Annotated in this window: 37 protein-coding genes and 2 pseudogenes (1 of these 39 running past the window's edge); 32 read left to right on the plus strand and 7 right to left on the minus strand. The window is 49.5% G+C overall.

All coding sequences use genetic code 11. The features are described from left to right. Nucleotides 1-430: 430 nt before the first annotated feature. A complete protein-coding gene (locus HU824_RS06470; protein ID WP_176468407.1) occupies nucleotides 431-1,066 on the minus strand; it encodes a viroplasmin family protein in 636 nt (211 codons plus the stop codon). 110 nt (nucleotides 1,067-1,176) lie between these two features. Here HU824_RS06470 and HU824_RS06475 point away from each other — a divergent pair, with 110 nt between their 5' ends. From HU824_RS06475 to HU824_RS06500, 6 genes are all read left to right on the plus strand, one after another. Continuing rightward, on the plus strand, nucleotides 1,177-1,779 hold the full coding sequence (locus tag HU824_RS06475; protein WP_176468408.1) for a nitroreductase family protein: 603 nt from the start codon (nucleotides 1,177-1,179) through the stop codon (nucleotides 1,777-1,779). Between the two features lie 62 nt (nucleotides 1,780-1,841). Further along, nucleotides 1,842-2,369: a shikimate kinase gene (locus tag HU824_RS06480; protein WP_176468409.1), complete on the plus strand. Its 528-nt coding sequence runs from the start codon at nucleotides 1,842-1,844 to the stop codon at nucleotides 2,367-2,369. A gap of 135 nt (nucleotides 2,370-2,504) precedes the next feature. Then, nucleotides 2,505-4,397, plus strand: coding sequence for a biosynthetic arginine decarboxylase (gene speA / locus HU824_RS06485; protein ID WP_136008641.1), 1,893 nt, complete (start codon nucleotides 2,505-2,507; stop codon nucleotides 4,395-4,397). 1 nt (nucleotide 4,398) lies between these two features. Then, entirely contained in the window at nucleotides 4,399-5,169 is a 771-nt protein-coding gene (argB, locus tag HU824_RS06490; RefSeq protein WP_176468410.1) for an acetylglutamate kinase, read from the plus strand. A 60-nt stretch (nucleotides 5,170-5,229) separates the two neighbouring features. Beyond that, nucleotides 5,230-5,739 carry an RNA polymerase sigma factor gene (locus HU824_RS06495; RefSeq protein ID WP_136008639.1) on the plus strand — a complete coding sequence of 170 codons (510 nt, stop codon included), beginning with the start codon at nucleotides 5,230-5,232 and terminating at the stop codon, nucleotides 5,737-5,739. After that, nucleotides 5,729-6,211 (plus strand): hypothetical protein, encoded by a 483-nt coding sequence (locus HU824_RS06500; RefSeq protein ID WP_176468411.1) that lies wholly within the window; start codon nucleotides 5,729-5,731, stop codon nucleotides 6,209-6,211. Before HU824_RS06495 ends, HU824_RS06500 begins: the two co-directional genes overlap by 11 nt. Nucleotides 6,212-6,533: 322 nt before the next feature. Here HU824_RS06500 and HU824_RS06505 read toward each other — a convergent pair whose 3' ends face one another. Further along, nucleotides 6,534-7,394 carry a head GIN domain-containing protein gene (locus HU824_RS06505; RefSeq protein ID WP_176468412.1) on the minus strand — a complete coding sequence of 287 codons (861 nt, stop codon included), beginning with the start codon at nucleotides 7,392-7,394 and terminating at the stop codon, nucleotides 6,534-6,536. 283 nt (nucleotides 7,395-7,677) lie between these two features. On the opposite strand from HU824_RS06505, the gene HU824_RS06510 reads away from it, so the two are divergent. Beyond that, entirely contained in the window at nucleotides 7,678-8,388 is a 711-nt protein-coding gene (locus HU824_RS06510; RefSeq protein WP_176468413.1) for a SprT family zinc-dependent metalloprotease, read from the plus strand. Nucleotides 8,389-8,593: 205 nt separating this feature from the next. Here the strand turns inward: HU824_RS06510 and HU824_RS06515 are convergent, their stop codons facing one another. Then, nucleotides 8,594-8,992, minus strand: a complete 399-nt coding sequence (locus tag HU824_RS06515) for a hypothetical protein (protein WP_176468414.1) — start codon at nucleotides 8,990-8,992, stop codon at nucleotides 8,594-8,596. A gap of 138 nt (nucleotides 8,993-9,130) precedes the next feature. Here HU824_RS06515 and HU824_RS06520 point away from each other — a divergent pair, with 138 nt between their 5' ends. Beyond that, complete coding sequence (locus HU824_RS06520) at nucleotides 9,131-10,819, plus strand: PHB depolymerase family esterase (protein ID WP_176468415.1); 1,689 nt, start codon at nucleotides 9,131-9,133, stop codon at nucleotides 10,817-10,819. Between the two features lie 139 nt (nucleotides 10,820-10,958). On the opposite strand, the gene HU824_RS06525 is transcribed toward HU824_RS06520, so the two are convergent. After that, nucleotides 10,959-15,005, minus strand: coding sequence for a hybrid sensor histidine kinase/response regulator transcription factor (locus HU824_RS06525; RefSeq protein WP_176468416.1), 4,047 nt, complete (start codon nucleotides 15,003-15,005; stop codon nucleotides 10,959-10,961). A 307-nt stretch (nucleotides 15,006-15,312) separates the two neighbouring features. Here HU824_RS06525 and HU824_RS06530 point away from each other — a divergent pair, with 307 nt between their 5' ends. From HU824_RS06530 to HU824_RS06540, 3 genes are read left to right on the plus strand one after another with little or no spacing between them, the layout of a single operon-like run. Further along, nucleotides 15,313-18,405 (plus strand): TonB-dependent receptor, encoded by a 3,093-nt coding sequence (locus HU824_RS06530; protein WP_176468417.1) that lies wholly within the window; start codon nucleotides 15,313-15,315, stop codon nucleotides 18,403-18,405. A 21-nt stretch (nucleotides 18,406-18,426) separates the two neighbouring features. After that, nucleotides 18,427-20,088, plus strand: coding sequence for a RagB/SusD family nutrient uptake outer membrane protein (locus HU824_RS06535; protein ID WP_176468418.1), 1,662 nt, complete (start codon nucleotides 18,427-18,429; stop codon nucleotides 20,086-20,088). A gap of 50 nt (nucleotides 20,089-20,138) precedes the next feature. Beyond that, nucleotides 20,139-20,966, plus strand: a complete 828-nt coding sequence (locus HU824_RS06540; protein WP_016272048.1) for an MBL fold metallo-hydrolase — start codon at nucleotides 20,139-20,141, stop codon at nucleotides 20,964-20,966. Nucleotides 20,967-21,169: 203 nt separating this feature from the next. Here HU824_RS06540 and HU824_RS06545 read toward each other — a convergent pair whose 3' ends face one another. Continuing rightward, entirely contained in the window at nucleotides 21,170-25,252 is a 4,083-nt protein-coding gene (locus HU824_RS06545) for a two-component regulator propeller domain-containing protein (protein ID WP_176468419.1), read from the minus strand. Nucleotides 25,253-25,608: 356 nt separating this feature from the next. Here HU824_RS06545 and HU824_RS06550 point away from each other — a divergent pair, with 356 nt between their 5' ends. The 21 genes and pseudogenes from HU824_RS06550 (at nucleotide 25,609) to HU824_RS06650 (ending at nucleotide 57,105) form a co-directional block, all read left to right on the plus strand. Beyond that, the gene (locus HU824_RS06550) at nucleotides 25,609-27,270 is read left to right on the plus strand and encodes a carboxylesterase/lipase family protein (protein WP_176468420.1); all 1,662 of its coding nucleotides are present in this window, start codon (nucleotides 25,609-25,611) and stop codon (nucleotides 27,268-27,270) included. Between the two features lie 468 nt (nucleotides 27,271-27,738). After that, nucleotides 27,739-30,819 carry a TonB-dependent receptor gene (locus HU824_RS06555; RefSeq protein ID WP_176468421.1) on the plus strand — a complete coding sequence of 1,027 codons (3,081 nt, stop codon included), beginning with the start codon at nucleotides 27,739-27,741 and terminating at the stop codon, nucleotides 30,817-30,819. A 25-nt stretch (nucleotides 30,820-30,844) separates the two neighbouring features. Beyond that, nucleotides 30,845-32,488, plus strand: coding sequence for a RagB/SusD family nutrient uptake outer membrane protein (locus HU824_RS06560; protein ID WP_136010621.1), 1,644 nt, complete (start codon nucleotides 30,845-30,847; stop codon nucleotides 32,486-32,488). Nucleotides 32,489-32,500: 12 nt separating this feature from the next. Further along, nucleotides 32,501-34,867 (plus strand): glycoside hydrolase family 3 C-terminal domain-containing protein, encoded by a 2,367-nt coding sequence (locus HU824_RS06565; protein ID WP_176468422.1) that lies wholly within the window; start codon nucleotides 32,501-32,503, stop codon nucleotides 34,865-34,867. Between the two features lie 95 nt (nucleotides 34,868-34,962). Continuing rightward, the gene (locus HU824_RS06570) at nucleotides 34,963-35,847 is read left to right on the plus strand and encodes an esterase family protein (RefSeq protein ID WP_176468423.1); all 885 of its coding nucleotides are present in this window, start codon (nucleotides 34,963-34,965) and stop codon (nucleotides 35,845-35,847) included. Between the two features lie 169 nt (nucleotides 35,848-36,016). Further along, complete coding sequence (locus HU824_RS06575; protein WP_176468424.1) at nucleotides 36,017-37,219, plus strand: esterase; 1,203 nt, start codon at nucleotides 36,017-36,019, stop codon at nucleotides 37,217-37,219. Nucleotides 37,220-37,308: 89 nt separating this feature from the next. Then, nucleotides 37,309-38,505: an esterase gene (locus tag HU824_RS06580; RefSeq protein WP_176468425.1), complete on the plus strand. Its 1,197-nt coding sequence runs from the start codon at nucleotides 37,309-37,311 to the stop codon at nucleotides 38,503-38,505. A 3-nt stretch (nucleotides 38,506-38,508) separates the two neighbouring features. Next, complete coding sequence (locus HU824_RS06585) at nucleotides 38,509-40,836, plus strand: glycoside hydrolase family 3 C-terminal domain-containing protein (protein ID WP_176468426.1); 2,328 nt, start codon at nucleotides 38,509-38,511, stop codon at nucleotides 40,834-40,836. Nucleotides 40,837-40,972: 136 nt separating this feature from the next. After that, complete coding sequence (locus tag HU824_RS06590; protein ID WP_176468427.1) at nucleotides 40,973-43,462, plus strand: glycoside hydrolase family 3 N-terminal domain-containing protein; 2,490 nt, start codon at nucleotides 40,973-40,975, stop codon at nucleotides 43,460-43,462. Nucleotides 43,463-43,562: 100 nt separating this feature from the next. After that, nucleotides 43,563-45,455 (plus strand): alpha-L-fucosidase, encoded by a 1,893-nt coding sequence (locus HU824_RS06595; RefSeq protein WP_136010628.1) that lies wholly within the window; start codon nucleotides 43,563-43,565, stop codon nucleotides 45,453-45,455. 47 nt (nucleotides 45,456-45,502) lie between these two features. Continuing rightward, nucleotides 45,503-45,811 (plus strand): hypothetical protein, encoded by a 309-nt coding sequence (locus tag HU824_RS06600; RefSeq protein WP_176468428.1) that lies wholly within the window; start codon nucleotides 45,503-45,505, stop codon nucleotides 45,809-45,811. Nucleotides 45,812-45,866: 55 nt separating this feature from the next. Further along, nucleotides 45,867-46,074: pseudogene (locus HU824_RS06605) on the plus strand (HlyD family secretion protein); the annotation flags it as partial. Nucleotides 46,075-46,219: 145 nt separating this feature from the next. Next, entirely contained in the window at nucleotides 46,220-46,687 is a 468-nt protein-coding gene (rimP, locus tag HU824_RS06610) for a ribosome assembly cofactor RimP (protein WP_136010630.1), read from the plus strand. A 4-nt stretch (nucleotides 46,688-46,691) separates the two neighbouring features. After that, the gene (nusA, locus tag HU824_RS06615; RefSeq protein WP_136010631.1) at nucleotides 46,692-47,957 is read left to right on the plus strand and encodes a transcription termination factor NusA; all 1,266 of its coding nucleotides are present in this window, start codon (nucleotides 46,692-46,694) and stop codon (nucleotides 47,955-47,957) included. Nucleotides 47,958-48,079: 122 nt separating this feature from the next. Further along, the gene (gene infB / locus HU824_RS06620; RefSeq protein WP_176468429.1) at nucleotides 48,080-51,127 is read left to right on the plus strand and encodes a translation initiation factor IF-2; all 3,048 of its coding nucleotides are present in this window, start codon (nucleotides 48,080-48,082) and stop codon (nucleotides 51,125-51,127) included. Between the two features lie 129 nt (nucleotides 51,128-51,256). Further along, a complete protein-coding gene (locus tag HU824_RS06625; protein WP_176468430.1) occupies nucleotides 51,257-51,769 on the plus strand; it encodes a CvpA family protein in 513 nt (170 codons plus the stop codon). 48 nt (nucleotides 51,770-51,817) lie between these two features. Further along, the gene (sufB, locus tag HU824_RS06630) at nucleotides 51,818-53,272 is read left to right on the plus strand and encodes a Fe-S cluster assembly protein SufB (protein ID WP_136010634.1); all 1,455 of its coding nucleotides are present in this window, start codon (nucleotides 51,818-51,820) and stop codon (nucleotides 53,270-53,272) included. A gap of 41 nt (nucleotides 53,273-53,313) precedes the next feature. Further along, nucleotides 53,314-54,069 (plus strand): Fe-S cluster assembly ATPase SufC, encoded by a 756-nt coding sequence (gene sufC / locus HU824_RS06635; protein WP_136010635.1) that lies wholly within the window; start codon nucleotides 53,314-53,316, stop codon nucleotides 54,067-54,069. Between the two features lie 17 nt (nucleotides 54,070-54,086). Continuing rightward, nucleotides 54,087-55,430, plus strand: coding sequence for a Fe-S cluster assembly protein SufD (sufD, locus tag HU824_RS06640; RefSeq protein WP_136010636.1), 1,344 nt, complete (start codon nucleotides 54,087-54,089; stop codon nucleotides 55,428-55,430). Between the two features lie 22 nt (nucleotides 55,431-55,452). Continuing rightward, complete coding sequence (locus HU824_RS06645) at nucleotides 55,453-56,715, plus strand: cysteine desulfurase (protein WP_136011220.1); 1,263 nt, start codon at nucleotides 55,453-55,455, stop codon at nucleotides 56,713-56,715. A gap of 69 nt (nucleotides 56,716-56,784) precedes the next feature. Further along, nucleotides 56,785-57,105 (plus strand): heavy metal-binding domain-containing protein, encoded by a 321-nt coding sequence (locus HU824_RS06650; RefSeq protein WP_136011219.1) that lies wholly within the window; start codon nucleotides 56,785-56,787, stop codon nucleotides 57,103-57,105. Between the two features lie 156 nt (nucleotides 57,106-57,261). Here HU824_RS06650 and HU824_RS06655 read toward each other — a convergent pair whose 3' ends face one another. Both HU824_RS06655 and HU824_RS06660 read right to left on the minus strand, forming a co-directional pair. Continuing rightward, nucleotides 57,262-57,462, minus strand: coding sequence for a hypothetical protein (locus tag HU824_RS06655; protein ID WP_168354368.1), 201 nt, complete (start codon nucleotides 57,460-57,462; stop codon nucleotides 57,262-57,264). 94 nt (nucleotides 57,463-57,556) lie between these two features. After that, a pseudogene (locus tag HU824_RS06660) lies at nucleotides 57,557-57,671 on the minus strand (FecR family protein) (it continues 492 nt past the right edge of the window).

Here is a 57,671-nt window from a genome sequence, read left to right on the forward strand (position 1 = left end):
AGTTGCAGTCTGATTCAGCCTATAGTCATTTAAGACTAGTGTCAAAGTTAGTTCACTGCAACTCTACTTTTCAAATATACACTTATATTTTGTTGTGATATTTAATACTGCAAATGTAAATGTGTCAAAACCCTCCTTTTAACAAAATCACCCTTGCTACAGATATCTGTGACAGGGGTGATTTTCATATTTTTGGTGTTTTGACACATCCCCTTTTTGTGGAGAGGTGTTCCTTTATATCAACCCGATTTTAGGGTGCAGGATGTTTCATTGCCTACCTCGTTTCTACTTGCTACAATAAAGTGGTGATATTGTGCATAAAGTGATGATTTTTATATCAGAAGATATATAGAGAGTGCATTCGGAGATGCGAAAAAGAATCAATGATATTTTAGACTCATTTATAGTAAAATGAACCTTAGTGGATAAATTATTTCCGTCCGAAATCAGCGGGTATCTCTCCCCATTGATTCGTCTCCCATTTCAGGATGCGGGTGGTATAGGTATTTTCGCGCAACCACTTCTCCGCACGTTCTATCAGGCGGAAGAGCTCTTCGGTCTTGGCGTCGCGTGGCAGTTTGGTCTTGCATTTTTTCTGTTTTATCCAGTTGATGGCGTTCACGCTGTCACTGTAGATGGGCATGTCGAAGCCTTTTTGCTTCAGCAAGGCCAATCCGTGAACAATGGCCAGAAATTCTCCGATATTATTGGTACCGTACATCGGCCCGAAGTGAAAGATTTCCTGACGGCTGGCGACGTGTACTCCCCGGTACTCCATGGCACCGGGATTTCCGCTGCAGGCAGCATCTACAGCAAGGCTGTTTTCTGCGACGGCGGCGGGAAGGGGAGCGTCGGCGCCGGGAGTAGTCTTGGCAGGAGAGGGAGCCGACCGCTTGATGTACGCGTACGGCGAAGAGGCAAAGGCTTTTTCTGCTTCTTCACGTGTTTCGAACGATTTGTATTTCGCTCCTTGGTAGCCTTTGGTCTGCAGTTGGCAGTCCGTCCAAGAGGTGTAGATGCCCGGGCTGACTCCCGCCCATACGACGTAGTATTTTCTTTTTTTCATAACTGCGGACAAAGGTAAAAAAGAAAATCCGAACCACTTCCCTCTTTCATTTGTTTCTTTGTATGGCGGATAGAAAATGAATAAATGAAAATTTAAAAGAAAGTACAAAAATGAAGAGAACATTTGCAGAAGCCATGGCGCATCGCCGTAGTTATTACTCTATCGGCAGTGATTCGCCGGTGCTGGATGAAGAAGTAGTACACGTTATTCGTGAAGCCGTAAAGAATGTGCCTTCAGCTTTCAATTCACAGTCTACGAGAATTGTATTGCTGCTGGGCGACGAACATAAGAAATTGTGGAGCATCGTGAAGGAAACCTTGAAAGCGCGTATCTCCGCCGAGGCCTTTGCCAAGACGGAAGTTAAGATTGATGGCTGTTTTGCCGGCGGACACGGTACTGTCCTCTACTTTGAGGATACTTCTGTCGTCAAGAAGTTGCAGGAAGCGTTTCCTTCCTATAAAGATAATTTCCCTACTTGGTCACAGCATACCTCAGCCATGCATCAGTTTGCCATCTGGACTATGCTGGAAGACATGGGGTTGGGGGCCTCCCTGCAACACTACAATCCTTTGATTAACGACGAGGTACGCCGCATCTGGAACCTGCCCGGCGACTGGATGCTGATTGCACAGATGCCCTTCGGCACACCCACCGGTGAACCGGAAGAAAAGGAATTCGAAGATTTAAGCAATCGTATCAAAATTTTCCTCTGATACAGAGGCGTTTTCAGCTTGGAATTGCTACCTTTGCGGGAAACCTGTAATTCGTAGCGGATATGATACGTATTTTCTTGACCGGCTATATGGGAGCCGGTAAAACTACTTTAGGAAAGGCTTTTGCCTGCGAAATAAGTGTGCCGTTCATCGACTTGGACTGGTACATCGAAGAACGTTTTCACAAATCAATCCGTGAATTGTTCACCGAGCGGGGAGAAGCTTCTTTTCGTGAATTGGAGCGAAACATGCTGCATGAGGTAGGGGAATTTGAGGATGTCGTGGTCTCTACTGGCGGTGGTACTCCTTGCTTTTTTGACAATATGGAGTACATGAACGGTTGCGGACAGACTGTGTTCCTGGATGTGCATCCCGATATTCTATTCCGCCGGCTTCGGGTGGCGAAGCTGCAACGCCCCATCCTGCAAGGCAAGACGGACGAGGATTTGCGCACCTTTATTGTGGAGGCGTTGGATAAGCGTGCGCCTTTCTACTCGCAGGCCCGTTATCGCTTTGATGCTGGTTATCTGGAGAGCCGCGGCCAGATTGACGAATCTGTGCAACGGTTACGCCAACTTTTAGGACTTTAATTCCTTGTAAGTGTGTATTCTTCAGTCCGAAGAGCTGGATATATTAGATTTATGTGTATTTTTGTCTCCCCCTTTATAAGACACACTACTGTGGGAAAATAGTAAATTGTAAATAGTCTAATAGTAAATGTACTGATGAGAAAATGGCGTATTGAAGATTCAGAAGAGCTGTACAACGTAACTGGTTGGGGCACTTCGTACTTTGGTATCAATGACAGAGGTCATGTTGTGGTGACACCGCGTAAGGATGGAGTTGCCGTCGATTTAAAAGAGTTGGTGGACGAGTTGCAGTTGCGTGATGTGGCGGCTCCGGTCTTGGTGCGTTTTCCCGATATTCTGGACAACCGCATCGAGAAGGTATCCTGCTGCTTCAGGCAGGCGGCTGACGAGTACGGATATAAAGGAGAGAACTTTATCATCTACCCCATTAAAGTGAATCAGATGCGTCCCGTGGTGGAAGAGATGATTAACCATGGGAAGAAGTTCAATCTGGGTCTGGAAGCGGGTTCAAAACCGGAGTTGCATGCTGTGATAGGGGTCAATACAGACCCGGGTTCCCTCGTGGTTTGTAACGGATATAAGGACGAGAGCTTCATTGAACTGGCACTGTTGGCACAGAAAATGGGCAAACGCATCTTTCTTGTCGTAGAGAAACTTAATGAGCTGAATCTTATTGCCAAGATGGCGAAGCAATTGAAGGTGAGACCCAATATAGGTATTCGCATTAAATTGGCTTCCAGCGGAAGTGGCAAATGGGAAGAAAGCGGAGGAGATGCCAGCAAGTTCGGACTGACATCCAGTGAACTGCTCGAAGCGCTGGACTTCTTGGAGAAGAAAGATATGAAGGACTGTCTGAAGCTGATACATTTCCATATCGGCAGTCAGATAACCAAGATACGTCGTATCAAGAATGCTTTGCGTGAAGCTTCGCAGTTCTTTGTGCAACTGAACAAGATGGGCTTCAACATTGAATTCGTGGATACCGGTGGTGGCATGGGGGTTGATTATGACGGTACACGTTCTTCAAGCAGCGAAAGCTCCGTTAACTATTCTATTCAGGAATATGTCAACGATGTGGTGTCGACCTTCGTCGACGCTGCCGACAAACACGGTTTTCCTCATCCCAATATCATTACTGAGACGGGACGTAGCTTGACTGCCCATCACTCTGTGCTTATCTTTGAAGTGCTGGAAACGGCTTCCCTGCCCGAAATGGACGACGATTGGGAACCGGGAGAGGATGCTCACGAACTGGTGAAGGAACTGTATGATATATGGGACAACCTGAGCCAGCGTAGCATGCTGGAACCTTGGCACGATGCGCAGCAGATACGCGAAGAGGCACTCGACCTTTTCAGCCATGGTATCGTCGACTTGAATACGCGTGCACAGATAGAGAAACTCTATTGGAGTATCTGCCGCGAAATCAACTCCATTGCCAGCGGCATGAAGCACTGCCCCGAGGAATTCCGCAAGTTGAGCAAGCTACTTGCTGACAAGTATTTCTGTAATTTTTCATTGTTCCAGTCGTTGCCCGACTCCTGGGCCATCGATCAGATGTTCCCCATCATGCCCATACAACGGCTGGACGAAAGACCCGACCGCGAGGCTACCTTGCAGGACATGACTTGCGACTCGGACGGTAAGATTGCCAATTTTGTCAGTTCGCGTGCCGATACGACCACCTTACCATTGCATTCGTTGCGTGACAAGGAGCACTACTATCTGGCGGTTTTCCTGGTAGGGGCTTATCAGGAGATTTTGGGAGATATGCACAATCTATTCGGTGATACGAATGCCGTACACGTGTCCGTCAATTCCAAAGGCTATACCATCGATCAGCTGATTGACGGCGAGACGGTGGCCGAGGTGCTGGACTACGTGCAATATAATCCTAAAAAACTGGTGCGTACGCTGGAAACATGGGTGACGCAATCCGTCAAGGAAGGGCGCATCTCTGTGGAAGAAGGAAAGGAATTTTTGTCTAATTACCGTTCCGGACTGTACGGATATACTTATTTGGAATAAAATGGAGAAACTGACTGTAATCAAAGTGGGTGGCAAAATTGTAGAAGAGGAAGCCACCCTCTATAAGTTGTTGGATGACTTTGCAGCCATTGAGGGCTACAAGGTGCTGGTACACGGAGGCGGACGCTCGGCTACGAAGATTGCCGCCCGACTGGACATTGAAAGCAAAATGATAAATGGCCGCCGCATCACTGATGCCGAAACGCTGAAAGTGGTGACAATGGTGTATGGCGGATTGGTGAATAAGAATATCGTTGCCGGTCTGCAGGCGCGCGGTGTCAATGCACTGGGTCTGACGGGGGCTGATATGGATGTGATTCATTCCGTGAAACGTCCCGTAAAGGAGGTGGATTATGGGTTTGTAGGCGATGTGAGGCAGGTGAATGCCGCTTTCCTGGCAGACCTCATTCATAAAGGTGTGGTTCCCGTAATGGCTCCGTTGACGCACGATGGAGAGGGGCACATGCTGAATACGAATGCCGACACCATTGCCGGAGAGACTGCCAAGGCTTTGGCGGGCTTGTTCGACGTTACTTTGGTATTTTGTTTTGAGAAGAAGGGGGTACTGCGTGACGAGAACGACGATGATAGCGTGATTTCACAGATAACGCCGGAGGAATTCAAGCAATATGTGGCGGATGGGGTGATTCAAGGTGGTATGATTCCGAAATTGGAGAACTCTTTCGAGGCATTGAATGCCGGTGTGGCTGAAGTCGTAATCACTTTGGCATCAGCCATCAACGGGAATAGTGGAACCCGTATCCGAAAATAATTTAAAAAAAGTGGCAGTAGGCTGTAACTTTCTGAATACTTAACCGTCAATTTCTTAGAGATGCAAGAACTCAGCTTTCGCAATGACATTCTTCCGCTGAAGGACAAGCTCTTTCGGTTAGCCTTGAGAATTACGTTCGATAGGGCAGAGGCGGAGGACGTTGTGCAGGAAACGCTGATAAGAGCCTGGAACAAGCGTGACGAGTGGTCGCAGTTCGGTTCTATCGAAGCCTATTGCTTGACAGTGGCAAGAAATCTGGCGATAGACCGTAGCGAGCGAAAAGACTCCCGTACCTTGGAGTTGACACCCGAAATGGAGCAGGCTTCCGATGCATCGAGTCCTTACGAAAAGCTGGTGAACAAGGAACGGATGACGCTGATACATCGGCTGATGAACAAACTTCCTGAAAAACAGCGGCTGATTATGCAGCTTAGGGATATTGAAGGTAAGAGCTATAAAGAAATTGCAGCGGTTCTGAGCTTGACCGAGGAGCAGGTAAAAGTGAACCTCTTCAGGGCGCGGCAAAAAGTGAAACAAACGTTTATTGATATAGAAGGTTATGGACTCTAAATATATAGAACAACTCTTGGAGCGCTATTGGCAGTGCGAAACTTCTTTGGAAGATGAGATTGAATTGCGTGCTTTCTTTAGCGGAAACGATGTTCCCGGGCACTTGCTTCGCTACAAGGACTTGTTCGTATATCAGCAACTGCAGCAGGAAGTGCATCTGGGTGAGGATTTTGATGCCCGGATGCTTGCCGAAGTGGAAGTTCCGGTGGTCAAGGCAAAGCGCCTGACATTGACCGCACGTTTCATGCCGCTGTTCAAAGCCGCCGCAGTAGTGGCAGTGGTCTTTTCGATGGGGAATGTGATGCAACATTCATTTTTCTCGGATGTGAAGGAAGTAGCCGCAGCCGATACTATCGGTAAACAGATTTCCGCACCGTCGGTAGCTCTCTCGGGAGATGTGTCCGTGTCTCATGAGCAGCAAGTGATGGACAGCTTGCATCGGGTGGAAGAGGAACAGGAAATCGAGGAATAGATATTTTCATTTGCTTTTAAAATAACATTTTCATTTGCTTTAAACATAATAGTTAGTGTACTTTATTAAAACAACTTGAGGCTGTGAAGTTTCAATTCTCTCAAAATCTTATAAAAACTAACTAAGATAGAAGGGACGCCGCGTGATGCAGCGTCCCTTTATTGTTTTTATATGTTCGATGTGGTTGAAGGTTGGGTGGAAGGACGTCTTGCTCCAATAAAAGAACGAAGGACTTCCTCGCAAGAGTCCTTCGTCATCTTTGTAGGTAATTATTTGAGAGAGAATTTAGTTTAGGCTTACAATCATTCTATCTTTTCCAATGTTAGAGCTTATACAGTCCTTTTTTCGGATAGTCCAGTTCCGGATTACCCTTGTAGCCCACACTGCCGCTTCCGCTGGTGCGTACTTTCAGGAAATCTGTGGCATGGCATTTGATGTCGCCTGAACCGGCAACACTGGCAGATGCCTTTTTGGCAACAAAATCGGAAGCAAACAAATCACCCGAACCTGCCACACTGTATTCTGCTTCTTGGGTGCTGCCGCTTAGGATAGCTGAACCCGAACCGGCAACAGATGCTTTTGTGAGGTTGGCGGTTACATTATTCAGCTTTATGTCACCGGAGCCTGCCACAGATACTTGAAGGTCATTGCAAGTGATATTGCTGCTGTTGATGTCTCCCGAGCCTGCGATGGAAATACTGAGGTCTGTACAAGAGATATTGTTTCCGCTGATGTCTCCCGAACCTGCCACGGAGATTTTAAGGTCGTCCGTTTTTAGCCCGTTTTTCAATTCCACGTCTCCTGAACCTGCCACGGCAATACCGTTCAGCTTTTCTGCGGAGACACGGACTTTCAGTTTGTCGTATGATACGTTGACATTCTTTTTGAAGCCGACGTAGAGGGTATTGTCCTTGACACGGATATCCAGCAAATCTACAATGTTGTCCGAGGTGTATACTTCCACTGTCGGTTTTCCGGACTTTTGCGTGTAGGTCACGTCGGGACTGCCGGCTACACTCAGTTTGGTGAAGTTGTCCACTTTTATGTCTTTGGTTACATAATTCTTGCTTGCCTTGACCGTTTTGCTGCCGAAGCTTCCGGAACGGTATGTGTGTTGTTGTGAACAAGCGGTTGTACAGAATGCCAATAAGGCGATTGCGATAAATGTTGTTAGAGTTTTCATATTCTTTTTTGCGATTCAATATTTATTAGTTAGACGTGATCTGCCTTGAAAAAGTTGCATGTAGAAATGCTTTTTTTTAAAGGACGTTCGGTCGTTATACTTTAATCAATCATTGTGCCATAAATTTAAATCTTTGATAACTAAAGAATAACTGTTTCTGCACAGTGTTCATTATCGGACATCCCGTCCGCTTTTGTCAAGTGTTTGCTTGCTTTTTCGGACGATTCTTTGTTCATTTGCAAAGTCTCTTCCCTGTCCCCCTCTATGGGAGAGGCTTTGATTTATGACAGTAAACCGTATTATAGAAGATAAAGAGCTTGGTCCTTTGTTTGTCCGGGTCAATGTCCGGGCACGGCGTCTTACTTTCCGTACAAAGGAAGATGGAATTTACGTGACTGTGCCTCCCCGGACTTCTCTTGCCGAGGTAGAGAGTGCCATCGAGCAGCTTCGTCCGCGTCTGAAGGATGCCAGACAGAAGCTGGTCAGAAAGCTGATTGATTTGGATTACCGCATTGATACGGAGTTTTTTAAACTGACGTTGGTCAGCGGACAACGGGAACGGTTCCTGTCCCGTTCGGAATTGGGGGAAATGCAGATAATCTGTCCTCCTGATGCCGATTTCTCGGATGCGAATCTGCAGGCTTGGCTGCACAAGGTAATTGAAGAGGCTCTGCGCCGGAATGCAAAGATTATCCTTCCTCCCCGTCTGTATATGCTCTCCATGCAGCACAATCTGCCTTATAAAAGTGTGAAAATCAATTCCAGTAGCGGGCGTTGGGGAAGCTGTTCGGCACAAGGTAATATCAATCTTTCCTATTATCTGGTGCTTCTTCCCAAGCATCTTATAGACTACGTGCTACTGCACGAGCTGGCACATACCCGCGAGATGAATCATGGGGAGCGCTTCTGGGATTTGCTCGACCGGATGACCGGTGGAAAGGCACAAGCATTGAGAGCGGAGCTTCGGAAATATCAAACGAAAATAAATGGTTAGAGATTGATATGAGTGTATTACGGTAAGTAGTTCCTGCTTTACAGACAGTTGCATTGCAAAACTACTGCATGCCCTTTGCAGTGCAACTGTGCTTTGCTGTAGCACTGCAAAAGTTGTATAGTGCCTTTGCGGTGACTGTTGGTAAGTCGGAAAACTGCTTGTGGACTCCGAAATATGAGAGCAAAATGCCTCAAACTTTTTATCCCTAATTTTTTGCCAGCTGCTTTATCTCTTCCCCTTCCTTCTCGAACCGGTATTCTCCTCCTTTTTCGCTAAGCTCAAACAGGGAAAGCTTTTCGGTTGCATTGTTCACAATCATCAGTGCGCTTTGTTCGGCAAAGCGTTTCACCTCGAGGATGAAAGGTTCTTCCGTCATGGTGCGGTTCACCAGCAGGCTGTCGTTGATGAAGATGGAGGTGGAGTCTCCGGCAAAGCCTTTCGTCAGTGTGATGGTATAGGTTTCGATGAAGTTGCGGTTTTCCGCTTTCTGTTGTTGCAGCCTCATGCTCATGTAAACAAAGATGACGACTACGAAAATCACGGCAAAGGCAAGGATGCCGTTGCCTACCATAAACTGTTTGTTGGTATTAAGACGATGTGCCATATACGGTTGGTTTTAAGAAACACTGCAAATGTAATGAATAAAATTGAACCGGAGGATAAACATTTGAACAAATAGGAAAGAATGCTTTGAGGGCAATTCGCTAATATTGCGGTCGTAAAACAAATTGTTAAAGATACTATGAAACTGAATTTCATTTTTGGGCTCTTGTTTTCTGTAGTTGCATTGCAGATGAAAGGGGCTGGTGGAACCCCTGAAGGGCTTCCTCCGTTTGTTCGTTTTCCTGGGTTGGAGCAGGAAGTTTACATTACGCGTGATACGTGCAAGAGTGTGGAGGGACGTTTCCCCGGCTTTTCCCCTTTTTTCGTGATTTATCCGGACAAGCCGTGCGATGCTTCCGAAGCGGCGGCATTGACGGACGAATTGGGCATTGCGTTCTATGCGCACACCTACTCGGGGACGGTTTGTGTGGTGAATCCCTTGGGAAAGGAGTATGATGCGGTGAAGGATTTGGAAGCTTATAAGAATTTCCTGAACAAGATGCGTGTTTTTACTAATCTGAAGATAATCGGTGTAGGTAAGGGAGCGACGTTTGTCAATAAGGCTATTGCCGCACATGCAGGTGCTGTTGCCGGTATCGTATCGCTGAATGGCCGACCGGCCAAGACGGTTGAGGGTGCCGCCCCCGTTCCTGCTTTTATTGCCGGAACACACAGTCGGCAGGTAGCGGCTACCTATATCTTGCAGAATCAGGCGGAACTGGTGCGGAAAGAAAACGGGTTGGCTTGTTATGTCAACCGGAAGGAGCCGTTACAGCAGGTTGTGGTAAGTGCAAACAAGTACATTTCCTTGAAAGAGGCTTTTGCAGAAGCCTGGAAGACATTGCTTTGCAAGAACTACCGTTTCAACAATTACGAACATACCTGGTACACGGGAGCTCAATTCGACCAATATGGTACGTATGAGCTGGAGCCGTATATCATGCCCGAAGATTGGGGAATCATTCGTCGTGTGATGAAGAAAGACCTTATCGGGACGGGCGATTTCCTATGGTATGAATTCCACCCGGAGGCTACCCTGAAGGCGGAAAAGGCTTCTGTGCCGTTGTTGCTTTTGCTGCATGGCAACAACAATGATCCGCGTACACAGGCTGAGACATCCGGCTTCATTGAGCTGGCGGCCGAGGAGAACTTCATTGTTGCCGAACTGGAATGGCAGGGCAACGGCTATGCTCCTATGGGGCTGGACGGCATCGAACAGGTGGTGTATCATCTGTTGAAGACTTATCCGCAGATAGACCCTTCGCGCGTATATGCTGAAGGGCTTTCGGCGGGAGCCGCCACAGCTACGGGGCTCGGTATACGCAAGTCGCATGTGTTTGCTGCTGTGGGTGCCCAGTCGGCAGGGCTGACTCCCGACCGGTATATGTTTGGTTATAATGGCGAAGCGTTGATGAACGAGGCGGTGCAGAAACGTGGCAGTGTGGAGACCGCTTATTTCTCTGTGACTGGTACGGACGACGAAGTTGTGCCTTTTGTAAGCGAAAACAATTGGCGCACCAATGCCTTCTTCTGTGCCTGGACTGCCTATCAGACCATGAATGGCATGGAAGTGAGCAGCCAACCCGACTTTTCGAAAGATGCCACCTTCGGCATGGCACTCAAGGACAGGGAAGTAATCTCCACCAACAAGCGCGTCACGATGGAAGCGGGAGTGCTTTACAAGGGAGACATTCCGCTGATTAAAGTCGTGGCTGTGAATGACTACGGTCATTGGAACTTCAAGCCTGACGCACGGTTGATGTGGGATTTCATGAAACAATTCTCTCGCGACCCGCGAACGAAGAAACTGGTTTATAACAGGCGATAATCAGCAGCTTTTACCGGAAGTAATCTCTATGCAGGTCACGGCTTTTTCATTTGCAGGAGTTAGAGGAGTTAAAGGTCGATAATTCCTTCTAACTCCTGTAGATGAAAGAACCGTGAGTGATGAAGGAGATGTACAAGGTTTATTGATACTCACTCGGATTTATGCCGAATTGCTTTTTAAAGCAGGTAGAGAAGTGGGGAAGGGTATTGAAGCCGGTCATGTCCGCTATTTCGGAAATGGTATAGGTTCCTTCCTTGATTAGTTCGGCTGCGCGGTTCAGCTTATAAGTTCTGAAGAAAACGCTTGGATTCTTGCCGGTTAATCCCTTCACCTTGTAGTAAAATTTGGTACGGGAGATTTTGAGTAATTCAGCCATCCGCGTGACGTCCAGCTCCGGGTTGTCCAATTCTTTTTCCATTAGTTTATACAGTTCTTCCATGAAGGTCTCGTCTTTTGGGGTAAGGGCAAGTTCTTTCATCTGGCTTGTCCGGGTATTGTTCATCAGGAATTTACGTATTTTGTCACGGTTTGTCAATAGTGATTCGGTCAGGGCTAGTAAGTAAGCCGGTTCAAAAGGTTTGGGCACGTATGCGTCAGCTCCGGTATGCAATCCTTCTATCTGGTTTTCCACGGTGGATTTGGCAGTTACTAGAATGACGGGTATGTGACAGAATTGCAGGTTTGCTTTGATTTCTTTGCAAAGCTGGTAACCGTCTTTGTCCGGCATCAGTACATCGCTCAGTATCAAATCCGGAGCTTCGTCTACAATGGTCTGGAAGATGTTGGTGGAATTGAGCCGGCTGATGATGTGATAATGTGGGGTCAGCAGAATCTGCAGATAGTGCATGATGGCCGGGTCATCGTCTACTATGAGTATTGTTTTTGGACTTGTTTTACCTTCACGGGCAGTATCCGGTTCTATTTTCGCAGGTTCTATGGAAGTATTGTTCAGGAGTGTTTTTTTGCCATAGAACCGTTCCTCTTTTGTGTACGAGAAATCGTCTGCAGGAAGAATCAGGATAAACATGGCTCCGTTTCCTTCTTTTCGATTTGCTGCTTTCAGATGTCCGTGGTGCAACCGGGCAAGGCTACGGGCATAATAAAGCCCGATACCGGTTCCCAAATTGTAAGTCCCTTTGTCGTTTCTTATCTGATAGAACCGCTCAAAGATTTTTTCCAGCTGTTCTTCCGGAATATTTTCTCCGGTGTTAGTTACGGAAATCCGGATATATCGGGCGCTTTGGTCTTGTTCTGTCAGGCTGAAGAACTCTTCGGCTTCCTGACGCGTGACGATGGCGAACGAGATTTCTATTTCGCCTCCTATAGGAGTAAACTTCATGGCATTGGAAAGCAGATTGCTCAGTATTTTCTCTACTTTGTCTTCATCGACCCAATAGAGGATGTCGTGTTGTAATCCATGAATGCTTAGGGTTATATTCTTGCTTTGGGCATTGATGTTGAAGAAACTGATGATTCGTTTGATGGTGGAGGCGAGGTTGGTCTGTTGGACTTCCAGTCCCAGGTTGTCGTTGTCTAATTTGTTAAAATCAAGTAATTGGTTGACTAGCTGGAGCATTCGCAGAATACCGTTTTGCAGGACATTTAGTAGTTCCCGGTTGGGCACTGTATTGGTCTGGGCGGCACACAGTTGTCTGATGGAACCCAACATTGTGGTCAGTGGTGTCCGGAATTCGTGGGATATGTTTGTAAAATAGCTCATGTATGTTTTATTCATTTTCTGCTCTTGTGCTTTTTCCTGTTCGGCACGGCAGGCGGTTTCTTTTTCAATTCTTACGCGCCGCCAACTGTGTATAAGTGTACCGGTTATTCCGATGATTGCCAGAGCATAGGCGCATCTTGCCCACCAAGTATTCCAAGGAGCCGGTTTGACGATAATGCGCAGTCGTTTTTCTTCTCCGATTATGCTTTGGTCTTCATTGGTGATTTTTATTTTGAACATATAAGTTCCTGTGGGAAGGTTGGCATAATAAGCTTCCCGGTTGGTGTGTGCATCTATCCAGTAGCGGTCGATGCCTTCCAATTGGTAGTGATAGTGTATTCGTTCATATTCACTATAATCCAATGCGGCAAATGATATGCTGAAGCTGCTCTGACCATGTTTCAGGTGTACGTCCGGTTGATAGGAGAGGTCTTTGTCGATGATTGCATTCTTTCCGGGATATATAAGCTTGTTATGAATCTTCAGATTCTCGAAAGTGAGTGGAACATGGTATTTGAAAGGAGTTTCCATCGGATTGAAGAATGTCATTCCGTGAGTGCCGCCGAATACTAAGGTTCCGTTTGAAAGTCGGCAGGATGCACGGTCGTAGAATTGATTGCCGCCGATACCGTCAGTTGCATAGTAGTTGCTGATTTGATTGGTCTGGCGCTCATATTTACTTAATCCGTATAATGTGGATATCCATAGATTCCCTTGTATATCTTCTTCGATGCTGCAAATCTCTGTGCAGCCAATGCCGGATATAGGAGATAATTTATGATTCTGCGAAGTATATCGTAAAAGCCCGTTATGGGAGGTCCCAATCCAGATATCTCCCTGGCTGTCTTCGTATAATACGGAAGGGATAAATTTAGAGCGGCGTATGCAGGCCAGGCTGTCCGTCCTTGAGATGTCCGGTATCCGGATTTTCCATGTATCGGGGTTTATTGAACGAATCTTGTTGCCAAAGGAAGCAATCCATACTTCTCCGTTGGAGAGAGGGTGTATGGTGGGGGTGAAGGTGAAAAATGACTGGGGGTAAAGTGATACGGGCGTGAATTCCTTTTCTCCTTTTTTCAGGGCATATATTGTCTGGCTGAAGCTGCCGGCCCATATTGTTCCGTTACGGTCTTGCGTTATGCACAGTACGGAAGGGACGGAGAAGATATCCGTTGCTTTTAATTGATTATATTCAAGCACACATTTTATGACCTGATTGGTATTGGTGGCAAGCCAGATGTGTCGGTCTTTGTCGTGATAGATGTGCCTGACAATTATATTTTCTGCGTTTTGTGCAGGTAGGATTCTGCTGATATTCACAGCCTCTATATGCTTGGTGCTCAGGTTGTAGACATACATTCCGTCTTTCAGGGTGGATATGTACAAGTTACAGGAGTCGGCATCGAGGGCTATGATGGATTTCTGATGGAAGAACGAGCGTAGATAGTTGTTGCTGTTGAAACGCTCCTTGTAATGATAGCGTACGGTATACCCTTGGTCCGACGAGCCTATCCACAGATTCTTGTGCGAGTCGGTGTACATGCATTTGACGCCATGTTGCGGGACTTCAAACGGAAATCCGTTTTCCTTTTCACGTATGACGGTGTTTTCTTTATGGTTGTAAAGGAATGTATGCTTCTGTGTGCAGATTAGTAGGCTGTTCCTGTCGTACGGGTGTATATAGGTGATAGCGGCTTTCGATAAGATGGGATGATTACTTATTGCGTCGGGAGTCGTTTTGAATCTTTTGCTTTCGGTATCGAATATGAAGAGCCGGTTCTTGCTTGCCAGCCATAGGGAAGTGTGGTTGTGCATGTAAGAGTAGGTAATCTTCTGCGGCATGGGGATGGAATCTGTCAGTTGCATGTTTCGGGAGTCGTAGCATCGGATGGAGACGGGGTTGACGGCCCACAGACAGTTGTTGTTATCCATGTAGCAGGTCTGCTTATAGGTCTTGTCTGGGTCAAAGTTGATGAAAATGCGGTTGAAGGTGTCCGTTTGGGGATTATAGACGCAGAGATGTACCACCATGTTTAAGAAGATTTTTCCATCCTTGCTTTCTATGAACTGATGTCCGTTCCTATTGTTGTATGGTACGTTTATGGGTATCTGGCGGAAGTTGTCTTGGTCGGTATATCGGCATGTTCCGTCGGTTGTCGCTATCCATAAGCGTTTGCGTGAGTCCATGAAAATGTCCTGAATCCTGTCTCCGGGCAGTTGCAGTGAGTCGTTGGAACTGTAATATTGCCGGTATTCGTGGGCGTTGAATCTGTTCAGTCCGCGCGTGGTCCCTATCCAGATATAGCCTTGCGCGTCTTCTTGGAAATCTGTAATGCTTTGATTGGAGATGGTTGCCGAAACTCTATGAACGTCCAGCTTTTCCGCTTCTTCTTGGGCGGTTGCCGGTTTGCACGAAGACACGGCCGTTGCAGATAAAGCAATGAGGGAAAGGATGATTTTTTTCATATATGGAGCGTATTAGGATATGTTTCGCGGAAAGTGTTTTTTTACACTGAAGCAGACAAAAGTAGAAAGAAAATAAGTAGGTGATATTTGCTGTAACAGTGATTTTTCTACCTGGATTATGTTGTAAGGCATATTTTGAACATATTGATAATTTTTTGAACGTACAGGAAATGATATTTGAACATATAAGAAATGTTTTTGTATTTTCTCAATATCCTCTTATTTCCTCTTTTGATAAAATTGTATCGGAAATCCTGCAATGAGTGAATGCAGCTTTTTTATTAACAAATCTAATTATTTAAGCATTATGGAAAACAACTTTAAAAGAAAGCTGATGGCATTCTGGCTGTTCCTTTTGGTGGGAATACCTTATATGCTGGCGCAAAGTCCGATGATGGTATCGGGACGGATCACAGATGATTTGGGAGAACCGATGATTGGTGTGAGTGTACTTGAAAAGGGTACTTCCAACGGAGTGATTACGAATATGGAGGGAAATTATTCCTTAAAGGTAAAGCAAGGCGCCGTCATTGTCTATTCGTACATCGGATATGTGACACAGGAGCTGAAAGCCGTATCGGAGAGAATGAATGTGACGATGAAGGAAGACACCCGGACGCTGGATGAAGTGGTAGTGGTGGGCTATGGTGTGCAGAAGAAGAGTGACCTGACGGGTGCCATTTCTTCCGTGAAGGCGGAAGACATCCAGAACCGCTCTATTACCCGGGTGGAAGAAGCCCTGCAGGGCAAGACAGCCGGTGTGCAACTGATATCCACGACTTCGCAACCGGGCGCCTCGCCTACCATTCGTGTCCGTGGTTTCTCGTCGAATGGCACTTCCGACCCTCTCTATGTGGTAGATGGATTGATAGTATCCGACTTGAGTGCTGTGGATCCTAACAATATAAAAAGCATGGAAGTCCTGAAAGATGCCGCATCCGCTGCCATTTATGGTGCGCAGGCCGGTAATGGCGTGGTGCTTATTACCACAAAGAGCGGAAGCAAAGGCACCAGCAGCATTTCCTACGACTTTCAATATTCCATCAGTAGCCTGGCCCGACGTCCCAAGCTGATTAATTCGCAAGAAGCCTTATTGCAAAAGAAGGAGCAAGACCCTACTTTTACAGATGATAATATCCAGGAGCTTATTACCAGCGGCACATGGGACGGCGTATCGACTACCGATTGGTATGATGTGGCTTTTAATGCTTCACCATCCTCCCATCATACGGTCAACTTTCAGGGAGCGAATGACAAGGGCTCTTTCTTCCTGTCATTAAACAATTTGTATGACAATGGTATTCTTCGTGAAAACAAGGATACCTACAAGCGGCTTTCCGTCATGCTGAACGCCGACTATGACATTAAACCCTGGTTAAAGGTAGGTGTTACTGCCAATTATGCAAAATATACGCAGAAATCCATCAATGACGGCAGTGCGGGCAATTCATATTCCAGCATGATTGCTACCGTGATGACCATGGCTCCTTATTATGCGGACACTTATGCTGCCGATGCGCTTCCTAAGCAGATGGAGGCATTGATTGCCAACGGCTTTACTTTGCTGCGCAATGACAAGGGCGATTATTACAGCTGTCTGGGTTCCATGGAACAGATACATCCTATGGTAGCCATCCGCATGAGCGACAAGAAGAACTTCGGCAACAGTCTGATGGGAACGCTCTATGCCAACCTGACTCCTTTCAAAGGATTTGTGTTTACTACCCGACTGGGTTACAGAGAACTGAACGCAAACACTTATCAGTATAACAATCTCTATTACGGCTCGGCTTCCGCCAATAATAAGGATAAGAACGGGGCCAGCCGCTCCAACTCCTCCACTACTTATTACCAGTGGGAGAACTTTGTGAACTATAGTACGGATTTGTGGGACAAGCATCATGTGTCTGCCATGCTGGGTATGTCTTACAGCGAGAATAACTTCACTTACGTTTCTGCCGGTGTGGACAAGACAGCCAAGCACGATCCTTTGTATGCCGACGTTTCGTATCCTGCCGGAGATGCCGTGAAGAGTACCGCCGGTTACAATCTGATTAATCGCAAACTGTCCTATTTCGGCCGTCTGGCTTACGATTACCAAAACCGCTATATGCTGCAAGCGGCCATGCGTGCCGATGCCGCCGATACTTCCGTGCTTCCGGGCACCAATCGCTGGGGTTATTTCCCGTCGGTATCGGCCGGCTGGGTTATTTCCAACGAGCGCTTTTTCACGGAAAAGAACAATACCCCTTTGACATTCCTGAAATTGCGTGCCAGCTGGGGACAGAATGGAAGCACAAGCAATCTGAGTGGTTATAAGTATTCCAATTCCCTGGTGACTTCGGCTGCCGGATACTCTTTCAGCAATACGGCGATGAACTATGTCACTTCCGCCAAGCCTTCGCAGCTCTATAATCCTGACCTGAAGTGGGAAACCTCCGAACAGCTGGATTTGGGTATGGATCTGCGCGCTTTCAAAGACCGCTTCTCGTTTGGTATGGACTGGTATAGGAAGAAGACTAAAGACTTGATCGTGTCCAACATTGTCATTCCTTATGAGGCGGGAAACTCGTCGGCTCCGATGAATGCCGGTAATGTGACGAATAAGGGCTTTGAGTTTGAAGCCGGATGGAAAGACAAAGCCGGTGATTTCAGCTATTCTGTGACCGCCAATCTGGCCACTTTGAAAAACGAGGTTACTTATCTGGATCCGCATGTCAGCGGCGGACGCATAGAAGGCGCCACTACGATGGCTTCGAACGGTTCGTTCTCCGCATTCGAGGTAGGCTATCCGGTGTGGTATTTCAGAGGCTATCAGGTCGACCATCTGGACGACAAGGGGAATCCCGTATTCAGGGATAATACGGGCGACGGTACTATTGATGCCAGTGACAAGGCGATGATCGGCAAGCCGATGCCGGACTTCACGTATGGCATCACGTTGACTGCCAACTACAAGAATCTTGATTTCCTGATTTTCGGTAACGGTTCCGTGGGCAATGACGTGTTCATGTCCTACAGTTATAATTCGATATCCTATACGCTGAAGGAGATGTACGACCAGCGCTGGACGGCGGACGGGACTACCGGCCGTAAGTTTGCGCGGCCGCAGAATACGAATGCAGACAAGTATGGCCTGTCCGATGCCTATATCTTTGACGGCTCTTATTTCCGCATCAAGCAGATACAGCTGGGATATACGTTGCCCCGGACGGTTACGAAGAAGTTCCTGGTCGACAAGCTGAGGATATATGCCTCGTTGGATAATTTCTTCTTGTTCACCAAGTATCCGGGACTCGACCCGGAGGTTTCATCCACGGCTACCAGTGGTATGGGCGTGGATTACGGAAATTATCCCACGACGAAAAAGGTGGTGTTCGGTTTATCAGTTACATTTTGAATTATATAAAATAGAAGAAGTATGAAAAGAAAATATATCTTGTCCGGACTGTTGGCGTGTGCACTCACATTCTCCGCATGCGATGTCGATTTGCTGGATATTCCCCAGAAAGGTGTAGAGAATGAAGAGAACTATTATCAGACGGACGAACAGTGCGAGTCTGCCATCGCTGCCGTCTATGCGTCCTGGCGGAATGCTTATTCCGGGCGTGGTGAGAAAGCCTCGCAGTATGCCAACGGTTTCTTCCTGAAAAACTTCCTGGCCGATGATTTCAATTCGGGCGGTGCCCGCTCCGACCAGGTGTATGCGCAGGAGATATACGAGAGTGCGATAGTGCCCACGAACGGTTGGGTGGAAAACTATTATAAGAGGTTGTATGCCACGATTTATTTGGCCAATCTGGTGATTGAGCGGTTCGATGCCGCTGAGAGTGAAGTGAAGGCAAGAAACATTGCCGAGGCCAAATTCTTCAGAGCCATCTGCTATTTCGAGCTGACCACTTTGTGGGGGACTCCTCCTTTGGTAGATAGGGTATTGAAAAATTCGGAAGAGTATAAGGTGCCCAACTCCACTGCCGGACAGCTGTGGAAATTCATGGAGACGGATCTTACGGAAGCTATAACTTCCGGGAAACTCACTTCGAAAGCGAGTCCGGAGGATAGGGACGGGGGAACCCGCGCCACGCTGGAGGCTGCCCGGTGCTTGCTGGGAAAGGTCTATCTGTATCAGGAGAAATATGCCGATGCCAAAAGTGAGTTGGAGAAGGTCATATCCTCCGGCAAATACGATTTGATAGCCGACGTCGGCACGTTCTATCATCCGGCCTCTGCAGGCTGCGAGGAGTATGTGCTGGAGTGTGTGCGCCATTACGACCCTTCCAACATGTATTCTCAGGAGGGCTGGTACGGCATCTTGGCCAATTGGGGATTCGGCTACGGCTTTATAGCCGGTCCGGAAGCGTCCATGCACTATAAGTTCAACACCACCAGCGGTTACAGCTATTTCAATCCGTCGAAGTCCTTGTATGATGCCTTTGTGGCCGAAGAGGGTGCTGACGGGTATCGTTTGAATGCTTGGATCAGAACCTGGGAGCAGGTGGTTGCCATGAACATTGCGGTGAACACGACGACCAATAAATATGCCAGCGAAGGCTATTTCCGTCTGAAATGGCTGGCAAGCACCGATGACGAATTTGTAGGGTATTGGTGTGGAAACCAGAGCAACACTCCGGTCATCAGATATGCGGATGTCTTGTTGATGGCTGCCGAGGCTTGCCTCCAGGCGGGCGACCAGGCCGGTGCCGACGAATATTTGGGCAGAGTGCGCGACAGGGCCCGTCTTCCCAGAAAGAGCCATGTGACGCTCTCCGATATAAAGCTGGAGCGCCGCCTGGAACTTGCCATGGAAGGCACACGCTTCCAGGACCTGAAGCGTTGGGGAGATGCTCCGGCGGTATTGGCGGATAAAGGGAAAAAGTTGCCGACCTTCCAGATTGTACCCGACCCGAGTAATAATCTGACTACGGCGGCAGGCATCTACAACGCCCGTTATACGACCAAGATTACCTATGTCGACAATGAAAAGCCGTTGGCGGGTTGGACTCCCGGTCGCGACGAGTGGCTGCCGTTTCCAGAAAACGAGTTGGAAGTGAACGGCAACCTGAAACAGAATCCCGGTTATTGATTTATCCTGAGAAATTCGCAATTCGATTTAACTGTATAAATAAGAGAAACATGAAAAGAAGTTTAGTGATGTTTGCCCTGCTGCTTGCTTGCATGTCCATAGGGGCGCAGACGGTATTCAAGAATGAAGAGGTGGAGGTTTCCTTGCTGAAAGAGAAGACCTGGGTGTTCTCTACTTGGGACCATACTACCATGTATCTGATAGAGGGCGAAGACAAGGCCGTACTGATTGATACCGGCACGCGTTGTGCGGATTTGGATAAGATTGTGGGACAGATAACCCCGAAACCGCTGGAAGTGATTGTCACCCACATGCACCCCGACCATGCCGGATGCATCAAGTATTTCGATAAAGTATGGATGCATCGGGCCGATACGGTGCTGGTGGCCCAGCATGCGGCGGATTATAAAGGAGAGTTCCTCTATATGGAAGAAGGACAGGTGTTCGACTTGGGCGGACGCAAGCTGGAAGTGGCATGGATGCCCGGACATACGCCCGGCTCGGTGGTACTCCTGGACAAGGCAAACGGAGACTGCTATTCGGGTGATGCGTTCGGTTCGGGCGAAGTATGGCTGCAGTGCGTGCCGATGTCTCCCGTCGCCACTTTCCATGAGTCGTGTTGCCGTATGGAAAAGCTCATGAAGGAAGGGGGCATCAAGGATATCTGGTGCGGACATTATCCTTATCTGAAATCCTCTTTGTCGCTGGCCTATATTCAGACGATGATACGTATTTCCCACAGACTGATGAATGGAGACCAGGAAGGCTCGGAACCTTATTCCAACTATTTCATCAAGATGCCTCCCACTGCGAGGAAGTTGTCCGAAGGCCGTGCGATGATTGTATATGATTCGACTAACATACCGGAAGCCCGGTAACCCGCAAGGCTATTCCTTTCTTATTTTAAGGCGTAGTCCTTGCATGCACGAGATGTGCATCTTATGTGTATCGAGATGTGCATCTCACGCTGTTTGAGATGTGCATCTCGTGCATAGAAGGAGCGGTTGATAAAAGAATGAAGGTTATACCTTCACCCCTGAAAGGCATAACCCTCATGCAGCAGGCTAAGTAGCCCGTCCTTTTATTTGCCGTATTCGCTCGGACTTGCTCCAAACTGTTTCTTGAAGCTCTTCGAGAAGTGGGACAGCGTGCTGAACCCCGTCATGTCCGCAATTTCCGAGACGGTATATTTCCCTTCCGTTATCAGTTCGGCGGCGCGGTTCAACTTGTAGGTCTTGAAGAAGGTGCTGGGATTCTCGCCGGTCAGTCCTTTCACTTTATAGTAGAACTTGGTACGTGATATTCTCAGCAGCTCGGTCATGCGGGCAATGTCCAGTTCGGGGTTGGAAAGCTCGCTCTCCATCAGGTGGTAGAGTTCGGTCATGAAGACGTTGTCTTGCGGGGAGAGGATGTTTTCTTCTATCTTGTCCGTCTGGGTGGCTCTGCCAAGCATGCTGCGTGCTTTTTCACGGTTCCTGAGCAATGACTTGACGAGTGCCAGCAGATAGGTAGGGTCGAAGGGTTTCGTCACGTAGGCGTCGGCTCCGGTATTCAGTCCTTCCACCTGGTTTTCCATCGTGGCTTTGGCCGTTACCAGAATCACCGGCAGGTGGCAAAGCTGCAGGTCCTCTTTTATTTCCCGGCAGAGTTGGTAACCGTCCTTTCCCGGCATTACCACATCGCTGATAATCAGGTCGGGAGCCTCCTCGCGCATGGCCTTCAGTGCGTCGTCGGCATTGAAGCGGCATATCACCTTATAGTGGGAGGAGAGGAGCATGCGCAGGTAGTGGGCCACTTCGGTATCGTCGTCCACCACCAGTACGGTGAATTGCTTTTCGTCGGTGCCGGCCTTGTCTCCGGCAAGCTGCGAGGCGGAGGCGAGCGGGAAGGCTTCCGACTGGTTGTTTTGTTCCGTTGCCCGTTCGTCCTCGGCATACACTGCGTCGTTGACGGGCAGTATGAAGGTGAATACGGCGCCGCTTCCTTCGTCGGGTTGCCGGGCCTTCAGTTGTCCGTGATGAAGTACGGCCAGACTGCGTGCGTAGTACAGACCGATGCCGGTTCCCCAGTTGTAGGTTCCTTCTGCCTGGTTTCCTATCTGGTAATAGCGTTCGAAGATTTTCTCTATCTTGTCTTCAGGGATGTTCTGTCCCGTATTGGCTACGGATACTTTGATGTACTGCGTGGCCCGCTCCTCTGGCGGCAGGCTGAAGGATTGCGAGGCATCGTCACGGCTTATCACGTCGAAGCTGACGTTGATTCTCCCGCCTTGGGGAGTGAACTTCAGGGCATTGGACATCAGGTTGTTGAAGATTTTCTCCACCTTGTCCTCGTCCAGCCACATCAGGAAGGTGTCTTCCAGCCCATGGGTGCTCAGGTCGATGCATTTGTCACCGGCGTTTACTTGAAAGACGCTCACTTGCCGTTGCAGGCAGGCGATGACGTCGGTGCGTCTTACTTGCAGGCGCAGGGTGTCGTTCTCCAGTTTGTTGAAGTCCATCATCTGGTTGACGAGCCTTAGCATGCGGCTTACGCTGCGCTGTACGATGAGGAGCAGGTTTTTGTCCTCGCCTTCTATCCGGGAGCTGTTGCAGAGTTGCGTTACCGGTCCGGAAATCATGGTGAGGGGAGTACGGAATTCGTGCGAGATGTTGGCGAAGAAACTCATGTTCATTCGGTTCACCCGTTGCTCCTGCTCTTTTTCCAGGCGGGCGCGGCGGGCGGCTCCTTTTTCTGCCCTGATGCGCAAAAGGGCACGCAGGAAGAGAAGTACGAGGGTGGTTGCCGACAGGAAGTAGATGCAGTAGGCCCACCATGTGTGCCAGGGGGCAGGATAGACCTTGATGCGGATGGAGTTTTCGGCCTCCACGATGCTCCGGTCGTTGTTGGTGATTTTCACGTGGAACACATACTCTCCGGCGGGCAGGTTGGCGTAGTAGGCTTCGTGGTTGTTGCGGGCGTCTATCCAGTAGTTGTCGAAGCCCTCCAGATGGTATTGGTAGTGCACTCGTCCGTACTCGCTGTAGTTCAGGGCGGAGAAGGAGATGCTGAAACTGTTTTGGTCGTGTCGCAGGTGTATGTCGGGGCGGTAGGAGAGGTGCTTGTCGATGGTCTCTCCGTGCAATTGCGGACGTATCAGCTTGTTGTGTATCTTCAGGTCGCTGAACAGCAGCGGGATGTTGCGCTTTATGGGTACGTCGATGGGGTTGAAGAGTGTGAGCCCGTGCGTGCCGCCGAAGACGAGCGTGCCGTCGGGCAGGCGGCACGAGGCGCGGTCGTAGAACTGGTTTCCGCCTATGCCGTCGGCGGCGTAATAGTTGGTGAATCGTGCGGTTGTCCGGTCATATTTGCTCAGACCGTATTGGGTGCTTATCCATAGGTTGCCTTGCAGGTCTTCCTCGATGCCCGATATGTCGAGGCAGGAGGTGCCGGGCATGGGTGTCATCCGGCCCGTTTCGGGATGGTAGCACATCAGGCCGTTGCTTACGGTGCCTATCCAGAGAATGCCGTATGTGTCTTTGTACAAGGCCGTGGGGACGAATACGGAGCGGCGGATGCAGGCTTTCCAGTCCTCCTCCGCGATGTCCACCGTGCCCGTTTCCAGGTTTTCGATGTCAATCTGCTTGATGGGTTGGTAGAAGCCCGTCACCATCAGCCGGCGGTTGTCCATCATCGCCACGCCAGGCACGAAGGTGAATCCTTCGAAGAGCTTCATCGCCTCGAATTCCTTCTTGCCGGGGCGCAGGGCATAGACGTTGACCGTGGCGGTGCCTATCCAGATGGTTCCGTCGGGCGACTGGGTGATGGACATGGGCAGGAAAATCCGGTGCCGTTCTTCTATCTTCAGTTGCCCGTCGGGCGTGTAGCGTGCTTTCAGTACTTCGTTGTTGGTGATGGCCATCCATAGGTTGTTGTCGCTGTCCACCATCAGCTGGTTCGCGTAGATGGCTTTCTGTTTCTCTTGCTCGCAAAACGTTTCGGGGTCGATGTGCCTGATTTCGCTGCTCTTCGTGTCATACACGTAGATGCCGTCCATCAGGGTGGAAATCCACAGTTTGTTGTCTTTGCCGGCGCTTAGCGACACCACGGATTTGTTGTTCAGTTCGGAGCGCAGGTAGTTGTCGTTGTTGAACCGCTCCTTGTAGTGGTAGCACACGGTGTATCCCTGGTCTACGGAGCCTATCCACAGGTTCTGCTGCGAGTCGGTGAACATTTGGTTGATTCGGAAGCGGGGCATCTCGAAGGGGAATCCGTTCTCGTCCTGGCGGGTCACACTGCCGGTGCCCGGGTTGTAGTAGAACATACCATGCCTGGCAGTGTTCAGCAGCAGACTGTTGTTACCGTAGGGATGTATGTAGACGATGTCGGCGTTGCACAGCGTGGTGTTTCGGGCGATGGGCTGCGGCAGCGGCTTGAAGCTGCGCGTGCGGGTATCGAAGATGCTGAGTGTGTGGTTGCCGGTTATCCACAACTCGTTATTGTGCAGATAAGAATAGTAGGGATATCCGCTGAGGGCAACCGTCTCTTTCAGTTGCAAGGTGGAGAGGTCGTAGCAGTAGAGGTTGACGGCAGTCATTACCCAGAGGTTGTTGTCGGGGGCAATGTGGCACTGGGCGTAGAAGGTATGTCCGGAGCTGATGTCAGGCAGTACGCAGGTAATTTTTTCCGTTTCGGGGTGGTAGGCGTAGAGCTGGAAACCGGTGTTCAGGAAGATGCGCCCGTTGCGGTCTTCAAGTATTTGCCGTATGTTCTTGTTGTCGGCTTCGACAGGAATGATGCGGAAATTGTCTTTGTCGGTATAGAGGCACACACCGTTCACGGTGCCCACCCAGAAGCGGTTCTTGGAGTCGCGCAGCAGGTGGGTAATCTGGTTGTCGGGTAGTCCCAGCGAGTCGTCGGTGCAGAAGTACTGGTGGTAGTCGTGCACGTCGTATCTGTTCAGCCCGCGGAACGTGCCTATCCATATATGGCCTTGCGCGTCTTCGGCTATGGCGGTGACTTTCTGGTTGGAGAGGTCGTTGGCGATGATGGGACTTTCGATTTCGGCATCCTGGTTTTCAGATGATGGCTCTTTGGCATCGCATGCCTGCAAGCAGACGGCAAACAAAGTTCCGGCCAGCAGGCAGAGCAGGGTGCAAAGGATTTTCCGGTTAGGCAAGGTCATATTAAAAGGTTTTGAATGATGTGCGAAAATAAGGATAAAAAATTGAATATAAGTTGCTTTACAGCATGTTTTGAACAAAAAGGCAAACATTTGAACCTACGGGCAAGCGCTTTTAAACTTCCGGGCAAATCCTTTTTACATATCGGCCAGCCCCTCCGGCGCAATCGGCGTAATATTGCAACCGGAAAAAGTGAACGAGTTAACAAGGCTACAAGTGAACAAGGCTTTTCCTTGTAATCGCTTTAAAAAGCAAGATATAGGCCGAGGGCTGTTTATCCCTTCTTGTAGCCTTGTCAACTTGTTCACTAAAAGCAAGTCAAAGACAAATTATCAACTTAAAAAAACGGTATACAACCATGAAAAAGCAACCTTTATCTATGCTTGCGTTGGCCTTCCTGCTGATTCTCTCCTCTTGCGGACAGACAGCGGGCGTGAAGACCGCCGACGCGCAACAAGCTCCGGGCGAAATCATCGCCTCTTCCGAGACAGCCATCACCGAAACAGAGTCGGGCAAAGTGGGAGGATTCCTGCAAGACGGTATCTATATATATAAAGGTATTCCCTACGCCAAGGCAGAGCGCTTCATGCCGCCCCAGCCTGCCGACAAATGGGAAGGCGTGCGCAGTAGCCGCATGTTCGGTCCCACCTGTCCGCAGGGGAAGCGTGCCGGCTGGGGTGCCGACGAGCATGCTTTCGCCTTCCACTGGGACGACGGCTATCCCGGCGAAGACTGCCTGCGGGTCAATATCTGGACTCCGGGCCTGAACGATGGCAAGAAGCGTCCCGTCATGGTGTGGCTCCACGGCGGCGGCTATGCGGCAGGCAGCGGGCAGGAACTTCCCTCCTACGACGGTTTCAACCTTGCCAAGAAAGGTGATGCGGTGGTAGTCACGCTCAACCACCGTCTCAACGTCCTCGGCTTCCTCGACCTTTCCGCCTACGGCGACAAATACGCCAAATCCGGCAATGCCGGCCTGCTCGACCTCGTGGCAGCACTTCAATGGGTAAACAAGAATATAGCCGCGTTTGGCGGCGACGCACAAAACGTAACGATTTTCGGACAGTCGGGCGGCGGCGGAAAGGTATCTACATTGCTTGCCACTCCGTCTGCCAAAGGGCTCTACCACAAGGCCATCGTTCAGAGCGGCTCCATGCTTCGCACGATGAATGCCAAGTATTCCCGTCGCATCGGCGCAGCCGTGATGGACGAGCTGGGACTGAAAGCCTCGCAGATAGACGAGTTGCAGAAGATGCCTTACGAACGGCTGTTTGCTGCCGGTGAGAAAGCCGTTGCCAAGGTGAAGGCCGAGGCCGAGAAAGAGGACGGCATATCCACCTTCATCTTCGGATGGGCGCCCACCGTGGACGGAGACGTGCTGCCCGCACAGCCCTTCGACCCGCAGGCGCCTGCACAGAGCAAGGACGTGCCCGTGATGATAGGAACTACCTTGCACGAGTTCACCATGAGCACCTACGTGCCCGCTTTCCGCACCATCACCAAAGAAAAAGCCGTGGAATTCCTGAAACAACGCTACGCTGACCGCACGGACGACTTCCTCGCCGCCTTCGCGAAGGCTTACCCCAACTACCAGCCCAAGGATTTGGTAGATGTGGATTTCGTATTCCGCCCCGGTGCGGTGGAGCAAGCCAGACTGAAAGCTGCGCAGCAGGGTGCTCCGGTCTATATGTACATGTTCGCCTGGGAATCTCCGGTGCTCGACGGCATGTTCCGCAGCACGCACTGCATGGAGATACCTTTCGCCTTCAACAATGCCGTGGTCCACGCCTCCATGACGGGCGGCGGCGCCGAAGCGCAGGCCCTGGCCGAGAAGATGAGCAGTGCCTGGCTGAACTTCGCCCGCACGGGCAATCCCAACGCAGAAGGCCTGCCTCAGTGGGATGCCTATACCGAAGAAGGAGGAGCCACGATGTTCTTCAACAACCGTTGCGAGGTGAAGCACCACCACGACAAGGAATTGCTGGAGGTGGTACGGGCGTTCCCTACGCGGGGATTCTGAGGCTTTCCGACGCAGAACCGAATTGTTGGCTTTAAATAATAGAGCTGGTCCGGTGAACGGTTTCCCCATTCATCGGACTGACATTAAAACAACTCAATATTATGGCAAAAACATTTAGGTGCCTGGCAGCGGAAGCGGAAACGGTGGCTCCGGTGAGGACGGCGACCAGAACGAATATCCTTTGGGATAACCTGACGAGGGGGTGCGTTGCCCCGCTGACGAGGGGTGACGTTGCCTTGCGAAGGTAAAGAAACTGAAATATATCAAACTCAGGTTTATGAGATAAATAGTGCTACCTCACCAACAAACCCAGGTTATGATTTAGAAAGCGTACATCATCCTCCTTATACAATAGTAGTCAATTACGGTTATCCATATACAATGAGATACGGTTGGTGTCAACCCTATTAATAACCATCGACTTGTAACTAATAATGTAACTATAAATCTAATTTTAAACTAACTAAAATGAAACGAATCATGAATCAAGCAGCCCGAAAGAGACTTGCCGCTATGGCACTCTTTCTCTTAATCTGCCTTCCTTTCTCTCTGGCACAAGCCCAGACCGTGAAAGTGACCGGTAAGGTGACTGACAACCTGAATGAACCGATGATTGGTGTAAGTATCGTAGAGAAAGGTACTACCAACGGTTGTATTACCGATATTGACGGTAATTATACATTGAATGTAAATCAGGAAGCGACAATTATTTTCTCTTACATCGGCTACATAACCCAAGAGAAACAAGCCGTTGCCGGTGTGATGAACATTGTCTTGAAAGAAGACAGCGAGACGCTGGACGAAGTGGTGGTAGTAGGTTACGGTGTGCAGAAGAAAAGCTCCGTGACGGGTGCCATTTCGCAGGTGAAGGCCGAAGACATGCAAAACCGTACTATCAGTGATGCTTCACAAGCCTTGCAGGGTAAGACAGCCGGTGTGCAGTTGATTACGACTTCTGCCGCTCCGGGTTCCTCACCTACGGTACGTGTGCGCGGTTATTCGTCCAATGCGGCTTCCAGTCCGCTTTATGTGGTGGATGGCGTACGCATGAGCAGCATTGCCGGTATCGACCCTAATGATATTGCCAGCATGGAAGTGTTGAAGGATGCTGCTTCCGCTGCTATCTATGGTGCTGAGGCCGGTAACGGTGTTATCCTTATATCAACAAAGAAAGGTAAAGCCGGACAAGGAAAAATTACGTATGACTTCCAGCTTTCTACGCAATCCATTGCCCGTATGCCCAAGTTGCTTAATGCAGAAGAATACGTTGATTACATGTCGGAAAGCAGTGCTTTCGACCCCAATTTCATAAAAGCCAATTGGGATGGAAAGACCAGTACGGACTGGCTGGATATTGCCTTTGAAAACTCATTGATGATGAAGCATAACTTGGCTTTTGCCGGAGGTGGCGAGCAGGGGAATTACTATCTGTCACTGACTTATCTGGACAATGACGGTATTGTAAAAGGCAAAGACGATGTTTACAGACGTATGACAGCTACCGTCAATGCCGAGTACAACATAAAGCCCTGGTTGAAGGTAGGTACGACAAACCAGATTGAGAAGTATAATACTCGCGGTGTATCTACGCAGAATGCTTATGGCAGTTTCCTGCAAGCTGTCTTGATGATGGATCCTTTGACACCGGACACTTATGCACCGGACAAATTGCCTGCCCACATGCAGAATGCACTGAATCAAGGCAGTACTTTGTTGCAGGACGAAAACGGCAACTATTATGCCTCTTCTCTTTTCTATGAAGGTGAAAACTACCATCCTACAGTGATGCGTAAGAATACCATCGGCCGTAACAGCGGATTCAATGTCAATGGTTCTATTTATGCGGACTTCACGCCCATCAAGGGATTTACCTTTACTTCCCGTTTCGGCTACCGTCTGGGGGGCACTCGCTCTGCTACAACCAATTTGCCTTTCTATGGCAACTCAATACAGAAACGTGATTATGTAAACGTAAGTAGCCAGTCTTCTACAAGCATTTATTACCAATGGGAAAACTTTGCCAATTACGTAAAATCGTTCAATGGGCATACCATCAATGCCATGCTGGGTATGTCGTTCCAAGAATCCACTTACGACTATGTAAAAGGTTCTCTCGACCCGGATGGCGAGCATGCCGTACTTCAGAACAATCCGTTGTTCTTTTATCTGAATTACGGTGCTGCTTCTGCAATCAAGGGTATCGGTGGTGAGAAGACCCGTTCGGCCAAGATGTCTTACTTTGGCCGTGCAAGCTACGATTATATGGGGCGCTATATGGCTCAGTTCTCGCTGCGTGCTGATGCGGCAGATATGTCACAACTGCCAGTGACAAACCGTTGGGGATATTTCCCGGCAGTCTCTTTAGGTTGGACGGTTTCGGAAGAAAAGTTCTTTGAGCCGGTGAAACAGCACGTCAGCAGCTTGAAGCTGCGCGCCAGTTGGGGACAGAACGGTAGCCTTTCCGCATTGAGTGGTTATGCCTACAGTACGGATATGGCTTCCAGCGGTATCTATCCGCTGACCGGAGGCAATGGTTTCACTACTGGTGTGAACCCCGCTTCATTGGGTAATGATGAGTTGAAATGGGAGACATCCGAACAGATTGATTTTGGTATGGATGCCCGTTTCCTGCGTGACCGCTTGATTTTCAGCGTAGATTATTATGAAAAGAAGACGAAAGATTTGTTGGTGCTGGATACGAAACCCTCTCTCAGTATCGGTGGAAAGACCTCTCCGATGAATGCCGGTAATGTAAGCAACAAAGGCTGGGAGTTTGAATTGGGCTGGCGCGATAACATCAAGGATTTCAGCTACGGCATCCGTGCCAACTTGGCCACATTGAAGAATGAAGTAACTTATCTGGATCCCTCACAGCCTCGTATTGAAGGAGCTTCATTCCATACTTACAAACTGAGCTACTTTGAAAAGGGCTATCCGGTGTACTATTTCCGTGGTTATCAGTTTAATGGTCTGGACGAAAAGGGCAATCCTACTTTCAAGGACCTTGATAACAGCGGCACTCTTAATGAAGGCGACTTGGCTTATATTGGTGATGCCATTCCCGATTTTACGTATGGTATTACCTTGACAGCTGCCTATAAAGGGCTTGACCTTACTATATTTGGTACGGGTTCACAAGGTAACGATATTTTCCATTGTTACTACCGTCCTGATTATAGTAAGAGTAACCGTTTGAAAGAAGTTTGGTATGATAATCATTGGTCTACAAACAATCCGACCGGTACAGTACCTTTGGCTAATGCTAATAATATAGACCAGTACATCCAGTCCGATGCGATGGTTTACGATGCTTCTTTCTTCCGCATCAAGCAGATTCAGTTGGGCTATACCTTGCCGAAATCACTGCTGAAAAAGGTATTTATCAACAACATGCGCCTTTATTGTTCACTTGACGACTTCTTCGTTTTCACAAAATACCCCGGTTTCGATCCGGAATCTTCGGCTAACGCCACTACGGGTATGGGTATTGATATGGGTGGTTATCCTGCTTCCAAGAAAGTGGTGCTTGGTTTCAATATAGAATTCTAACTTTTAAACTTAATGGTATAAGACAATGAAAGCAACACATTATATATATGTACTTTTTGCAGCCTTGTTTACCTTGGCATGCACTGGCTGTGAAGACCGCTTGAATATAGAGAAACACGGTAGTCTGGGAGGTCCCGAGAATTACTATAGAACTGATGCAGAGGCTGAGGCTGCCGTGGCTTCTATGCTTATCTCTTGGCGTGATGTATATTCCAATTGGTTTTATGTGAAAAACAGCCTCTCTGATGATGCCTATACAGGTGGTGGCTCCCGTGGTGACAATGCCATGATGGAGCAGTTGAATGAATTCACGTTCTTTACAGACAATGGTCTGGTTTCCGGTTTGTATTCCGGACTTTATACTGTGGTTTATAAAGCCAACTTGATCATAGAGAATGTAAAAGGTGATTCTCCAATCATGAGACGTGCTGTGGCCGAGGCTAAATTCTATCGGGCATGGTCTTATTTTGAGTTGGTCACTTTGTGGGGTACTGCTCCTTTGGTGGACCATTTGTTATCTCCGTCCGAGTATCACGTGAGCAACAGTACACCTGAAACTCTGTGGGCCTTTGTGGAGCAGAATCTTGAAGAAGCCATTTCTTCCGGTGCATTGCCATCTAAATCCGGTGTAAACGATGAGGATGCTACTTCACGTGTTACGCTTGAAACAGCTAAAGCTTATCTTGGTAAAGCTTATCTTTTCCAAGGTAAATATTCTGATGCTGCTACTGTTTTGGACGAAGTCATTAATTCTAAGAAATATGAGTTATATCAAGGCGGCTTTGACATGTTGGGACATGCTGTGACTAACAATTGTAGTGAATCTATGCTTGAAGTACAACGTCGCAATAATAGCGAACAAATATGGAGTCAGTTCGTACAGTTCTATATAATGTTGGGCTGGCGTACAAGCCACATGTCATATGGTGTTAAGGCTCTGTCTGAAGAGGGCATTGCAATGGGTACTTATGGATTCTTTAACCCTACCAAGTCTTTGTATGATGCTTTTGTCGAAAGAGAAGGGGTGGACGGTTATCGTCTGAAGAGTACGATGCGTACCTATGAACAAATGAATGAAGTGGAAATGGCTATTAATCCGGGATTCTATCTGGTTGGTAACGAGGGCTATTTCTTCTGGAAAACTCGCCTTTTGGCCTCAGATAATATTATTGATCAAAGTGGGTTCCAGTGCTTTCAATATACTAACCTGCGTGTGATGCGTTATGCAGAAGTATTGCTTATGGCCGCTGAGGCTCATGTAATGGGTGGTGGCTCTGCCGACAAGGCTGTGAAGTATATTAATGAAATCCGTACTCGTGCCAAGCTTGTTCCGCTTTCTTCCGTGACATTGGATGATGTGAAGAAGGAAAAACGCCTTGAACTTTGCTTGGAGAGTGTTCGTTTCCAGGATTTGGTTCGCTGGGGTGATGCAAAAGCTGTGTTAGGTGAACAAGGCAAGGCCATTCCAGCCTATGGCTACTTTGTCAAAATTGGTGCTGATGGCGAACCGGTTGTGGATGCAGACAAGAATCCGGTATTTGAATTCAGACTGGAACCGGAAAACGTAAAGAACTCTGTGTATGGTTTCCAAGACAAACACATGCTGTTGCCTATTCCTCATGCAGAATTGAATGTGAATCCCAATATCAAGCAAAATACAGGTTGGTAATCCTAATAAAACATGAAAAGATTCTTAACTCCCCTTTTCACCTTTTGCGTGGCGCTGGCTGTGAATGCACAGCCGGTGCCCGCCACCGGTTCGCCCGTGCTGCGTGCCGACAACATCGATGAAGTGGTCAGCGCCTTGACCCTCGAAGAGAAGGTACACCTCGTCATCGGATGCGGCATGTCGATGGGCAGTGACTCCAAGTTCCCCGGTACCGCCGGACGTACCTACGACATACCCCGCCTGGGCATCCCATCGGCTTTCCTTGCCGACGGACCGCACCGCCTGGCGATGGCTTCCAAACGAGAGTTCGACAGCCGCACCTATCACGCCACCGAATTCCCCTCGAGCACCACAGTGGCAGCTACGTTCAATCCTGATGCCGCTTACCGTGTAGGCCAGGCTCTGGGCACCGAAGTGAAAGACTACGGTATGGACGTGCTCCTCGCTCCCGGTGTCAACCTGATGCGTAACGCCCTCTGCGGACGAAACCACGAGTATTATGCCGAAGACCCCGTGCTGGTGGGCAAGATAGCCGCCACCTACATCAACGGCATCCAGAGCGAAGGTACCGGCACCTGCCTGAAGCACTTCGCCGTGAACAACCAGGAGACCAACCGCAACAACAACGACTCCCGACTGACGCAGCGCCCCTTGCGCGAGCTTTATCTGAAATGCTTCGAGATAGCCGTCAAGGAGGCTCAGCCCTGGAGCGTGATGACCGCCTACAACAAGGTGAACGGCAAATACACCTGCGAAGACCGCGAACTGACCGAAGATATCCTCCGCAATGAATGGGGATTCAAGGGATTGGTGATGTCCGACTGGAATGCCGGAAAAGATGCCGTGACTTCCATCGCGGCAGGTAACGACATGTTGCAGCCGGGGCAGGAACGCCAGTACAACGCCATTCTGGAAGCCGTGAAGAACGGCACGCTGGATGAGGCGCTCCTCAACCTCAGCGTGAAGCGTGTGCTGGAGTTTGTGGTGAAGAGCCACACCTTCTCCGGTTACAATTATCCCAACGAGACCGACCTCAAAGCCCATGCGCAAGTGGACCGTCAGATAGGTGCCGAGGGCATCGTGCTGCTGGATAACAAGAATGCGCTGCCTATGGCTGCCGGCATCAGGAAGGTAGCCCTTTACGGCACTACTTCTTACGACATGGTTCCTGCCGGTATGGGATTCGGCAGTACGGGCTTCGGATATTATACGGTCTCTATGGTAGAAGGCTTGCGCAATGCGGGCTATACGGTAGATAAGGATTTGCTGAACCGCTACAAGAAGCACATGGCCGACGAGCAGAAACGCCTCTTCCCCCACGGTCGTCCTCCTTTCTCGTTCACTCCGCTGCCCCGTGCCGAAGAGTTCCTGCCCACTGCCGAGGAACTGGCCGCGCAAGTGAAGGCCAACGACATCGCCGTGCTTACGCTGGGACGTGTCAGTGGTGAAGGCTGCGACCGCCGTGTGGAAGATTTCCTCTTGAAGGAGAACGAACTGGCTCTGATAAAGCAAGTGTCTGCCGCCTATCGTGCCGCAGGCAAGAAGCTGGTGGTGGTTCTCAACATCTGCAGCCCCGTGGAGACTGCTTCATGGAAGGAACTGGCAGATGCTTTGGTATGCGCTTTCCAGCCCGGGCAGGAAGTGGGCAACTGCATTGCCGACGTGTTGACGGGTAAGGTGAACCCCAGTGGCAAGCTGCCCATGACGTTTGCCGTGAAGTATGGCGACGCGCCGTCGGATGCCAATTTTCCCTTCGACTATGAGTTCAAGTTGCCGTCGTTCGCCATGGGTACCGGCATGAACTTCAAGTCCGACAAGAAAGAGGAGAAACCGAAAGAGCCGGAACGCAACGTCGATTTCACCCTCTACGAGGAGGGCATCTACGTGGGTTACCGCTACTTCGATACCTTTGGTAAAGAGGTGTCTTACCCCTTCGGCCACGGACTGAGCTATACCACCTTTGAATATGCGGTGGAAGAGGCTGCCATCGACGGTGACCGCTGCCGCATGAAAGTGAGCGTGAAGAACACCGGCAAGGTGGCAGGCCGTGAAGCCGTGCAGCTCTATGTCAAAGCTCCCAAGGGCGGCATGGACAAGCCCGTCAAGGAACTGAAAGCCTTCGGCAAGACCCGTCTGCTGAAACCCGGCGAGAGCCAGACCCTGACATTGGAGTGGAACGTGATGGACATGGCCTCCTTCAACGAGAAAAGCAGTTCTTGGGAGTTGGCTAAGGGTGAATATCAATGGATGGCTGCCGCCTCTTCGGCCGACGTGCGTTGCACTACGGTGCAGAAGGTGGCAAAGGCACGCAAGCAGAAAGTGCACGATGCCATGCGGGCACAAGTGCCGGTGGCTGTGCATCCCATGGTGAAGAGATGAGGTATGCATGTGCATCACCTGAAAAAACTGATATATATCAATCCGTTTTAGAATGGAAAGCACTTATTTTGTAGTACATTTTTAAAATCTATGCTATGAAAAGATTGATACTTTCTCTTTTTGCCGTCTGCTCGCTGTGGATGGCAAATGCACAGAATCCTGCATGGGGACCGCAAAGCAAGGTCGTGACCGACAGCATCTACAGCACGGTGCTGAAGACGCACCGCGCCTATACCATCTATCTGCCTCAGAGCTATGACAAGGAGGTGGACAGGAAGTATCCCATTCTCTACCTGCTGCACGGCATGTCGGGGGTGAATACCAGCTGGTTTACGGACCAGCGTGTGAAGGACGTGATGGACCAGCTGACGGCATCGGGCGAGGCGTGCGAGATGATTATCGTCAGCCCCAACGCCGGAGGCAATCCGGCCACGTGCTGGAACGGTTACTTCAACATGCCGGGATGGGCTTACGAGGATTTCTTCTACAAGGAGTTCATGCCCTATATCGAGAAGACCTACCGTGTGGTGGGCGACCGTCAGCATTGTGCCGTTGCGGGCCTTTCGATGGGTGGTGGCGGAACCACAAGCTACGCGCAGCGCTATCCCGACCTCTATTGTGCGGCGTATGCCATGAGTGCCTTGATGAATATCCCCGTCAGTGGTGAGGCGGCGGGAAAAGACCCCGACCCCACGAACAAGGTGGCTGTGCTGACCCGTTCGGTGCAGGAGCATAGTTGCATCAAGTATGTGCTGGAGGCTGATGAGGCCCGTAAAGCCGCTCTGCGCACCGTGCAGTGGTTTGTGGATTGCGGTGACGATGATTTCCTGCTCGACCGTAACATCGAGTTCTTCCAGGCGATGCGCAATGCCGGCATTCCTTGCCAGTTCCGCGTGCGCGATGGAGGACACACCGGTGAATACTGGCATTCGGCATTGTATATGTGTTTGCCTTTTGTGAGCCGGTGCTTTGAGAGATAAGATTTATATAGGAGTGAGAAGCCGATAGTTTCGATAATGATGGGTTGTTATTGAGAAGTTATCATTGAAAAAGGTTTATTCATAACCGGGCTGTCGGCTTTGACTCTTAAGCCCGAAGGGTGATAATTCCCTTCAATGTCTTCCAGCTCCTTAAACAATTAAAATGATTATGAAGAAATTTATACTTTTATTTACCCTGTTGCTGATTTGTGCAATAACCTTTGCGCAGCAAGCCTTGTGGGGCGGTGCTCCGGTAGTTTCGCCGGAAATTCATGATGACAATACGGTCACTTTCCGCTTGAAGGCGCCGAAAGCCGTGAAGGTGCAGTTGACGGGTGACTTCCTGCCGCCGCACACCATCCAGACACCGAGGGGCGAGTATGACGCTCCGGGCACCGTCGATATGAAGGAGGGCAAGGACGGCGTGTGGGAATATACCACTGCCGAACCGCTGAACCCCGAACTGTACGGCTACTCATTTTACGTAGACGGCTTGAAAATAATGGACCCCGGCAACGTCTATATGATTCGCGACGTGGCAACTGTGACGAATGTGTTCATCATCGGCGGTGACCGTGCCGACCTCTACAAGGTGAACAAAGTGCCTCACGGAACAGTGAGACGTATGTGGTATAATAGTCCTACGTTGGGTATGGATCGCCGTCTGACGGTTTATACACCCGCCGGCTACGAGAACGGCAAGAAGCGTTACCCCGTCTTCTACCTGTTGCACGGCGCCGGAGGTGACGAAGAGGCATGGATTGCCTTGGGTCGTACTTCACAAATCCTGGATAACTTGATAGCGCAGGGCAAGGCCGAACCGATGATTGTAGTGATGACCAACGGCAATGCCTGGCAGGATGCCGCTCCCGGTGAATCGCCCAAAGGTTTCACTATCCCTTCCATGAGTCCGAAGGAACGTGCTTCCGCTCCGGAAGGAGGCTTCGAACTCTCTTTCCCGGAAGTCGTGAAATTCGTGGAGAAGAACTTCCGCACATTGCCGGACAAGAAGCACCGTGCCATTGCAGGCCTCTCGATGGGTGGCTTCCACTCTTGCAGCATCTCGAAGTACTATCCGGATATGTTCGACTATGTGGGCTTGTTCTCGGGTACTGCTTCCAGAAACGATAAGTCCACTTGTCCGGTCTATACCGACTTCGAGGGTAAACTGAAGACGCAGTTTGCCAAGAAACCGGCACTCTATTTCATCGCTTGCGGCAACCGTGACTTTGTCTTCAAGAGCGTGACGGACTTCCGCAAACTGCTCGATGACAACGGTTGCAAGTACGAGTATCTGGAAACGGGCGAGGGACATATCTGGAGGAACTGGCGCATCTATCTGACGGAGTTCGTGCCGAAGTTGTTCAAGTGACCTCGTGCCGATTGATTCACCCTGCACTTTGCCAATCCGAAGTGCAGGATTATAGACAATCTGTTTAATAACAAAATAATAAACCCATTATGAAAAGAATTTCTATTTTATCAGCTCTGTTGCTGATGTGTGCGATGACTTTCGCGCAGCAAGCTCTCTGGGGAGGTGCCCCCGTGGTATCACCTGAGATACACGACAACAATACAGTAACCTTTCGCCTGAAAGCACCGAAAGCCGTGAAGGTGCAGGTGACCGGCGACTTCCTGCCCACGCAGAAAATCAAGACTCCCTTCGGCGAGTTCGACGGACCGGGCGTGGCCGATTTGAAAGAGAACAAGGACGGTGTATGGGAATTCACTACTCCCGAACCACTGAAACCGGAACTCTACAGCTACACTTTCCTGGTAGATGGTCTGAAAATCAACGATCCCTCCAATGTTTATATGATTCGCGACGTGGCAAGCGTGACGAATGTGTTCATCATCGGCGGTGACGAGCGCATCGACCTCTACAAGGTGAATAAAGTTCCTCATGGAACAGTATCTAAGGTATGGTACAACAGCCCCACGCTGGGCATGGACCGTCGTTTGACTGTTTATACGCCTGCTGGATATGAGACAAGCGGCAAGCGCTACCCTGTCTTCTATCTGCTTCACGGTATGGGTGGCGACGAGAACGCATGGAGCGAACTGGGACGTACGGCACAGATTCTGGACAACCTCATCGCACAAGGCAAGGCTAAACCGATGATTGTGGTAATGACCAACGGCAATGCCGCATTGGAAGCTGCTCCAGGCGAATCTTCACTGGGCTTTGCCGCTCCCAGCATGAACCTGCCCAAGACGATGGAAGGCTCTTTCGAGACTGCTTTCCCCGACGTGGTGAAATTTATCGACAAGACTTACCGCACACAGGCTACAAAGAAGGGACGTGCCATTGCCGGATTATCTATGGGAGGTTTCCATTCCATGCACATCTCCAAACAATACCCGGACATGTTCGACTACGTAGGTCTGTTCTCCGCTGCCATCATGCCCAACAAGGATGTGAAGTCTCCGATTTATGACAATCTTGAAGCCAAGCTGAAGACGCAGTTTGCCAAGAAGCCGGCACTCTATTACATTGCCATCGGTGACAAGGACTTCTTGTTCCAAGCCAACAACGACTACCGCAAGATGCTGGACGAAAAGGGTTACAAGTATGAATATTATGAAACTGGAGAAGGTCATATCTGGAAGAACTGGCGTATCTATCTGACAGAATTCGCACCGAAGATATTTAAATAAGTTATGAAGAAGAATATCATATCCATGGCAGCGGTAATGGCTGTCTTGTCAGCTTGCGGACCGAGTGTGCCGCAGCTTGGAAAGTCGTCTTTGGATGAGGTGATTGGCGCCATGACCTTGGAAGAAAAAGCGCATCTGGTAGTAGGTACCGGTATGGCAGGCTTCTCGGGTGACAGTGCTGTTATCGGTGCAACGAGAAAGCTGGTGCCGGGTGCGGCAGGAACCACGTACTCGATTGAACGTCTCGGCATTCCCGCCGTGGTGCTGGCCGATGGTCCTGCCGGACTGCGTATTGACCCCACCCGTGAGGGGGATTCGGCTACATACTATTGTACTCATTTCCCTATCGGAACTTTGCTCGCCTCTACTTGGAATCAGGATTTGGTGGAAAGTGTAGGTCAGTCCATCGGTAACGAAGTGCTGGAATACGGTGCGGACGTGCTGTTGGCTCCGGCACTGAACATTCACCGTAACCCGCTTTGCGGACGTAACTTCGAGTATTATTCCGAAGACCCGGTGGTTTCGGGTAAGATTGCTGCCGCATACGTACGTGGGGTGCAGAGCAATGGCGTGGGTACTAGCATCAAGCATTTTGCCGTGAATAACCAGGAAACCAACCGTATGGCTACGGATGCACATGTTTCTCCACGCGCTTTGCGCGAAATCTACCTGAAAGGATTTGAGATTGCCGTGAAGGAATCCGCACCTTGGACTGTGATGTCCTCGTACAACTACCTGAACGGTGTCTATACTTCGGAAAACAAGGAGTTGCAGACAACGATGCTGCGCGACGAATGGGGCTTCAAGGGCATGGTGATGACTGACTGGTTCGGTGGCAAGGATGCCGTGGCACAGATGGTGGCAGGCAACGACATGTTGCAGCCCGGTTTGCCCAAGCAGTACGAAGCCATCGTGAAGGGTGTGCAGGATGGAGCGCTGGACGAAGCCATCCTCAATCAGAACGTGAAGCGCATCCTGGAAATGATTCTCCAGACTCCCCGTTTCAAGGGATATGAATACTCCAACAAGCCCGACTTGAAAGCACATGCCGCCGTTACCCGCCAGTCGGCGACGGAAGGTATGGTATTGCTGAAGAACGATAACGGTGCGCTGCCGCTGCCAGCTGATGTGAAGAACGTGGCACTCTTCGGTTGTACTTCCTACGACTTCATTGCCGGCGGTACAGGTTCGGGCAATGTGAACCGTGCTTATACCGTTTCGCTGCTGGACGGCTTGAAGAATGCCGGCTACGTGGTGGACGAAGCACTGAAGGACAGTTACGAGGCTTACCTGAAAGCTGAGAAAGAACGTCTCTCCAAAGTCAAGAAAGAATGGTTCATGCCCGATGAACGTCCCGCTGAGATGGTCGTGTCTGCACAGGTCATCCGCGAGCAGGCTGCTAAGGCCGATGTGGCACTGGTAACGCTGGGACGTACCTCCGGTGAGTTCCTCGACCGTATGGTAGCAGACTTCAACCTCACCAAAGAGGAGCTGGACATGCTGAAAGCCGTGTCCGGTGCTTTCCATGCTGCCGGAAAGAAGGTAGTGGTGGTGCTCAACATCGGCGGGGTGATTGAAACCGCTTCCTGGAAATCTGTTCCCGATGCCATCCTTTGTGCATGGCAGGCAGGCCAAGAGGGAGGAAACAGTGTGGCCGACGTGTTGAGCGGCAAGGCTTCTCCTTCGGGCAAGCTGACAATGACTTTCCCGGTGAAGTTTGAAGATGCCGCTTCTTCCGCCAATTTCCCGATAGATATGCGCGTAAGCACTGACCTTGTGAACAAGGGCGAGAAGAAGAATGACGTGAAGAATGTGGACTATGCCGATTACGAAGAGGATATCTACGTGGGTTACCGTTACTTCGATACCTTTGGCAAGCAGGTTTCCTATCCTTTCGGTTACGGTCTCTCCTATACAGCTTTTGCTTACGGCAAGGCTGCTGTCAAGGCTGACAACGGCGTCTATGCCGTATCGGTGGAAGTGAAGAACATCGGTAAGATGGCAGGCAAGGAGGTGGTTCAGCTTTATGTATCTGCTCCCGATGCCGCAGATGCCGACAAACCCGAAAAGGAACTGAAGGCCTTTGCCAAGACCAAGGAACTGAAACCGGGCGAAGCGGTTGTGGTGACGCTGAAGGTGAATGCTGATGACCTGGCTTCCTACGATGAGGCTGCATCGGCATGGGTGGTAACTCCCGGAAACTACAAGTTTCTCGTCGGAGCTTCCTCACGCGATATCAGGGCTACGCTGGAGGCTGAAGTAGCTGCCGCAACGCAGAAGACGAACGATATCCTGAAACTTCAGGAACCGATGAATCTCTTGAAGAGATGAGAGTAGGATTGTCTGAAAAAATAACAAATCATACCCTAAAAAACATCCTGTTGTACCCTTTGGTATGGTAGGATGTTCTTATCTTTGTGCCTGGTATAAACAGATAATGCAACTATTATAAACCAATATCACAACCATGAGTAAAAAGTTAATCTTATCTTTAGCCCTGTCAGGGTTAGTACTTACTGCTACGGCGCAGACCACTGTTGCGCCTGCCATTCCAAGAGACGAGACAATAGAATTGCAGATTGAGACTTTGCTGAAGAAAATGACGCTTGACGAGAAGGTCGGACAGATGTGCGAACTCACCATCGATGTTCTGCAGAAACGCGTCAATCCCTTTGCCGGTCTCGACCCGAAGAACATTACGGTGAAGGATTTGCAAAAAATCATCAAGAGATACAGACTTGAAAAGGAGTTCAAGTTGGGCAAGGAGATGCCTTCGCAGGATGTGATGATGAAGCTTTACATGCGCATCCAGGGGATAGAGAATGCCAAAGGCTTCCAGTTGGACGAGGCGATGCTTGACTCGGTCATCGGAAAATACAAAGTAGGCTCCATCCTGAACGTCCCCAACGGTGTGGCACAGAGTGTAGAGAAGTGGCAGGAAATCATCAAACGCATTCAGGAGAAATCCATGGAAGTGATGGGCATCCCTTGTGTATATGGCGTAGACCAAATACATGGAACTACCTATACGTTGGGCGGTACTTTCTTCCCGCAGGGCGTCAACATGGGAGCTACCTTCAATCGTGAACTGACGCGTGAGGGGGCACGCATCTCTGCCTACGAAACTAAGGCGGGAAGCATCCCTTGGACGTATGCTCCGGTGACCGACCTCGGACGTGACCCCCGCTGGCCGCGTATGTGGGAAAACTACGGTGAAGACTGCTATGTAAATGCTGAAATGGGACGTGAAGCCGTTATCGGCTTCCAAGGCGGGAATCCCAACTTGATTGGTGAAAACAACGTTGCCGCTTGTATGAAGCACTATATGGGTTATGGTGTTCCCGTATCCGGCAAGGACCGTACCCCGTCTTCCATCACCGAGCAGGATATGCGCGAGAAGCATTTCGCTCCTTATCTGGAGATGGTGAAAGCCGGTGCCCTCTCTGTGATGGTGAATTCCGCTATGAATAACGGTTTGCCTTTCCATGCCAACTACGAACTGCTGACCAAGTGGCTGAAAGAAGACCTCAACTGGGACGGTATGATTGTGACCGACTGGGCGGATATTAACAACCTTTATAGCCGCGACCATATTGCTAAGGACAAGAAGGAGGCCATCAAACTCGCCATCAATGCCGGTATCGACATGTCTATGGACCCGTACGACTGGAAGTTCTGCACGCTCTTGAAGGAGCTGGTGGAAGAAGGCGAAGTCCCCATGAGCCGCATTGATGATGCTGTCCGTCGTGTATTGCGCCTGAAGTACCGTCTCAATCTGTTTGAAAAGCCTTACTATGACTTGAAGGACTTCCCGTTGTTCGGCAGCGAGGAACATGCTGCCGCTGCATTGCATGCTGCCGAAGAGTCTTTGGTGCTCTTGAAGAATACAGACGGCATATTGCCGCTGGCAAGAGGCAAGAAGTTGCTGGTTACCGGCCCGAATGCCAACTCCATGCGTTGCCTCAACGGCGGCTGGTCTTACTCTTGGCAGGGTGACAAGGCCGACGAGCATGCGGGTCAATATAATACCATTCTCGAGGCCTTCACCCATAAATTCGGTGCGGACAATATCATCTACGAAGCCGGTGTTACCTACAAGCAAGGTGGCAACTGGTGGGAAGAGAATGCTCCTGAGATAGAGAAAGCCGTAGCTGCCGCTGCGGGTGCCGACTACATCGTGGCATGCATCGGTGAGAACTCCTACTGCGAAACTCCGGGTAACCTGACGAACCTTTTCCTCTCCCAGAATCAGCTCGACCTGGTGAAGGCTCTTGCCAAGACCGGCAAGCCCGTCATTCTGATACTGAATGAAGGTCGTCCCCGTCTGATTGCCGACATTGAGCCTTTGGCTAAGGCTGTTGTGAACACTATGCTTCCGGGTAACTACGGTGGTGATGCCTTGGCAAACCTCATTGCCGGCGATGCCAACTTCAGCGGAAAGATGCCTTTCACTTATCCGAAGGAAATCAACTCGCTGATTACGTACGACTACAAACCGTGCGAACACATTGGCAAGCAGATGGAAGGTGCTTATAACTACGATGCGCAAGTGTCTGTACAGTGGGCATTCGGCTACGGTTTGAGCTATACCACCTTTGCGTACAGCAATCTCAAGGTGGATAAGGCAAGCTTTACCGCCAACGATGTGCTTACGTTCACCGTAGATGTGAAGAATACCGGTAACCGCATCGGCAAGGAAAGCGTGCTGCTGTTCAGCAGCGACCTCGTTGCCTCCCTTACTCCCGATACCCGCCGCCTCCGTGCTTTTGAGAAGATAGAGCTGAAACCCGGTGAAACCAAGACCGTGACTCTGAAAGTGAAGGCTTCCGATCTTGCTTTTGTAGGTTATGAAGGCAAGTGGATTCTGGAGAAAGGTGACTTCCGCATTCAGGCGGGCAACCAGACGGTAAACGTGGTTTGTACGGATACCAAGAAGTGGGAGACTCCGAACAAATAGCCGAAATTGTTTGTCATTGAAATAGGAAAACGCTGCTGATAGAATTGTCAGTGGCGTTTTTTGCTTATCTTTACCGCCTGACATCAAATATAATGATACTATGAGATTTTTTGCATCAATGACATCCAGTCTCGCCATGGCTCTGGCTATGGCATCTTGTTCGTCGTCGGACGTCAAAACGCCGGAGGCGATTCTGCCCATTCCCGAACAGAAACAAGTAGAGTGGCAGCAAATGGAAACGTATGCCTTCATCCATTTTGGTCTGAACACCTTCAACGATCGCGAGTGGGGGTACGGCGATTCCGACCCTGCTACCTTCAACCCCGCCAGACTTGACTGCGAGCAGTGGGCGCAGACGCTGGTCAACTCCGGTATGAAAGGCGTCATCCTTACCGCCAAGCACCATGATGGTTTCTGCCTTTGGCCTTTTCAGGGCACGGACTACAGCATCGCCCACTCTCCTTATAAGGATGGAAAGGGCGACATCGTACGCGAACTCTCCGATGCCTGCCGGAAGTACGGGCTGAAATTTGCCGTCTATCTTTCGCCGTGGGACAGGAACCGGGCCGATTACGGCACTCCCGCCTATCTGGACTACTTCTATGCACAGCTTCGCGACCTGCTGACCAACTACGGCGAAGTGTTCGAAGTCTGGTTCGATGGTGCCAATGGTGGTGACGGCTGGTATGGCGGTGCCAAAGACATGCGTACCATCGATCGTAAGAACTATTATAACTATCCGCGTATCTACGAAATGCTGGACAGCATACAGCCGCAGGCGGTCATCTTCTCCGACGGAGGTCCCGGATGCCGCTGGGTGGGTAATGAGAAAGGCTTTGCCGGTGCCACCAATTGGTCGTTCCTCCGCAAGGGGGAAGTCTTTCCGGGTTATGACAAAAGCTACGAACTGCAATACGGACATCCTGATGGCAACCAGTGGGTGCCGGCAGAGTGCGACGTCTCCATCCGTCCGGGCTGGTTCTATCATCCTGAAGAGGACAACCGTGTAAAGACGCCCGAACAGCTGCTCGATCTTTACTACCGCAGTGTGGGACACAACGGCACACTGCTGCTCAACTTCCCCGTCGACCGCAACGGGCTGATTCATCCCGTTGATTCTGCCAACGCCGTCCGCTTCCACCAACTGGCGCAGCAGGAACTGAAGACCAACCTGGTGGCAGGGCTCACCCCGAAGGTTTCCAATGAGCGGGGCGGACACTTCAAGGCCGCTGCCATGACCGACAGCGATTATGATACCTATTGGGCTACTGAAGACGGTGTTCATACCGCCGATGTGGAATTCGCTTTCGACACCCCCCGGCGCATGAACCGCATGCTCTTACAAGAGTATATTCCGCTAGGGCAGCGGGTGAAGTCGTTCGTGGTAGAATACAAGGATAAGCAAGGCGCATGGCTTCCCGTACGCCTGAACGAAGAAACCACCACCATCGGCTATAAGCGTCTGTTGCGTTTTGAGACGATTACGTCCGATGCGCTCCGCATCCGCTTCACCGATTCCCGCGGACCGTTGTGCATTAGCAGCATTGGCGTGTACGATGCAGGCCAAGGAGCCGACATCGCCTATACCGTGCCGACGGAGCAACTGAAAAGCTTCTCTTTTACTTTGCCCGACCTGCCGGAACAAGATTCCGCCCTTGCTGCCGACCGCAATGCGCAGACCACTCTCTTTGTAGAAGGCGACCGCCTGCTCATCGACCTGGGCGCCGAGCGTACCGTTTCCTCGTTCCATTTCCTGCCCGACCAGGCAGAACCCAACCGGGGACTTGTCGCCACTTACGAGCTGTCGGTGGGCATGGTGCCCGACCGAGTGAATCGTTTGGTGAAGAGCGGTGAGTTCTCCAACATCCGGAACAATCCGGTCATGCAGTCCGTCTACTTCACTCCGGTCAAGGCACGCTACCTCGTGCTGAAAGCCACCCGTATGGTAGTGCCCGGAGAGGCGATGGGGTTTGCCGAGATAGCCGTCCAGTGATAGCTTCTAAAATGGGAATGTTTTTTAGTAATATTGGATAAATAAATATGAAAATGAAGAAAGTTGTGTTGTGCTCGTTTATGTGCATTATGTTTTCGGCTTGTCAGCACGCTGTTAAAAGTAACCGAGAACTGTTTGATGAACAATATGAAAAAAAATTGAAGTCTTGTGTGAGGGTTATGATTGATAATGCCGATGTGGATTCTTTGCAAGCAGAGTCGATCTGCTCTTGTCTACTGAACAATTTGTTTCTTATTGATTCTAATTTTGTAAAGATGCCGGATGATAGTTTGACGTTGTTATTAGATATAAACAGAGAAAAATTAGAAAAAATGTGTAATAAGGGAACTGAATGAGTGGAGTGATGTTTCTGCCAGTTCCTATGGAAAAGGTCATACCTATAGCGTCTCAATTCGGACAATTTCGTCGGCACCTACGGAAGTGGGGCTCTGTCTATGTAGTGGAAATCGCTTTGCCTGAAGGATTGCGTACCAATTACGGTAAGCTGTTGCCTGCTTCGCGTGAGTTGAAGGGAACGGCGGATATTATTCTTGCCGATAGAAATGTATTGGAGAGATTGCTGGCGCCGTTGAGAAAGGTGGTGGAATATGAAGAGTAATATTTTGATTGTTTGAATCGTTAAAACTATCTTTTTTCTCCTAATATTTTGTAGTCGAACATATTATTTATATCTTTGCATGCGGAAACGGATGAAAGGTGGAGGGGCGATCAAGCTCCTCTTTTTTGTTCTTAATGGTTAATCTATGATAGAAAAGAAAACTGTTTGTCAGATTGTTGACGAGTGGCTGGAAGGAAAGGACTACTTCCTCGTGGAGGTGACAATCAGCCCGGATGACAAGATTGTGGTGGAAATAGACCACAAGGAAGGTGTTTGGATTGAGGACTGCGTGGAGCTGAGCCGCTACATCGAGTCTAAGTTGAACCGTGAGGATGAGGATTATGAGTTGGAAGTAGGCTCGGCCGGCATCGGGCAGCCATTCAAGGTACTGCAGCAGTACATGAACCACATCGGCAAGGAAGTGGAAGTGCTGACAAAGGACGGATGCAAGTTCTGCGGCGTGCTGAAGGAAGCCGACAAACAGCATTTCGTCGTTACCATCCAGAAGAAAGTGAAAGAAGAAGGTGCCAAGCGTCCCAAGATGGTGGATGAGGACTTGGACTTTGCGTATGAAGAGATAAAATATACTAAATACTTAATCAGTTTTAAATAAGACTATGGCCAAAAAAGTAGAAACTGTCAGCTTGATAGATACATTCTCGGAATTTAAGGAACTGAAGAACATCGACAGGACCACGATGGTAAGCGTACTCGAGGAGTCGTTCCGTAGTGTGATTGCGAAAATGTTCGGTACCGATGAGAATTACGACGTAATTGTAAACCCGGACAAGGGTGACTTCGAAATATGGCGTAACCGTGAGGTAGTGGCGGACGAAGACCTGGAAAATCCGAATCTGCAGATTGCATTGACCGAGGCACAGAAGATTGATGCTTCGTATGAGGTGGGCGAGGAAGTGACGGATGAAGTTATCTTCGCGAACTTTGGTCGCCGTGCCATCCTGAACTTGCGCCAGACGCTGGCCTCCAAGATTTTGGAACTGGAAAAAGACAGTATTTACAACAAATACATTGATAAGGTGGGTACCATCATCAATGCGGAGGTCTACCAGATTTGGAAAAAAGAGATGCTGCTGCTTGATGATGAGGGCAATGAGCTGTTGCTGCCCAAGACCGAACAGATACCGAGTGACTTCTACCGCAAGGGTGAGACCGCCCGCGCCGTGGTGGCACGTGTGGACAACAAGAACAATAATCCGAAGATTATCCTGAGCCGTACGTCGCCCGTCTTCCTGCAACGTCTGTTCGAGATGGAAGTACCTGAAATCAATGACGGACTGATTACCATCAAGAAGATTGCCCGCATCCCCGGCGAGCGTGCCAAGATTGCCGTTGAAAGCTACGATGACCGTATCGACCCGGTAGGTGCCTGCGTGGGTGTGAAGGGTAGCCGTATTCATGGTATTGTCCGCGAGCTTCGCAACGAGAATATCGACGTCATCAACTATACGTCGAATACTCAGTTGTTCATACAGCGTGCCTTGAGCCCTGCCAAGATTTCCTCCATCCGCTTGAACGAGGAAGAACGCAAGGCCGAAGTGTTCCTGAAACCGGAAGAGGTGTCGCTGGCTATCGGTAAAGGCGGCTTGAATATCAAGCTGGCCAGTATGTTGACTGAGTACACCATCGACGTGTTCCGTGAGTTGGATGAGGCCATAGAGGATGAAGACATCTACTTGGATGAGTTCCGTGATGAGATAGACGGTTGGGTCATCGATGCCATCAAGGCTATCGGTATAGATACGGCAAAGGCTGTGTTGAACGCTCCCCGTGAGATGTTGATTGAGAAGACGGACCTCGAAGAAGAGACGGTGGACGAGGTATTGCGCATTTTGAAACAGGAGTTTGAAGAGGAGGAGCAGTAATGTGGTAATGTGGGTAGTATGCTAATGTGCCAATGCAGATAGCATATCGGATGAAGTGCACACTCCTTTTTTCTCAGCCAATTAGCACATTAGCATATTGGCGCATTAATTCATTAATTAGTATGACGATAAGGTTAAACAAAGTAACAAGAGATTTGAATGTGGGAATTACGACGGCTGTCGAGTTCCTGCAAAAGAAGGGGTTTGCCGTTGAGGCAAATCCGAACACGAAAATTACGGATGAACAGTTCGAACTGCTTAAAAAGGAGTTTAGTACAGATAAGGACCTTAAGATAAAGTCGGAGCGTTTCAGCCAGGAACGTCAGAGCAAGGATCGCAACAAAGCGTCTGTGTCTATTGACGGCTATAAGGAAACGCAGGAAAAAGCGAAACCTGAGGAGATTAAGACAGTTGTTCCGGAAGATGTACGTCCGAAGTTCAAGCCGGTAGGCAAGATTGATTTGGATAAATTAAACCGTAGACCTGTTCCTGCTCAGGAAAAAGAGAAAGAAGTGGAAATAGTGGCAGAGGAGAAGAAGGTGGAGGAATCGGTAGTTGTAGAGACACCGAAACCGGAACCTACTCCTGCCCCCCAACCGGAGCCACAGCCGCAACCGGAGGTACAGTCAGCATCTGAGTCCGAGCCGCAGCTTGTTTCGGAACTGCAGCCCCAACCCGTTGTCAAGGAAGAACCTGCTTCGGTTGTTGAGGCTAAACAAGAAATTGAAAAGGAAGAAATGATAGAAACGCCTGCCCTCGCACCGGCAGCTAAAGAAGCACCGGTTGAAAAAGAGGTGAAAGAAGAAGGAGAAGAAATCTTCAAAATACATCAGCCCGAGTTTGTTTCGAAGATTAATGTCATCGGACAGATAGATTTGGCTGCCTTGAACCAGTCCACACGTCCGAAGAAGAAATCGAAAGAGGAGAAACGTAAGGAGCGTGAAGAGAAGGAAAAGATTCGCCAAGACCAGAAGAAACAGATGAAGGAAGCTATCATCAAGGAAATCCGCCGTGATGACAGCAAGTTAAAGGACACTGCTGCCGGCGATGCCAATGGCAAAAAGAAGCGTGTCCGTATCAATAAGGAGAAAGTGGATATCAACAATGCCTCCAACTTTCAGCGTAGTGGCAACGATCGTGGACACGCAGGTGCCCAGCAAGGTCAGGGTGCCCGCCCGCAAGGTGGGAACCAGCCTGGTGGAAGCAATTCCAACAATAACCGCAACCGCAATAAAGACCGCTTCAAGAAGCCGGTCATCAAGCAGGAGGTTAGCGAGGAAGATGTAGCAAAGCAGGTAAAGGAAACTTTGGCACGCCTCACTTCAAAAGGAAAGAACAAAGGTGCCAAGTATCGTAAGGAGAAACGTGAAATGGCTTCCAGCCGTATGCAGGAATTGGAAGACATGGAAATGGCAGAAAGTAAGGTGTTGAAAATCACGGAATTTGTGACAGCCAACGAGTTGGCAAGCATGATGGATATTTCCGTTACCCAGGTCATCGCCACTTGTATGAGCATTGGTATCATGGTATCCATCAACCAGCGTCTGGATGCGGAGACCATCAACCTGGTGGCTGAGGAATTCGGCTTCAAGACGGAATATGTCAGTGCGGAAGTGGCGCAGGCCATTGTAGAGGAAGAGGATGATGAGGAAGACTTGGAACCTCGTGCTCCGATTGTGACGGTGATGGGTCACGTAGACCACGGTAAGACTTCATTGCTCGATTACATCCGCAAGGCGAATGTGATTGCCGGTGAGGCGGGTGGTATCACACAGCACATCGGTGCCTACCACGTGTCATTGGACGACGGACGTAAGATTACGTTCCTCGATACTCCGGGTCACGAAGCGTTTACCGCCATGCGTGCCCGTGGTGCCAAGGCTACGGATATTGCCATCATCATTGTGGCTGCTGACGACAATGTGATGCCGCAGACAAAGGAAGCCATCAACCATGCCATGGCTGCGGGTGTTCCCATTGTATTTGCAATCAATAAGATTGATAAGCCGACTGCCAACCCCGACAAAATCAAGGAAGAGCTGGCTGCCATGAACTTCCTGGTGGAAGAGTGGGGCGGTAAGTATCAGTCGCAGGATATCTCTGCCAAAAAGGGTATCGGTGTACCCGAGCTGATGGAGAAAGTGCTGCTCGAAGCGGAAATGCTGGAGCTGAAAGCAAACCCGAACCGTCGTGCTACCGGGTCCATCATCGAATCTTCATTGGATAAGGGGCGTGGCTATGTGGCTACGGTATTGGTTTCTAACGGTACGCTGAAGATGGGCGACATCGTGCTGGCAGGTACCAGCTACGGTAAGGTAAAGGCCATGTTCAACGAACGTAACCAGCGCATGAAGGAAGCCGGTCCTTCTACACCGGCCTTGATATTGGGCTTGAACGGTGCGCCTGCTGCAGGTGACACGTTCCACGTAATCGAGACGGAGCAGGAAGCACGCGAGATTGCCAACAAACGTGAGCAATTACAGCGTGAACAAGGTCTGCGTACGCAGAAGATGTTGACGCTTGACGAAGTGGGCCGCCGTCTGGCACTGGGTGACTTCCATGAGCTGAATGTGATTGTGAAGGGTGACGTGGACGGTTCTGTGGAAGCGTTGAGCGACTCTTTGATTAAGCTGTCTACGGAGCAGGTGCAGGTGAACGTAATTCACAAGGGTGTCGGTCAGATTTCCGAATCGGATGTTTCTCTGGCTGCCGCTTCGGATGCGATAATCGTCGGTTTCCAGGTACGTCCTTCGGGTGCTGCCGCCAAGCTGGCAGAGCAGGAGGGTGTGGATATCCGCAAGTATTCCGTCATCTACGATGCCATCGAAGAGGTGAAGGCTGCCATGGAAGGTATGCTGGCACCGACTTTGAAGGAGCAGGTTACGGCAACCATCGAGGTGCGCGAGGTGTTCAACATCACGAAGGTGGGACTTGTGGCAGGTGCCATGGTCAAGACCGGAAAGGTGAAACGCAGCGACAAGGCCCGTTTGATACGCGACGGTATCGTAATCTTTACAGGTGCCATCAATGCCCTGAAGCGCTTCAAGGACGACGTGAAGGAGGTAGGTACCAACTTCGAGTGCGGTATCAGCCTGACAAACTGCAACGACATCAAGGTGGGCGATATTATCGAATCTTACGAAGAAATAGAAGTGAAGCAAACATTATAATTGAATAATGTGCAAATATGCTAATGTGCCAATTGGCTGCGTGTAAAGAAAATGCCGCAGGGCAATTGGCACATTTTGCATATTAGCTATTTGCTCATTGGTACATTAATACATTAATACATTAATTTTATGGCAGTTATAGATATCATCATATTGGCAGTTTTCGGCTTGGGCGCAATCGTCGGCTTCATGAAAGGTTTTGTGAAGCAATTGGCCTCTCTGCTGGGGCTGATTGTCGGTCTGCTGGCGGCAAAGGCTTTGTATGCTTCGTTGGCAGCGAAGCTGTGCCCCACATTGACAGACTCTATGACAGTGGCGCAAGTACTGGCATTTGTCCTCATCTGGCTGGCTGTTCCCTTGCTCTTCTCCCTGGTGGCTTCTCTGCTGACCCAGGCAATGGAGGCCGTCTCGCTGGGCTGGCTCAATCATTGGTTGGGAGCCGGTCTGGGGGCTTTGAAGTACCTCCTGCTGACGAGCCTGCTGATTGGTGTCATCGAATTTATAGACGGAGACAATGCGCTGATTGGCAAAACAAAAAAGAAAGAATCAGTGTTATATTATCCTATGGAAGAGTTTGCCGGGATATTCTTTCCCGCGGCAAAGGCGGTTACGGAGCAGATTGTAAACGGAGACTTTGACTGATACCGTGAGCCGTGATTTTGTAATTCATAATTTGTAATTATAGAAGTGATGCAACAAGAAGAACCCAATAAATATGTAAAGGAACTCACTCAGGAAAAGTATAAGTATGGTTTCACGACCGACGTGCATACCGACATCATTGAGCGCGGGCTGAATGAAGATGTTGTGCGGCTTATCTCTGAGAAGAAGGGAGAACCGGAATGGTTGCTGGAGTTCCGCCTGAAGGCATATCGCCACTGGCTGACGTTGGAGATGCCTACATGGGCACATCTCCGCATTCCCGAAATAGATTATCAGGCCATATCCTACTATGCTGACCCTACGAAGAAGAAGGAGGGCCCGAAGAGCATGGATGAGGTGGACCCTGAGTTGATAAAGACTTTCAATAAGCTGGGCATTCCGCTGGAAGAGCAGATGGCGTTGAGCGGTATGGCTGTGGATGCCGTTATGGACTCGGTGTCTGTAAAGACTACCTTCAAGGAGACGCTGATGGAGAAAGGAATCATCTTCTGCTCGTTCAGCGAGGCTGTACGCGAGCATCCCGACTTGGTACAGAAATATCTCGGTTCGGTGGTGCCTTATCGTGACAACTTCTTTGCGGCACTGAACTCGGCGGTGTTCTCCGACGGTTCTTTTGTCTATATCCCGAAGGGGGTACGCTGTCCGATGGAGTTGTCCACCTATTTCCGCATCAATGCCCGCAATACGGGGCAGTTCGAAAGAACCTTGATTGTGGCGGATGATGATTCGTACGTTTCTTATCTGGAAGGGTGTACGGCTCCGATGCGTGACGAGAACCAGTTGCACGCAGCCATTGTGGAAATTGTAGTGCACGACCGTGCAGAAGTGAAATACAGCACCGTGCAGAACTGGTATCCCGGTGATGCCGAGGGCCGGGGTGGTGTTTATAACTTTGTGACGAAACGTGGTCATTGTAAAGGAGTGGACAGTAAGCTCTCCTGGACCCAAGTGGAAACTGGTTCGGCCATTACTTGGAAATATCCGTCCTGCATCCTTTCCGGCGACAATTCGACGGCAGAATTCTATAGTGTGGCAGTAACCAATAACCATCAGCAGGCAGACACGGGAACAAAAATGATTCATCTGGGCAAGAATACCCGGAGTACCATTGTGAGCAAAGGTATCTCTGCCGGAAAGAGTGAGAACTCTTACCGTGGCCTGGTGCGCGTGGCACAGAGAGCGGACAATGCCCGTAATTACAGCCAGTGCGACTCCTTGTTGCTTGGCGACAAATGCGGTGCGCACACTTTCCCTTACATGGACATCCGAAACGAAACGGCCATCGTGGAGCATGAGGCCACTACCAGCAAAATCAGTGAGGACCAGATATTCTACTGCAACCAACGCGGTATTTCTACGGAAGATGCCGTAGGACTGATTGTGAACGGTTATGCCAAGGAGGTATTGAATAAGCTGCCAATGGAGTTTGCCGTAGAAGCGCAGAAATTGCTTGCTATTTCGCTGGAAGGAAGCGTGGGGTGATTAAATTGTAAATTGTAAATAGTCAAATAGTAAATATAAAGATGTTAAAGATAAAAGACCTACATGCCAGCATCAATGGCAAAGAAATATTGAAAGGCATCAACTTGACCATACATGATGGAGAAGTACATGCACTGATGGGACAGAACGGTGCCGGTAAAAGTACGTTGAGTAATGTGTTGGTAGGCCATCCTGCTTACGAAGTGACGCGCGGCTCCATCACCTTTAATGGCAAGGACCTGCTTGCCATGAGCCCTGAAGACCGTGCGCATGAAGGAATTTTCCTTTCTTTCCAGACTCCGGTAGAGATTCCGGGTGTTTCGATGGTAAACTTCATGCGTGCTGCTGTAAATGAGCAACGCAAGTACCGCCATCTGCCTGCTTTGTCGGCCAGTGAGTTCCTGAAGCTGATGCGCGAGAAGCGTGCCATTGTGGAATTAGACAACAAGCTTGCCAACCGCAGCGTGAACGAAGGTTTCAGCGGCGGTGAAAAGAAGCGTAACGAGATATTCCAGATGGCGATGTTGGAACCGACTTTTGCTATTCTGGACGAAACGGATTCCGGATTGGATGTGGATGCCCTGCGTATTGTGGCCGACGGTTTCAACAAACTCAAGACTGCGGAAACCAGTGCTATGGTCATTACCCACTACCAGCGATTGTTGGACTATATCAAACCCGATACGGTACATGTATTGCTGGGCGGACGTATCGTAAAGACCGGTGGACCGGAACTGGCGAAGGAGATTGAAACACGTGGCTTCGATTGGATAAAGAAAGAAGCAAGTGAATTATAAACTCATAATCTGAAAACATGAGTGTAGAGCAACAATATATAGACCTTTTCTCCCAGACGGAGGCGATGATATGCCGGCATAGCACTGAGGTGCTGAATGCGCCGCGTGCCGCTGCTTTTGCCGACTTCGAGCGCCTAGGCTTTCCCACCCGTAAGGAGGAGAAATACAAATATACGGATATCAGTAAGTTCTTTGAGCCGGATTATGGCTTGAACTTGAACCGATTGGAAATTCCGGTGAATCCATACGAGGTGTTCAAGTGCGATGTTCCTAACATGAGCACTGCCCTTTATTTTGTGGTGAACGATGCTTTCTATGGCAAGGCTTTGCCCAAATCCCATCTGCCTAATGGAGTTATTTTCGGTAGTCTGAAGGAAGTGGCTGAACAGAATCCTGAATTGGTGAAGAAATACTACGGTAAACTGGCTGATACGACAGAGGATGGAGTGACAGCGTTCAACACGGCTTTTGCGCAAGACGGTGTTCTGTTTTATGTTCCTAAGAACGTGGTGGTAGAGAAACCTGTTCAGCTGGTGAATATCCTGCGTGGTGACGTCAATTTTATGGTGAACCGCCGTATGCTGGTTATTTTGGAAGAGGGTGCGCAAGCTCGCTTGCTGGCATGTGACCATGCGATGGATAGTGTGAACTTCCTGGCAACACAGGTGATAGAAATCTTTGCCGGTGAAAATGCTGTTTTTGATTTTTATGAATTGGAGGAGACGCACACCAGTACAGTGCGTATCAGCAATATGTATGTAAAGCAGGAAGCCAACAGTAATGTTTTGCTGAATGGCATGACCCTGCACAATGGCACTACACGCAATACAACCCGTGTGACGCTTGTCGGTGAACATGCGGAGCTGAATCTGTGCGGTATGGCCATTGCAGACAAGAATCAGCATGTGGACAATCATACGACAATCGACCATGCCGTGCCCAACTGTACCAGTAATGAACTTTATAAGTATGTCCTTGACGACCAGGCTGTAGGTGCCTTTGCCGGTCTGGTTTTAGTGCGTCCTGACGCACAGCACACCAGTTCGCAACAGACCAACCGTAATCTTTGTGCCACCCGCGATGCACGTATGTACACCCAGCCTCAGCTGGAGATTTATGCAGATGACGTGAAGTGCAGTCATGGTGCTACGGTGGGGCAGCTCGATGAAAGCGCTCTCTTTTACATGCAGCAGCGTGGTATTCCGGTGCGTGAGGCGCGCCTGCTGCTTATGTTCGCTTTTGTCAACGAAGTCATTGATACAATCCGTTTGGATGCTTTGAAAGACCGTCTGCACTTGTTGGTAGAGAAGCGTTTCCGGGGTGAACTGAACAAATGCCGGGGATGTGCCATCTGCAAGTAATAACTTATAATTTCGATTCATTATGAACAAAGATATAAATAAGAGCAACTCTTCTCCCCTCCCTACGGGGGAGGCGTTGGGAGAGAGGCTTCGAGCCGATTTCCCCATCCTCTCTCGTGAAATATACGGCAAGCCGTTGGTCTACTTTGATAATGGTGCAACTACGCAGAAACCCCGCCAGGTAGTAGATGCCATTACGGACGAGTATTATTCGGTGAATGCCAATGTACATCGCGGGGTGCATTTCCTCTCGCAGCAGGCTACGGAGTTGCATGAGGCATCACGCGAAACGGTGAAACGTTTTATCAATGCCCGCAGCTCAAATGAGATTGTCTTCACCCGTGGTACGACGGAAAGTATCAACCTGCTTGTCTCCAGCTTTGGTGAGGAATTTATGCAGGAGGGTGATGAGGTGATTCTTTCTGTGATGGAACACCATAGTAACATTGTTCCCTGGCAGCTGCTTGCTGCTAAGCGTGGAATTGCCATCAAGGTGATTCCGATGAATGACAAGGGCGAACTCTTGTTGGATGAATACAGGCAGTTGTTCTCCGAGCGTACCAAGATTGTCAGTGTAGCGCATGTCTCCAATGTACTAGGTACGGTCAATCCCGTCAAAGAGATGATTGTTTTTGCCCATGAGCAAGGTGTTCCAGTGCTTGTGGACGGTGCCCAGTCCATCCCCCACATGTCGGTGGATGTGCAGGACTTGGATGCCGATTTCTTCGTTTTCTCAGCTCACAAGGTGTACGGTCCTACGGGAGTAGGCGTGCTTTATGGTAAGGAGGAGTGGCTGGACAGGATACCTCCCTATCAGGGTGGTGGAGAGATGATTCAGCATGTCTCTTTTGAAAAGACCACCTTCAATGAGTTGCCGTTCAAGTTTGAAGCTGGTACGCCGGATTATATCGGTACTACCGGACTTGCCAAAGCTTTGGACTACGTTTCGCTGGTTGGGATGGACAAGATTGCCGCCTATGAACACGAATTGATCCAGTATGCCATGCGACGGCTGAAAGAGATTCCCGGTATGCGTATCTTTGGTGAGGCAGAAGACAAGGGTAGTGTCATATCGTTTCTGGTAGGGGATATTCATCATTTCGATATGGGGACGTTACTTGACCGGCTTGGCATCGCTGTGCGTACGGGACATCATTGTGCCCAACCGTTGATGCAGCGTCTTGGCATTGAAGGAACGGTGCGTGTTTCTTTCGGACTTTACAATACTAAAGAGGAAATAGATATCCTGGTTGCCGGTGTCAATCGTGTCCGGCAAATGTTTTAGGCTGTTTCTGCAACTTTTTGCCTGCTTCGTGCGTCTGATAGTAGTAAATAACTTAAAAAGAATAAGATTATGTTAGTAACAACAACCCCGACCATTGAGGGTGGACGTATCACCCGCTATTATGGTATCGTTTCCGGTGAAACGATTATCGGTGCCAATGTATTCCGCGATTTCTTTGCCAGCATCCGCGACGTGGTGGGTGGGCGAAGCGGCTCTTATGAAGAAGTGCTGCGCGAAGCTAAGGAGACTGCTTTGCGCGAGATGCAGGAAAATGCCCGTGCTATGGGTGCCAATGCCGTGATTGGTGTAGACCTGGATTATGAAACGGTAGGAAGTAGTGGCAGCATGCTGATGGTTACAGCCTGCGGTACGGCAGTAACGGTGGAGTAAGTGCCCTCAATCTTTATGGTCAGCGAATTGAAAGAAGTGATTCCATTGCTGAAAATCGCTTGTGTTGTTATAGTTTATTGCATTGCTTTTTGCACCCCAGCTTGCCGTACATTGACGTTCTGTTTGTTATATACAAATAGGAATTCTGTTTGCAACTCAATTTGCTTGAGAACTTGTTCTACCCTCAGCTGGGCATTTTGAATGCTGACTTTGGCATTCTGAGAGTAGCAGTTCCCGCTGTATACCTGAAATATAATAAGCAAGAGAAGGAATAATGTGATTTTCATGGGTTTGCAATAATTGCTTAAAATCTAATTTTTTTAGATAAAAAGGCCTCATCAACAAAATTTTTCTCATATCTTTGTCACTGTGTTAAGTTAATAAATTGATTAAGGTCGATTTTTGACTGTTTCGGATCGGAAAGTATGGGGGTACTTTCCGATCTTTTTTCTTACTCATATATAACAATTGAATCCTTTTCTTCGTTGATGCGGAACTTGAAAGGATGGTCTTTCGAGATAGTCCGCAGTATATGTTCTATACCATCCTGCTCTCTGAACTTGTCG

The organism is Bacteroides sp. L10-4, from assembly GCF_013373675.1.
Lineage (GTDB): Bacteria > Bacteroidota > Bacteroidia > Bacteroidales > Bacteroidaceae > Bacteroides > Bacteroides muris.

Excerpts from the sequence above, each read along its gene's own strand:
- HU824_RS06470 (WP_176468407.1), bottom strand. The coding sequence starts at position 1,066 with ATGAAAAAAAGAAAATACTACGTCGTATGGGCGGGAGTCAGCCCGGGC.
- HU824_RS06475 (WP_176468408.1), top strand. The coding sequence starts at position 1,177 with ATGAAGAGAACATTTGCAGAAGCCATGGCGCATCGCCGTAGTTATTAC.
- HU824_RS06480 (WP_176468409.1), top strand. The coding sequence starts at position 1,842 with ATGATACGTATTTTCTTGACCGGCTATATGGGAGCCGGTAAAACTACT.
- speA (WP_136008641.1), top strand. The coding sequence starts at position 2,505 with ATGAGAAAATGGCGTATTGAAGATTCAGAAGAGCTGTACAACGTAACT.
- argB (WP_176468410.1), top strand. The coding sequence starts at position 4,399 with ATGGAGAAACTGACTGTAATCAAAGTGGGTGGCAAAATTGTAGAAGAG.
- HU824_RS06495 (WP_136008639.1), top strand. The coding sequence starts at position 5,230 with ATGCAAGAACTCAGCTTTCGCAATGACATTCTTCCGCTGAAGGACAAG.
- HU824_RS06500 (WP_176468411.1), top strand. The coding sequence starts at position 5,729 with ATGGACTCTAAATATATAGAACAACTCTTGGAGCGCTATTGGCAGTGC.
- HU824_RS06505 (WP_176468412.1), bottom strand. The coding sequence starts at position 7,394 with ATGAAAACTCTAACAACATTTATCGCAATCGCCTTATTGGCATTCTGT.
- HU824_RS06510 (WP_176468413.1), top strand. The coding sequence starts at position 7,678 with ATGACAGTAAACCGTATTATAGAAGATAAAGAGCTTGGTCCTTTGTTT.
- HU824_RS06515 (WP_176468414.1), bottom strand. The coding sequence starts at position 8,992 with ATGGCACATCGTCTTAATACCAACAAACAGTTTATGGTAGGCAACGGC.
- HU824_RS06520 (WP_176468415.1), top strand. The coding sequence starts at position 9,131 with ATGAAACTGAATTTCATTTTTGGGCTCTTGTTTTCTGTAGTTGCATTG.
- HU824_RS06525 (WP_176468416.1), bottom strand. The coding sequence starts at position 15,005 with ATGAAAAAAATCATCCTTTCCCTCATTGCTTTATCTGCAACGGCCGTG.
- HU824_RS06530 (WP_176468417.1), top strand. The coding sequence starts at position 15,313 with ATGGAAAACAACTTTAAAAGAAAGCTGATGGCATTCTGGCTGTTCCTT.
- HU824_RS06535 (WP_176468418.1), top strand. The coding sequence starts at position 18,427 with ATGAAAAGAAAATATATCTTGTCCGGACTGTTGGCGTGTGCACTCACA.
- HU824_RS06540 (WP_016272048.1), top strand. The coding sequence starts at position 20,139 with ATGAAAAGAAGTTTAGTGATGTTTGCCCTGCTGCTTGCTTGCATGTCC.
- HU824_RS06545 (WP_176468419.1), bottom strand. The coding sequence starts at position 25,252 with ATGACCTTGCCTAACCGGAAAATCCTTTGCACCCTGCTCTGCCTGCTG.
- HU824_RS06550 (WP_176468420.1), top strand. The coding sequence starts at position 25,609 with ATGAAAAAGCAACCTTTATCTATGCTTGCGTTGGCCTTCCTGCTGATT.
- HU824_RS06555 (WP_176468421.1), top strand. The coding sequence starts at position 27,739 with ATGAAACGAATCATGAATCAAGCAGCCCGAAAGAGACTTGCCGCTATG.
- HU824_RS06560 (WP_136010621.1), top strand. The coding sequence starts at position 30,845 with ATGAAAGCAACACATTATATATATGTACTTTTTGCAGCCTTGTTTACC.
- HU824_RS06565 (WP_176468422.1), top strand. The coding sequence starts at position 32,501 with ATGAAAAGATTCTTAACTCCCCTTTTCACCTTTTGCGTGGCGCTGGCT.
- HU824_RS06570 (WP_176468423.1), top strand. The coding sequence starts at position 34,963 with ATGAAAAGATTGATACTTTCTCTTTTTGCCGTCTGCTCGCTGTGGATG.
- HU824_RS06575 (WP_176468424.1), top strand. The coding sequence starts at position 36,017 with ATGAAGAAATTTATACTTTTATTTACCCTGTTGCTGATTTGTGCAATA.
- HU824_RS06580 (WP_176468425.1), top strand. The coding sequence starts at position 37,309 with ATGAAAAGAATTTCTATTTTATCAGCTCTGTTGCTGATGTGTGCGATG.
- HU824_RS06585 (WP_176468426.1), top strand. The coding sequence starts at position 38,509 with ATGAAGAAGAATATCATATCCATGGCAGCGGTAATGGCTGTCTTGTCA.
- HU824_RS06590 (WP_176468427.1), top strand. The coding sequence starts at position 40,973 with ATGAGTAAAAAGTTAATCTTATCTTTAGCCCTGTCAGGGTTAGTACTT.
- HU824_RS06595 (WP_136010628.1), top strand. The coding sequence starts at position 43,563 with ATGAGATTTTTTGCATCAATGACATCCAGTCTCGCCATGGCTCTGGCT.
- HU824_RS06600 (WP_176468428.1), top strand. The coding sequence starts at position 45,503 with ATGAAAATGAAGAAAGTTGTGTTGTGCTCGTTTATGTGCATTATGTTT.
- rimP (WP_136010630.1), top strand. The coding sequence starts at position 46,220 with ATGATAGAAAAGAAAACTGTTTGTCAGATTGTTGACGAGTGGCTGGAA.
- nusA (WP_136010631.1), top strand. The coding sequence starts at position 46,692 with ATGGCCAAAAAAGTAGAAACTGTCAGCTTGATAGATACATTCTCGGAA.
- infB (WP_176468429.1), top strand. The coding sequence starts at position 48,080 with ATGACGATAAGGTTAAACAAAGTAACAAGAGATTTGAATGTGGGAATT.
- HU824_RS06625 (WP_176468430.1), top strand. The coding sequence starts at position 51,257 with ATGGCAGTTATAGATATCATCATATTGGCAGTTTTCGGCTTGGGCGCA.
- sufB (WP_136010634.1), top strand. The coding sequence starts at position 51,818 with ATGCAACAAGAAGAACCCAATAAATATGTAAAGGAACTCACTCAGGAA.
- sufC (WP_136010635.1), top strand. The coding sequence starts at position 53,314 with ATGTTAAAGATAAAAGACCTACATGCCAGCATCAATGGCAAAGAAATA.
- sufD (WP_136010636.1), top strand. The coding sequence starts at position 54,087 with ATGAGTGTAGAGCAACAATATATAGACCTTTTCTCCCAGACGGAGGCG.
- HU824_RS06645 (WP_136011220.1), top strand. The coding sequence starts at position 55,453 with ATGAACAAAGATATAAATAAGAGCAACTCTTCTCCCCTCCCTACGGGG.
- HU824_RS06650 (WP_136011219.1), top strand. The coding sequence starts at position 56,785 with ATGTTAGTAACAACAACCCCGACCATTGAGGGTGGACGTATCACCCGC.
- HU824_RS06655 (WP_168354368.1), bottom strand. The coding sequence starts at position 57,462 with ATGAGAAAAATTTTGTTGATGAGGCCTTTTTATCTAAAAAAATTAGAT.